The organism is Aequorivita sp. KMM 9714 (assembly GCF_011065475.1).
Lineage (GTDB): Bacteria > Bacteroidota > Bacteroidia > Flavobacteriales > Flavobacteriaceae > Aequorivita > Aequorivita sinensis.
Map to the genome: position 1 here is coordinate 1 of NZ_JAAGRO010000004.1, position 57,671 is coordinate 57,671.

At 32.7% G+C, this 57,671-nt stretch carries 52 protein-coding genes (1 of these 52 running past the window's edge); 33 read left to right on the forward strand and 19 right to left on the reverse strand.

Going from position 1 to position 57,671, the window contains the following annotated elements; all coding sequences use genetic code 11:
• Window positions 1-403 precede the first annotated feature (403 nt).
• Entirely contained in the window at window positions 404-1,105 is a 702-nt protein-coding gene (locus G3A46_RS10265) for a DUF4294 domain-containing protein (protein WP_165149521.1), read from the reverse strand.
• 126 nt (window positions 1,106-1,231) lie between these two features.
• Here G3A46_RS10265 and G3A46_RS10270 point away from each other — a divergent pair, with 126 nt between their 5' ends.
• Complete coding sequence (locus G3A46_RS10270; protein ID WP_165149523.1) at window positions 1,232-2,317, forward strand: M42 family metallopeptidase; 1,086 nt, start codon at window positions 1,232-1,234, stop codon at window positions 2,315-2,317.
• A 109-nt stretch (window positions 2,318-2,426) separates the two neighbouring features.
• Here G3A46_RS10270 and G3A46_RS10275 read toward each other — a convergent pair whose 3' ends face one another.
• Complete coding sequence (locus G3A46_RS10275; RefSeq protein WP_165149525.1) at window positions 2,427-3,800, reverse strand: alanine/glycine:cation symporter family protein; 1,374 nt, start codon at window positions 3,798-3,800, stop codon at window positions 2,427-2,429.
• 78 nt (window positions 3,801-3,878) lie between these two features.
• On the opposite strand from G3A46_RS10275, the gene G3A46_RS10280 reads away from it, so the two are divergent.
• Window positions 3,879-5,210 (forward strand): acyloxyacyl hydrolase, encoded by a 1,332-nt coding sequence (locus G3A46_RS10280; protein WP_165149527.1) that lies wholly within the window; start codon window positions 3,879-3,881, stop codon window positions 5,208-5,210.
• Here G3A46_RS10280 and G3A46_RS10285 read toward each other — a convergent pair.
• Window positions 5,199-6,149, reverse strand: a complete 951-nt coding sequence (locus G3A46_RS10285; protein ID WP_165149529.1) for a phosphoribosylaminoimidazolesuccinocarboxamide synthase — start codon at window positions 6,147-6,149, stop codon at window positions 5,199-5,201. The two genes, G3A46_RS10280 and G3A46_RS10285, sit on opposite strands and share 12 nt — an antisense overlap.
• A gap of 64 nt (window positions 6,150-6,213) precedes the next feature.
• Window positions 6,214-7,167 carry a PhoH family protein gene (locus G3A46_RS10290; RefSeq protein ID WP_139856728.1) on the reverse strand — a complete coding sequence of 318 codons (954 nt, stop codon included), beginning with the start codon at window positions 7,165-7,167 and terminating at the stop codon, window positions 6,214-6,216.
• A 199-nt stretch (window positions 7,168-7,366) separates the two neighbouring features.
• On the opposite strand from G3A46_RS10290, the gene G3A46_RS10295 reads away from it, so the two are divergent.
• From G3A46_RS10295 to G3A46_RS10440, 30 genes are all read left to right on the forward strand, one after another.
• A complete protein-coding gene (locus G3A46_RS10295) occupies window positions 7,367-8,206 on the forward strand; it encodes an SAM-dependent chlorinase/fluorinase (RefSeq protein ID WP_139856729.1) in 840 nt (279 codons plus the stop codon).
• 82 nt (window positions 8,207-8,288) lie between these two features.
• A complete protein-coding gene (locus G3A46_RS10300) occupies window positions 8,289-8,582 on the forward strand; it encodes an antibiotic biosynthesis monooxygenase family protein (protein ID WP_165149530.1) in 294 nt (97 codons plus the stop codon).
• Between the two features lie 42 nt (window positions 8,583-8,624).
• Window positions 8,625-9,332, forward strand: a complete 708-nt coding sequence (gene gldF, locus G3A46_RS10305; RefSeq protein WP_165149532.1) for a gliding motility-associated ABC transporter permease subunit GldF — start codon at window positions 8,625-8,627, stop codon at window positions 9,330-9,332.
• Window positions 9,332-11,023, forward strand: coding sequence for a gliding motility-associated ABC transporter substrate-binding protein GldG (gldG, locus tag G3A46_RS10310; RefSeq protein WP_165149534.1), 1,692 nt, complete (start codon window positions 9,332-9,334; stop codon window positions 11,021-11,023). Before gldF ends, gldG begins: the two co-directional genes overlap by 1 nt.
• A 251-nt stretch (window positions 11,024-11,274) precedes the next feature.
• The gene (dnaN, locus tag G3A46_RS10315; RefSeq protein ID WP_165149536.1) at window positions 11,275-12,393 is read left to right on the forward strand and encodes a DNA polymerase III subunit beta; all 1,119 of its coding nucleotides are present in this window, start codon (window positions 11,275-11,277) and stop codon (window positions 12,391-12,393) included.
• A 229-nt stretch (window positions 12,394-12,622) separates the two neighbouring features.
• Window positions 12,623-14,038: a tRNA uridine-5-carboxymethylaminomethyl(34) synthesis GTPase MnmE gene (gene mnmE / locus G3A46_RS10320; protein WP_165149538.1), complete on the forward strand. Its 1,416-nt coding sequence runs from the start codon at window positions 12,623-12,625 to the stop codon at window positions 14,036-14,038.
• Window positions 14,039-14,246: 208 nt separating this feature from the next.
• Window positions 14,247-14,612 carry a helix-turn-helix domain-containing protein gene (locus G3A46_RS10325; RefSeq protein ID WP_165149539.1) on the forward strand — a complete coding sequence of 122 codons (366 nt, stop codon included), beginning with the start codon at window positions 14,247-14,249 and terminating at the stop codon, window positions 14,610-14,612.
• A gap of 6 nt (window positions 14,613-14,618) precedes the next feature.
• On the forward strand, window positions 14,619-15,713 hold the full coding sequence (locus tag G3A46_RS10330) for a site-specific integrase (protein ID WP_165149541.1): 1,095 nt from the start codon (window positions 14,619-14,621) through the stop codon (window positions 15,711-15,713).
• Entirely contained in the window at window positions 15,713-16,684 is a 972-nt protein-coding gene (locus G3A46_RS10335) for a DUF6617 family protein (RefSeq protein WP_165149543.1), read from the forward strand. The genes G3A46_RS10330 and G3A46_RS10335 overlap by 1 nt, the downstream gene beginning before the upstream one ends.
• Window positions 16,685-16,840: 156 nt before the next feature.
• On the forward strand, window positions 16,841-17,137 hold the full coding sequence (locus G3A46_RS10340) for a helix-turn-helix domain-containing protein (protein ID WP_165149545.1): 297 nt from the start codon (window positions 16,841-16,843) through the stop codon (window positions 17,135-17,137).
• Between the two features lie 2 nt (window positions 17,138-17,139).
• Window positions 17,140-17,436, forward strand: coding sequence for a helix-turn-helix domain-containing protein (locus tag G3A46_RS10345; protein WP_165149547.1), 297 nt, complete (start codon window positions 17,140-17,142; stop codon window positions 17,434-17,436).
• Entirely contained in the window at window positions 17,423-18,334 is a 912-nt protein-coding gene (locus G3A46_RS10350) for a BT4734/BF3469 family protein (protein WP_165149549.1), read from the forward strand. Before G3A46_RS10345 ends, G3A46_RS10350 begins: the two co-directional genes overlap by 14 nt.
• 12 nt (window positions 18,335-18,346) lie before the next feature.
• A complete protein-coding gene (locus G3A46_RS10355) occupies window positions 18,347-20,092 on the forward strand; it encodes a DUF3987 domain-containing protein (RefSeq protein WP_165149551.1) in 1,746 nt (581 codons plus the stop codon).
• A gap of 122 nt (window positions 20,093-20,214) precedes the next feature.
• Window positions 20,215-20,478 carry a helix-turn-helix transcriptional regulator gene (locus G3A46_RS10360; RefSeq protein ID WP_165149553.1) on the forward strand — a complete coding sequence of 88 codons (264 nt, stop codon included), beginning with the start codon at window positions 20,215-20,217 and terminating at the stop codon, window positions 20,476-20,478.
• Between the two features lie 3 nt (window positions 20,479-20,481).
• Window positions 20,482-21,750, forward strand: coding sequence for a type II toxin-antitoxin system HipA family toxin (locus G3A46_RS10365; protein ID WP_165149555.1), 1,269 nt, complete (start codon window positions 20,482-20,484; stop codon window positions 21,748-21,750).
• Window positions 21,751-22,117: 367 nt separating this feature from the next.
• Window positions 22,118-24,229 carry a Piwi domain-containing protein gene (locus G3A46_RS10370; RefSeq protein WP_165149557.1) on the forward strand — a complete coding sequence of 704 codons (2,112 nt, stop codon included), beginning with the start codon at window positions 22,118-22,120 and terminating at the stop codon, window positions 24,227-24,229.
• An 89-nt stretch (window positions 24,230-24,318) separates the two neighbouring features.
• A complete protein-coding gene (locus G3A46_RS10375; protein ID WP_165149559.1) occupies window positions 24,319-24,510 on the forward strand; it encodes a helix-turn-helix transcriptional regulator in 192 nt (63 codons plus the stop codon).
• 26 nt (window positions 24,511-24,536) lie between these two features.
• Window positions 24,537-26,360 carry a site-specific DNA-methyltransferase gene (locus tag G3A46_RS10380; protein WP_165149561.1) on the forward strand — a complete coding sequence of 608 codons (1,824 nt, stop codon included), beginning with the start codon at window positions 24,537-24,539 and terminating at the stop codon, window positions 26,358-26,360.
• Between the two features lie 10 nt (window positions 26,361-26,370).
• On the forward strand, window positions 26,371-28,722 hold the full coding sequence (locus G3A46_RS10385; RefSeq protein ID WP_165149563.1) for a DEAD/DEAH box helicase family protein: 2,352 nt from the start codon (window positions 26,371-26,373) through the stop codon (window positions 28,720-28,722).
• A gap of 15 nt (window positions 28,723-28,737) precedes the next feature.
• On the forward strand, window positions 28,738-28,956 hold the full coding sequence (locus G3A46_RS10390; protein WP_165149565.1) for a DNA modification system-associated small protein: 219 nt from the start codon (window positions 28,738-28,740) through the stop codon (window positions 28,954-28,956).
• Between the two features lie 2 nt (window positions 28,957-28,958).
• A complete protein-coding gene (locus G3A46_RS10395) occupies window positions 28,959-30,959 on the forward strand; it encodes an AAA family ATPase (RefSeq protein WP_165149567.1) in 2,001 nt (666 codons plus the stop codon).
• A gap of 2 nt (window positions 30,960-30,961) precedes the next feature.
• Window positions 30,962-32,548: a DUF87 domain-containing protein gene (locus G3A46_RS10400; RefSeq protein WP_165149569.1), complete on the forward strand. Its 1,587-nt coding sequence runs from the start codon at window positions 30,962-30,964 to the stop codon at window positions 32,546-32,548.
• 37 nt (window positions 32,549-32,585) lie between these two features.
• The gene (locus G3A46_RS10405; RefSeq protein WP_165149570.1) at window positions 32,586-33,461 is read left to right on the forward strand and encodes a serine dehydrogenasease; all 876 of its coding nucleotides are present in this window, start codon (window positions 32,586-32,588) and stop codon (window positions 33,459-33,461) included.
• Complete coding sequence (locus tag G3A46_RS10410) at window positions 33,458-33,661, forward strand: hypothetical protein (RefSeq protein WP_165149571.1); 204 nt, start codon at window positions 33,458-33,460, stop codon at window positions 33,659-33,661. The genes G3A46_RS10405 and G3A46_RS10410 overlap by 4 nt, the downstream gene beginning before the upstream one ends.
• A 671-nt stretch (window positions 33,662-34,332) precedes the next feature.
• A complete protein-coding gene (locus G3A46_RS10415; protein ID WP_165149572.1) occupies window positions 34,333-34,620 on the forward strand; it encodes a helix-turn-helix domain-containing protein in 288 nt (95 codons plus the stop codon).
• Window positions 34,621-34,895: 275 nt separating this feature from the next.
• Entirely contained in the window at window positions 34,896-35,369 is a 474-nt protein-coding gene (locus tag G3A46_RS10420; protein WP_165149573.1) for a hypothetical protein, read from the forward strand.
• Window positions 35,370-35,457: 88 nt separating this feature from the next.
• Complete coding sequence (locus G3A46_RS10425; protein ID WP_165149574.1) at window positions 35,458-36,099, forward strand: DUF6266 family protein; 642 nt, start codon at window positions 35,458-35,460, stop codon at window positions 36,097-36,099.
• A 352-nt stretch (window positions 36,100-36,451) separates the two neighbouring features.
• Window positions 36,452-36,769 carry a GNAT family N-acetyltransferase gene (locus G3A46_RS10430; protein ID WP_165149575.1) on the forward strand — a complete coding sequence of 106 codons (318 nt, stop codon included), beginning with the start codon at window positions 36,452-36,454 and terminating at the stop codon, window positions 36,767-36,769.
• Window positions 36,770-37,047: 278 nt separating this feature from the next.
• Window positions 37,048-37,440: an OsmC family protein gene (locus G3A46_RS10435; protein ID WP_165149576.1), complete on the forward strand. Its 393-nt coding sequence runs from the start codon at window positions 37,048-37,050 to the stop codon at window positions 37,438-37,440.
• Between the two features lie 392 nt (window positions 37,441-37,832).
• A complete protein-coding gene (locus G3A46_RS10440) occupies window positions 37,833-39,050 on the forward strand; it encodes a serine hydrolase (protein WP_165149577.1) in 1,218 nt (405 codons plus the stop codon).
• A gap of 83 nt (window positions 39,051-39,133) precedes the next feature.
• Here the strand turns inward: G3A46_RS10440 and nagB are convergent, their stop codons facing one another.
• The 3 genes from nagB to G3A46_RS10455 form a co-directional block, all read right to left on the reverse strand.
• Entirely contained in the window at window positions 39,134-39,916 is a 783-nt protein-coding gene (gene nagB, locus G3A46_RS10445) for a glucosamine-6-phosphate deaminase (RefSeq protein ID WP_165149578.1), read from the reverse strand.
• Between the two features lie 159 nt (window positions 39,917-40,075).
• On the reverse strand, window positions 40,076-41,284 hold the full coding sequence (locus G3A46_RS10450) for a Xaa-Pro peptidase family protein (RefSeq protein ID WP_165149580.1): 1,209 nt from the start codon (window positions 41,282-41,284) through the stop codon (window positions 40,076-40,078).
• Window positions 41,285-41,735: 451 nt separating this feature from the next.
• A complete protein-coding gene (locus G3A46_RS10455) occupies window positions 41,736-42,233 on the reverse strand; it encodes a DUF4494 domain-containing protein (protein WP_165149582.1) in 498 nt (165 codons plus the stop codon).
• A 766-nt stretch (window positions 42,234-42,999) separates the two neighbouring features.
• On the opposite strand from G3A46_RS10455, the gene G3A46_RS10460 reads away from it, so the two are divergent.
• A complete protein-coding gene (locus G3A46_RS10460; RefSeq protein WP_139856295.1) occupies window positions 43,000-43,428 on the forward strand; it encodes a peptidylprolyl isomerase in 429 nt (142 codons plus the stop codon).
• Between the two features lie 254 nt (window positions 43,429-43,682).
• Here the strand turns inward: G3A46_RS10460 and G3A46_RS10465 are convergent, their stop codons facing one another.
• The 12 genes from G3A46_RS10465 to G3A46_RS10520 all read right to left on the reverse strand — a co-directional run.
• Complete coding sequence (locus G3A46_RS10465) at window positions 43,683-44,711, reverse strand: acyltransferase (protein WP_165149584.1); 1,029 nt, start codon at window positions 44,709-44,711, stop codon at window positions 43,683-43,685.
• A 12-nt stretch (window positions 44,712-44,723) separates the two neighbouring features.
• Window positions 44,724-45,926, reverse strand: coding sequence for a glycosyltransferase (locus G3A46_RS10470; RefSeq protein WP_165149586.1), 1,203 nt, complete (start codon window positions 45,924-45,926; stop codon window positions 44,724-44,726).
• Window positions 45,927-45,928: 2 nt separating this feature from the next.
• Window positions 45,929-46,984, reverse strand: a complete 1,056-nt coding sequence (locus G3A46_RS10475; protein WP_165149588.1) for a polysaccharide pyruvyl transferase family protein — start codon at window positions 46,982-46,984, stop codon at window positions 45,929-45,931.
• Window positions 46,977-47,981, reverse strand: a complete 1,005-nt coding sequence (locus G3A46_RS10480; protein ID WP_165149590.1) for a glycosyltransferase family 2 protein — start codon at window positions 47,979-47,981, stop codon at window positions 46,977-46,979. Before G3A46_RS10480 ends, G3A46_RS10475 begins: the two co-directional genes overlap by 8 nt.
• 23 nt (window positions 47,982-48,004) lie before the next feature.
• Window positions 48,005-49,039 (reverse strand): hypothetical protein, encoded by a 1,035-nt coding sequence (locus G3A46_RS10485; RefSeq protein ID WP_165149592.1) that lies wholly within the window; start codon window positions 49,037-49,039, stop codon window positions 48,005-48,007.
• Window positions 49,040-49,106: 67 nt separating this feature from the next.
• Window positions 49,107-50,603 (reverse strand): oligosaccharide flippase family protein, encoded by a 1,497-nt coding sequence (locus G3A46_RS10490; protein ID WP_165149594.1) that lies wholly within the window; start codon window positions 50,601-50,603, stop codon window positions 49,107-49,109.
• 303 nt (window positions 50,604-50,906) lie between these two features.
• Window positions 50,907-51,719, reverse strand: coding sequence for a LicD family protein (locus G3A46_RS10495; RefSeq protein ID WP_165149596.1), 813 nt, complete (start codon window positions 51,717-51,719; stop codon window positions 50,907-50,909).
• Complete coding sequence (locus G3A46_RS10500; RefSeq protein WP_165149598.1) at window positions 51,716-52,876, reverse strand: CDP-glycerol glycerophosphotransferase family protein; 1,161 nt, start codon at window positions 52,874-52,876, stop codon at window positions 51,716-51,718. Before G3A46_RS10500 ends, G3A46_RS10495 begins: the two co-directional genes overlap by 4 nt.
• Before the next feature lie 112 nt (window positions 52,877-52,988).
• Window positions 52,989-54,350, reverse strand: a complete 1,362-nt coding sequence (tagD, locus tag G3A46_RS14365) for a glycerol-3-phosphate cytidylyltransferase (protein WP_165149600.1) — start codon at window positions 54,348-54,350, stop codon at window positions 52,989-52,991.
• 141 nt (window positions 54,351-54,491) lie between these two features.
• On the reverse strand, window positions 54,492-55,496 hold the full coding sequence (locus G3A46_RS10510) for a glycosyltransferase (RefSeq protein ID WP_165149602.1): 1,005 nt from the start codon (window positions 55,494-55,496) through the stop codon (window positions 54,492-54,494).
• Between the two features lie 146 nt (window positions 55,497-55,642).
• Window positions 55,643-56,722, reverse strand: a complete 1,080-nt coding sequence (locus G3A46_RS10515) for a DegT/DnrJ/EryC1/StrS family aminotransferase (protein ID WP_165149604.1) — start codon at window positions 56,720-56,722, stop codon at window positions 55,643-55,645.
• A 102-nt stretch (window positions 56,723-56,824) separates the two neighbouring features.
• On the reverse strand, window positions 56,825-57,671 hold the final stretch of the coding sequence (locus G3A46_RS10520) for an ABC transporter ATP-binding protein (protein ID WP_206736005.1). The gene runs 950 nt beyond the window's last position; the window shows 847 of its 1,797 coding nt (coding positions 951-1,797); its start codon lies beyond the right edge, outside the window — the gene reads right to left on this strand; it ends in the stop codon at window positions 56,825-56,827.

A 57,671-nucleotide genomic window follows, 5' to 3' on the forward strand; every position in this document is an offset into this window, starting at 1 on the left:
AAACCATTTTTGATACCTGCAACACTTTTGAAAAAGTATTTTTATAAAATTTTAAAGAGCGATTTTTTAACCCTTGAAACAAGCAATTCTGTTTCGTTAAGCGGGTGCAAATATAACCCCGTTTTTTAACCCCACAACATTAATTTAAACTTTTTTTAATGTAAGATTAATAATAATATCTAAGTATTTGAAAAAGCAATACTTAGATTTAAAAATAAATTATCAGTATTTTACCTTGATGTATATTCCAGTTGCTTTGTGATGAAAAACCTACCACCAAGAAATTAATTGCTATTGCTTAAAACAACTATAAGTTATCTCTAAAAGCACATTAACTAGCTTAGAAAAAAGAGCGAATTACAAACTTACTATCATTGTAACTTCTATGCAATAAAAACCTAACTTATTTATTAACAGCACCTTTACTCCAATGCGTGCTTAATTCAGCGAAATCGATTGGGAAAGCTGGCTCCTGTCTTTCTAGGATATACTCTCGGAAAGAGCGCTCTAATATATCTTCAATTAGGTAGTCCTCCTCTACTTCAAATGGGTTGTATTCTTCTTTTAAGGATATTTCAAAAAAACTAGCGGTAGTATTATACCAAAAGGCTCGCCATCCAGTTCGTAATTCTTTTACAAGATCAAAAGCAGTAGTTCCTGTTTGTCTATGGATGAGCTTTACTAGTATTTGCCCCTCTGAATGAGTGAGTTTTTTCAGTCTATCGGAAAACTCTCCTTCTATATATTTTTGAATTCTTTTAGTATATCGTTTCTTGTCTCTATTCTTTTCGATTGTCTTTAACCTTTCTGTCATAGTTGTTAATCGCTCAGCAGCTAGTTTGGCATAAGGGTACACTTTACGTGTTTTTCGTCGTAATATCAAATAACGCCTTCTATCTTCTTTAGAAGTAAATTGCATTTTCTTCAGCAGATACACCTCATCAAGATTAATCATTTCACGCGCAATTGTATCTCCTTCTATGATATAGTACATGACCTGTACGGTATCTTTTTCTTTTTCGAGCTTAAGAGTATCAACTTGGGCAAAAGTAGATGTGAATCCAAAAAGGAATATACATATATATATAGGTATGCTAAACTTCATTCAAATTAGGTATTAATGTAACAAGCTACTATTATCCAAAAACGTTCCAAAATTAAGCAAATTGCATGGTCAAGCTTAATAAGAAATTGCTAATTTTACCGAAGACCTATATATAAGACAAAAACTATGAAGAAATCAATATTGAACGACAATTCATTAAAATTTTTAAAAGAATACTTAAACAATGCCGCACCTACTGGTTACGAATGGGACGGTCAAAAGTTATGGATGAATTATCTAAAACCTTATGTAGATGAGTTTTTTACTGATACCTACGGTACAGCAGTGGCTGTAATCAATCCAAAAGCAAAGTTTAAGGTGGTTATTGAAGGACATGCCGATGAGATTTCTTGGTATGTAAACTTCATTGACGATAACGGGTTACTTTATGTGATTAGAAATGGTGGTAGTGATCACCAAATTGCGCCTTCTAAAATGGTGAATATTCACACTAAAAATGGAATTGTAAAAGGAGTATTTGGTTGGCCTGCTATTCACACGCGAAATAAAAGCAAGGAAGAAGCTCCAAAACCAGATAATATATTCATTGATGTAGGAGCTAAAGACAAAGATGAAGTTGAAAAAATGGGGATTCACGTTGGTTGTGTAATTACCTACCCAGATGAATTTCACATTTTAAATGAAGACAAATTTGTTTGTCGTGCATTAGACAATAGAATGGGTGGTTTTATGATTGCCGAAGTTGCAAGATTAATACACGAAAACAAAAAAGAATTGCCATTCGGACTTTATATTACAAACTCTGTACAAGAAGAAATAGGTTTACGCGGGGCACAAATGATTGCTGAACGCATTAAACCAAATGTTGCGATTGTTACAGACGTTACTCACGACACCACTACTCCAATGATTGACAAAAAGAAACAAGGTTTTGCCGAAATTGGATCTGGTCCTGTTATCGCTTATGCTCCAGCAGTTCAGCAAAAACTACGTGACTTAATTGTTGAAACAGCAGAGGAAAACAAAATTCCATTCCAACGAGCTGCACTTTCTAGAGCAACAGGAACTGACACTGATGCTTTTGCTTACAGTAACGAAGGAGTAGCAAGTGCATTAATTTCTCTTCCGCTTCGATATATGCATACCACTGTGGAAATGGTTCATAGAGATGATGTAGACAATGTAATTAAGCTTATTTACGAATCACTTTTAAAAATTAAAGACGGAGAAACGTTTAGCTATTTTGACTAGTTAATTACATCCTCTTATTTTCCAACAAGAAGTTTATTTGTTGATACATAAAAAAACGACCTTCAATAACTATAACTATTGAAGGTCGTTTTATTCGTTTTAATTAGTTTTAAGCATCTTTCAATTTCGAAAAGTAAATTTTAGCCTGCTTTATTACTTTAGGAGCTAGTATAATAGTAGCCGTCATTGTAGGGATTGCCATAAGTGCAAAAAAAGTATCGATTAAATTAATCATCATACTTAAAGAAGTCGTTGCCCCTAATAGAATACTGATTATATAGAAATAGTTGTAAATCCCTTTGTTTTTAGCGCCGAATATAAAACTCATACACTTGCTTCCATAGTATGAGTATGAAAACAAAGAAGAGATACTGAACACTGCAATACATGCTAAGAGTGCGTATTTACCAACGTAAGGAATACTTTCTCCAAAAGCGGAAGCTGTCAAACTTACTCCATTAGCATCGCTACTCTGCCACACTCCGGTTACTAAAATTGCTAATGCAGTTAACGTACAAATTACTAAAGTGTCTATTGCTGGGCCAAGCATAGCTACTAACCCCTCACGAATAGGCTCATTTGTTTTAGCTGCTCCGTGAGCCATCGGAGCCGTACCAATACCAGCTTCATTTGAAAATGCACCACGACGAATTCCTAACAGAATTATTCCACCTACTAAACCACCTAAAAATGTATCGCCCTTATAGAAATTTGCGGAAAAAGCATCAGTAAAAATCAGACTTAAATATTTTGGAACTACATCAATATGAACTCCTAATATTATCAGCACTAATATAAAGTAAAGCAAAACCATAGCAGGGACCATTTTTGAAGCAGTTTTGCTAATGCGTGAAAGTCCGCCTAGAATTACCACGGCTGTTATCGCAGCCAACACTAAACCTATAAGTAAATCGGTTTTAAAACCACTATAAAGGCCGGCTGGCTTTAATAGGATATCGTTTATAGCTTGTGTTAGTTGGTTTACATTAAAAACTGGTAATGCCCCAACTAATCCCGCTACACTAAATAACATTGCCATTGGCATCCATTTTTTTCCTAATCCTTCGATTATAAAATACATTGGGCCACCTTGAACCTTTCCTTCTGAATCTTTTCCGCGGTAGAGAATTGCTAATGTTGCTGTGAAAAATTTAGTCGACATCCCGATTACCGCACTTACCCACATCCAAAATACAGCTCCAGGTCCACCTATTGCAATTGCAACTGCAACACCTGCAATATTCCCCATTCCTACTGTTGAAGATAAAGCCGTCATTAAAGCTTGGAAATGTGTGATTTCTCCCTCGTCATTTTCATCATCATATTTTCCACGAAGCACTGAAATTGCGTGGCCTAAGTAACGAAATGGTAAAAATCGAATTCGAATTAAAAGACATAATCCACCTCCGATTAAAATGACTAAAAGTGGTAAATCCCAGGCTACAGAAGCCATGTCAGCAATAAAACTATCTAACTTTTCCAAATTGTATAATTATAATTTCAGCTAATTTATGATTAATATTTTTATAATTAATTCGGAAATTGTTACTTGCAATTGCAAATGAGCAGACAACTAACCATTTTATTGCTAATAATATCTTCTTTAAGCTTTGCGCAAACTAAAGGTGATTGGAAAAAAAATGCGTTCATATTTACTCCTGAAATACTTTTAGGAAAAACAATGGAAGCATACGATGGCTTTCCTGAAATAAATCTTCAGAAGCAACTTATTTTAAGTTTTGGTCGAGATCACGGTAACAATCCACAGCAATGGGCACAAAGATTAAAAGGACCAAAAACTGGGTTGTCGGTAGGTATTACCGACTTTGGAAATGTTGACAGCTTAGGGATAGCCATCATTAGCATGCCTTTTATTGAGTTTAATGCTTTTGGAAGTAATCGTTTTAAGGTTTTAACTGGATTAGGAGTTTCTTACTTCACTGAAAAATTTAATGAAGTTACTAGTCCTAATAATCGTGCGGTAAGTACAAATGTTACGTGGGCGTTTCGACTCTTTCTAAATTATCATTTTCTTTCTACCAAAAAAGTAGATTGGCGCGCAGGATTAGGATATTCACATCACTCCAATGGGCATACTCGATTGATGAATAACGGATTTAATTCATTCTTATTAAGTCTTTCTGCAGACATTAAAAACCCATTAAATAAATCGGAAGAAGATAAGGTTGAAGATATTCCTGAGTTTAAAAATTCGGTTTATGATTACATTTCTATACGAAGTGGAATTGGTCAGAACGTTTTTGCCTTAGCCTTTAACGACAAAAAAAATGTTTACACCATAGCAGGAGAATATGGAAAAATATATAATAATACATTTAAGGTGGGAATTGGATTTTACTATCGTTTTTACCAACATTATTACGACTATATAAAAGGAGAAGAATCCTTAGTTGAACCAGGAAGAGAATTTGATTACTTTAGAAGTAACCCTGTGTATTACGCCAGTAATTTCGGAGTAGTATTACATGGTGAAGTATTATTAAATCATTTTGGAATCGATTTACAGCTGGGTTACAATCTTCACAAACCAGCATATAAAGCCGAATGGCGGATTAATGAAGGCTGGGATAAAACCCCTCGTGAAATACCTAAATCATGGGTTTTGGGTGAGCTAAACAGTAAATTCAAGAAAAAATACCGCGTTTCTTCTAGATTGGGATTAAAATATTATTTTTTAGGAATGGAAAAATCTCCAAAGAATAACTTCTTTATTGGCGCACACCTCAACTCAAATCTTGGACAAGCCGATTTTACCGAAATGAGCTTAGGTTATATTCACAGGTTTAACTCACCAACTACTTCCAAAAAAAAAGCAACCATAAAGAATGGTTGCTTTCGAAACATTTATAATAGTTTTGATTTATTTCTTTAAATAATCCAATACATTTTTCTCAATACGTTCTTGGATGTTCGACACATCTGCTTTTACAAACTTTTCACCAGTAATATTTTCGTAAAGCTCAATATATCTTTCAGAAACAGACTCGATATACTCATCACTCATTTCAGGTAGTTTTTGACCTTCGAGTCCTTGAAATCCATTCTGAATTAGCCATTGACGCACAAATTCTTTTGAAAGTTGTTTTTGTGGCTCTTCATTTTTTTGTCGTTCTTCATACCCTTCAGCATAAAAATAACGAGAAGAATCTGGAGTATGGATTTCGTCTATCAAAACAATTTTTCCATCTTTAGTTTTTCCGAATTCATATTTAGTATCTACTAATATCAATCCTCTTTTAGCTGCAATTTCGCTACCACGTTTAAAAAGTTTACGCGTATAATCTTCTAATTGGATGTAATCTTCTTCTGAAACAATTCCTTTTTTGATGATATCTTCTCTTGAAATATCTTCATCGTGATCTCCCATTTCAGCTTTAGTAGCAGGAGTAATTATAGGTTCTGGAAACTTATCGTTTTCCTTCATCCCTTCAGGCATCTCAACTCCGCAAAGTAATCTTTTTCCTGCTTTATACTCGCGAGCAGCGTGGCCACTCATATATCCTCTAATAACCATTTCAACCTTAAAAGGTTCGCAAGCTTCCCCAATAGCAACATTAGGATCTGGAGTTGCTATTAACCAATTAGGAACAAGGTCTTCAGTATCGCGCATCATTTTGGTAGCTATCTGATTTAAAATTTGACCTTTATAAGGAATTCCTTTTGGCATAACCACATCAAAAGCACTAAGTCTGTCTGTTGCGACCATTAATAATAAGTTGTTCTCTAAAGTATAAACCTCTCGTACTTTTCCGTGGTAAACACTTTTCTGATTTGGAAAATTGAAGTTTGTTGAAGTTATTGTATTACTCATTGTTAGTAAGGATTCGGGATTTGTTATTTCGTTAATTCGAGAGTTAATTTGTTTGTTTTCTATATTAATCTACGTTTTCAATTTTTTTGTACGCAGCAATTACTTCTTTTACTAGACGGTGTCTAATCACATCTTTATCATCCAAATAGATCATTCCAACGCCTTCAACATCTTTCAATACAAGTAATGCCTCTTTTAAACCAGAAGTTATACGTCGTGGAAGGTCAATTTGCCCTGGGTCGCCAGTAATCATAAACTTGGCATTTTTACCCATACGCGTTAAAAACATTTTCATTTGGGCATGTGTAGAGTTTTGTGCTTCATCGAGAATTACAAAAGCATTGTCTAAAGTTCTACCACGCATAAAGGCCAATGGTGCTATTTGTATAATTCCGTTTTCAATATGTGCAGTAAGCTTTTCCATAGGAATCATATCGCGAAGAGCATCGTATAACGGTTGCATATACGGGTCTAACTTTTCTTTTAAGTCACCTGGTAAAAAACCAAGGTTCTCCCCTGCTTCAACGGCTGGTCTTGTTAAGATAATGCGCTTTACTTCTTTCTCCTTAAGAGCTTTTACAGCTAGTGCCACACCTGTATAGGTTTTCCCCGTTCCTGCAGGACCAACAGCAAAAACCATATCGTTTTTACTCATTAAAGAAACCAATTTGCGTTGATTTGCAGTTTGAGCTTTAATAGGTTTTCCATTAACACCGTGAACAATAGTGCCTCCACTACCCTGGGGTGCTTCATATTCTTCTTTATTCTTACTTAAAAGAACACGTTCAATAACATTTTCGTCAATTTTGTTATACTTGACGTATTGTTCTAATAGCATTGCTATGCGGCGATCAAACTCTTCGAGCACCTCTTCATCACCGTAAGCTTTTATCTTATTGCCACGTGCTACAATTTTAAGTTTTGGAAAGTATTTTTTTAATAGACCAATATTAACATCTTCCTGGCCGAAGAAATCCTTTGGGCTAATTTCTGTAAGTTCTATAATGAGTTCGTTCAAAAGGCATTTTTTTTAGTCGTTAGATTTATTAAGTTAGAAGTTATTATATTTTACATCAAACTGTAATAAATCATTAAAATTAAGGCCATTAAAATTGTTATGGCGCAATATATTTTTATTAATCAAAAATAGTTTTGGTACTAACAAAAGTAACTTATTTTTGTGGTTATTCTTTTAAGAAAATATCAACAATTCATTTATGGCTATAATTACACTAACAACAGACTTTGGACAGAAGGATCACTTTGTTGGTGCGGTAAAGGGAGCTATTTTTTCAGAAATTGAAAATGTAAATATTGTTGATATCTCCCATTACATTTCACCGTTCCACTTACACGAAGCTGCTTACATCATTAAAAACGCTTACAAAAGCTTCCCAAAAGGGAGTATTCACGTTATTGGTGTTGATTCAGAATTAAATCCTGAAAATAAACATATAGCAGTTTATTTGGATGGGCATTATTTTATTTGTGCAGACAATGGCATTATATCGATGCTAACATCGGAAGTGCGACCAGAAAAAATTGTTGAAATAAACATACACGATAGATTTACTAGTAATTTTCCTGTTTTAGATGTTTTCGTAAAAGTTGCTGGACATATTGCTCGTGGTGGAACTCTAGAAGTAATTGGCAAACCTATTTCTGAAACTAAAGAGTTAACAGGCATTCGCCCTGTTACAAGCAACCAAAGCAGTCAGATAATTGGAAATGTAATTTATATCGACAATTATGGCAATGTAATTACGAATATAGACAGAAAGCTTTTTGAGGAAGTAGGAAAAGGAAGAGATTTCATAATCCAAGCCCGTACAGTAAAGTTCGATAAAATTCATAGAAATTATAGCGATGCTATAAATTTTGATGCACCTCCTGAAAAACGAGAAGAAGATGGAAAAAGAATAGCTCTTTGGAATTCATCTAACTGTTTGGAGTTGGCAATTTATAAGAGTAATCTAACAACAGTTGGCGGTGCTTCAAGTTTATTCGGACTTGATTTTAGAGATACAATTACAGTGATTTTCACGCCAAAACTATGATGTTATAAAATAGTATAGTGATTACTATATAAATATTAAAATTGCTTTTGAGCCTAGTCTGCTCATACTATAATTAAAGAATATGTTTACAAGAATCGTAAAATTAGAGTTAGAAAAAGAAAACGTAGCCCCATTCCTTGCAAATTTTGAAGATGTAAAGGAAAAAATCAGGAATTTTCCTGGATGTACTTTTCTAGAACTTTACAACGATAAGAACGATGAAACAATCTTTTTTACTTACAGCCGTTGGAAAGATGAATCAGATTTAGAAAACTACCGTAAAAGTGAACTTTTTAAAGGGGTTTGGAGTGTAACCAAACCTATGTTTAGAAAACGAGCTGAAGCTTGGAGTGTAGATACTGTTGTAAGTTTGTAGTTTGAAAAATTAAAAACCTTGGCGAGAATTCGTCTTTAGATAATGATACCAATCATAAAACGCGAAATAAATTCATTCTTTTCTAGTACCATCGGGTATTTGGTGATTGCCATTTTCTTGGTGATTAACGGCTTGTTTTTATGGGTTTTTAGTGGAAATTTTAATATTCCAGATTCAGGCTTTGCCGATCTTTCTCCGTTTTTCGAGCTTGCACCTTGGGTGTTACTTTTCTTAATTCCCGCAGTGTGTATGCGTGCTTTTAGCGATGAAATGAAAATGGGGACACTCGAACTTTTACTTACCAAACCAATTTCACTTTTACAAATAGTTTTAGGGAAGTATTTTGGAGCTGTTATACTTATTTTTATCGCGCTTATACCAACAATCTTATACGTATTGGCAATTTCCGAACTGGGGAATCCTCCTGGAAATTGGGATGTGGGTAGCACCCTTGGGTCTTATCTTGGACTTTTATTTTTAGTGTTTGCTTATACTGCTATAGGTGTATTTTCATCAACTCTTTCACAAAATCAAATTGTAGCTTTTATAATTGCTGTTTTTTTATGTTTCACACTTTATTATGGGTTTGAAGGTTTCTCTACCACAACTTTTAATATTTCTCAATTAGGAATGAAAGCACATTTTGACAGCGTAGCACGAGGCGTATTAGACACACGAGATTTAATATATTTCTTGAGTGTTACAGTGTTTTTTATTGCTTTAACAGTTTTAAAATTGAAGAAACAATAATGAAGACATCTACAAAAAATACTATCGTTTCCCTAGCGCTTTTAATTGCAGGAGTTGTACTTGTAAATATTCTAGGAGGTTATGTTTACAAACGTTTTGACCTTACTCAAGACAAGCGTTTTACTTTAGCTGAAGAAACTAAAGAAATCATCGACCAAGTAGAATCACCATTAATAATCGATGTTTTTCTAAAAGGAAATTTTCCTCCAGAATTTAGACGTTTACAGTTAGAAACCGAACAACTTTTAGACGAATTTAAAGCCTATAATCCCAATATTAAGTTTGAATTTGTAAACCCAAATGAAGAAGGAAATGAAGAGTTTCAACTTCAATTTGAAAAGTTTGGTTTAACGGCTGCTCAAGTTTCGGTAACAGAAAGCGGGAAACAAAGTACAGAACTTGTTTATCCGTGGGCATTAGCGCATCACAACGGGAAATCGGTTAAAATTGGTTTGTTAAAAAATCAACTAGGAGCTACTTCCGAAGAAAGAGTAAATAGTTCCCTACAAAACCTTCAGTATGCTTTTGTAGATGGCTTTAAAAAGTTAGCTCAAGATAAGTCTAAAAAAGTAGCCGTACTTAAGGGTAACGGACAATATGACGACCGCTACATTGCAGATTTCTTTTCAACTTTAAGAGATTATTACTTTATAGCTCCTTTCACATTAGATTCTGTTGCTACCAATCCGGAGAAGACTTTAAAAGCATTAAATAACTTCGATTTGGTTATTTCAGCACAACCTACAGAGCCATTTACCGATGCTGAAAAATACATTTTGGACCAATACACAATGAATGGCGGGAAGTCTATTTGGTTAATGGATGCCACTCAAATGCACAGAGATACGGTTTCGGGAAATAACTTCGCTTTTGGAAGGGATTTAAACCTAAACGATTTCTTTTTTAGTTACGGAATTCGTGTAAATCCAAACCTTGTAAAAGATGTTTATTCGGCTCCTATTGTTTTGGCTAGTGGTGAAGAACGCGAATCGCAATTCAACAGATATCCTTGGTTTTTTAGTCCGTTGACAAGCAGTGCAAACAATCATCCTATTGTAACCAATATTGAAGCTGTAAAATTTGATTTTGCGAGTGCTATAGACACGCTTCCAAACTCAATTAAAAAAACCGTTTTACTTTCTACTTCACCTATATCAAAAACTGTAGGACTCCCCTTCCCTATTGATTTTGACGTTGAAATACCTAAGAACCTACAAATAATTAATGAGGGACCAAATATGCAAGAATACAATGGCGGAGAAATTCCTTTGGCTGTCTTGTTGGAAGGCAATTTCAATTCGGTATATAAAAACCGAGTGAAGCCAATAAAACTTTCCGGCATTAAAAATATTGACGACGGCAAGCCTTCAAAAATGGTGGTAATTAGCGATGGTGACATCATTAAAAACCAAATGCAAGGCAATCGCCCTTTGGAATTAGGCTTTGATAAAATGACGAGTTCTTTCTACGGAAATAAAGAATTTTTGCTGAATACCGTCAATTACCTTCTAGACGACAACGGACTTATAAACATTCGAACAAGGCAAATTGCGGTTCCTTTTCTAGACCCTCAAAAAGTTAGTGAACAGCGTGGGAAGTGGCAAACCCTTAACTTATTGTTACCGTTGGCCTTACTCGCTCTTTTTGGAATTGCATTCCACTACTTCCGCAAACGTCATTACACTCGCTAAATGTTGATAAGTTTGTTTTAACAAACACTTCAATTGAAATATATTTGTGGTTCGACAGGCTCAGCAACCTTAATTGTTTTGGAATAAAAAAATTTAAGAGATTTAAGTCGAGCTCTGTAGAAATGCTCTTTAACTAGAATGAATAGGTTGTAACAATAATGAGCTTTACTAGCTCAACACCCCTTCATTTTTGTTGTTTGTTATTTTACTGAAGAGTATTATTAAAAATTATTTCATAAAAAACACATATAATGAAATTCATCGTATCGAGTTCGTATTTATTAAAACAACTGCAAGTTTTAGGCGGAATTATCAATAGCAACAACACTTTGCCTATTTTAGATAATTTCCTTTTCGATCTAGACAACAAGAGCCTTACCGTTTCTGCTTCAGATTTAGAAACTACAGTATCTTCAAAACTAGAAGTTGAAAGCACAGAAAAAGGAATGGTTTGTATTCCTGCAAGACTGTTATTAGATACTTTAAAAACATTTCCAGAGCAGCCGTTAACGTTTACTGTTGAAGACAACAACACTATCGAAATCAGCTCAAATCACGGTAAATACGCTGTGGCTTACGTAAGTGGTGAGGAATTTCCAAATGCAGTAGAGTTAAAAGATCCTTCATCTACAGTAGTACAAGGAGATGTATTAGCTACTGCAATTAGCAAAACGATTTTTGCTTCAGGAAATGATGATCTTCGTCCAGTAATGAGTGGTGTTTTCTTTCAGTTTTCAACAGAGAATTTAGTTTTTGTAGCAACAGATGCTCACAAACTAGTAAAATACACTCGCGACGATTTAAGCGCTTCGCAAACTGCCGAGTTCATTATGCCTAAGAAACCTCTAAACCTTCTTAAAAGCATACTTGCAGGTAGTGAGGAAGATGTTATTATTGAATACAACGAAAGCAACGCTAAGTTTATATTCGAAAACATCGAAATGGTATGCCGTTTAATCGACGGTAAATATCCAAATTACGAAGCGGTAATTCCAAAAGAGAATCCAAACAAACTGGTAATTGATAGAAATCAATTTCTGAATTCAGTTCGAAGAGTTTCTATTTTCTCAAGTAAAACAACCCACCAGATTCGTTTAAAAATTGCAGGTGCAGAGTTGAATATTTCAGCTGAAGATATCGATTACAGCAATAAAGCAGAAGAGCGCTTAACTTGTGATTACCAAGGAGACGATATGCAAATTGGGTTTAACAGCCGTTTCTTAACAGAAATGCTAAACAACCTAACTAGCGACGAAGTTTCTTTGGCAATGAGCCTTCCTAACCGCGCAGGAATTCTTACTCCTGTTGATGGATTGGACGAAGGTGAAACAGTTACTATGCTTGTAATGCCGGTTATGTTGAATAACTAGAGGCTAGAGGCTAGAGGCTAGAGGCTAGAGGCTAGAGGCTAGAGGCTAGAGGCTAGAGGCTAGAGTAAAATTAAAAAATGTCTACCGGTTTGGTGGGCATTTTTTGTTTATTTACTTTCTTACTATCATTTAATAAGCATACGGAAAATTGAATTCGGATAAAATATAAGCTTAATTCAACACCACTTAGGGTTGAAGTTTTATCAAACTATATCTTACCTTTGCCTCAATGACACACACAGATACTATTGTTGCTATGGCAACTCCTGCAGGTGCGGGAGCAATTGCTGTTTTAAGGCTTTCAGGACCTGAGGCTATTACTATAGCTTCTTCTATTTTTACTTCAGTTTCGGGTAAGTCCCTAGCAGAACAGAAAACGCATACTGTACACTTAGGGCATATTAAGGATGGAGAAAAAATTATAGACGAAGTTCTAGTTTCCATTTTCAAAAATCCAAATAGTTATACAGGAGAAGATGTAATTGAAATTTCTTGTCACGGTAGTAATTACATCCAACAGGAAATTATTCAACTATGTCTTCGTAAAGGATGCCGAATGGCTCAGGCTGGTGAGTTTACCTTAAGAGCATTTCTCCACGGAAAAATGGATTTAAGTCAAGCCGAAGCCGTTGCCGATCTTATTGCGAGTGATAGTGCTGCTAGTCATCAACTAGCAATACAGCAAATGCGTGGCGGTTTCTCTTCTGAAATTAAACGACTTCGAGAAGAGCTTCTAAATTTTGCGTCGTTGATTGAATTAGAATTAGATTTTGCTGAAGAAGATGTAGAGTTTGCAAATCGTGAAGACTTCCAAAAGCTAATTTCTAAAATTACTCAAGTTCTTAAACGACTTATAGATTCGTTTGCCACAGGAAATGTACTTAAAAATGGTATTCCTGTTGCGATTGTTGGGGAGCCTAATGTTGGGAAATCAACTTTATTGAATGCATTACTCAACGAAGAAAGAGCCATCGTTAGCGACATTGCAGGTACCACTCGTGATACTATAGAAGATGAAATTGTAATTGGAGGTATAGGTTTCCGATTTATTGATACTGCAGGAATACGTGAAACTACTGATACAATTGAAGGGTTAGGAATTCAAAAAACCTTTCAGAAAATTGAACAAGCCCAGGTAGTTATCTATTTATTCGATTCGGAAAAGTTTAATTCTGAGGTTTCGGGACAAGAATCAAAATTCAAAGTTGAAATAGAAACCATTAAAAACAAATACCCACAGAAAAACTTAATAATTGTAGCCAATAAAGTCGATAAACTTTCTGAAGAGGAAAGACAAAAACTAAAAGTTACACTGAGCGAAATTGACAACTCTTCCGCTTTATTGCTTTCAGCAAAATCAAATCTTGGGGTTGAAGAACTTCAAAACAAACTATTAGATTTTGTAAACACTGGCGCCCTACGCAACAATGAAACGATTGTTACAAACAGCCGTCATTACGATTCGATGCTAAAAGCTTTAGAGGAAATAATTAAAGTACAACAAGGTATCGACAATAACCTGAGTGGAGATTTATTAGCTATTGATATACGTCAGGCCTTGTATTACTTTGGTGAGATTACCGGAGAAATTTCCAACGACGAGCTACTAGGTAATATTTTTGCTAATTTTTGCATCGGGAAATAAACATCCTTCACTTCTTTCTTTGTTGCTTGTTATTCAAGGGTTTATATGTTCTTTCTTATTGGATATTTGCCTTTTATGTTCTAAATTTGTTGCTCATCTGTTGCCCAATATGTGATTTTGTTGCCCAAAATCCGTTGGCAATAAGATGGGCGAAATGATGCACCATATTGCCCCATGTTGCACCATGACGCTACATAAAGCACCATTTATGAGCAGTAATTTATATATTCCTAAAACTTGTAAGCATTGCGGTAATGCTTTTGTAGCACGAACCACAGTAACAAAGTACTGTGGAGATACTTGTGCTAAAAAGGCATACAAAGCACGTAAGCGTAACCAAAAAATACAAGCCACGCTTACCCAGGACATGAAAAAACAACATGAAGTTGTTTCTAATCCTGATCTTAATGCTGTACACAACAAAGACTTTTTAAGTGTTACGGAAGCTTCTCAATTGATTGGTGTTAGTAGATGGACCATTCAAAGAATGATTAAACAAGGGCGATTAAAAGCGGTGCCCTTTGGTAGAAAACGAATTCTTGCAAGATGGCAAATAGAGAACCTTTTTAATTAGCACATAATGAAAGTAACATTAAGGCAACGCAAAAAGAATAATAAAATAAGTCTTTACTTAGATTACTATCACAAAGGAAATCGTAAGACCGAATATTTACGTCTGTACCTAACGCCAAATCCAAAAACAAAAACAGAAAGAGAGGCAAACAAGAAAACAAAACAACTAGCGGAAGCAATATGTGCTCAAAGACAGCTAGAAATGCAGACCGGTATTTATGGATTTCAAGATTTAGAAAAGTTAAAAGGCAATTTCATTTCCTATGTATCAGCTTTAGCAGAAAAGAAAAATACAAGTTCAGGTAATTATGGGAGTTGGAATAGTATGCTCAAACATTTAAAAATCTTCTCTCCAGCCGATACAAGTTTTAATGATGTAGATAGAGTGTTTGTTCAAAATTTTAAAAATTATTTAGATACAAAAGCTACATCCAGAGCAGGAAAGAAACTATCACAAAACACGAAATACTCATATTATGGAAAGTTTAATGCAGCATTAAAACAAGCTGTTGCTGATGGTATTTTAAAAGAAAATCCAGCTAAAGGAATTGATGGATTCAAGCAAGGCGAACCTCAACGAGAGTTTCTAACACTAGATGAGCTACAACAAGCGGTAAATACAGATTGTGAACTACCAGTTTTAAAAACGGCATTTATTCTATCAGCCCTAACTGGATTACGTTGGTCAGATATAGAAAAACTGACTTGGTCAGAAATTCAACACTCTAAAGAAATGGGATATTATATCCGATTCAGACAGAAGAAAACCAAAGGAGTTGAAACCCTACCAATATCAGATCAAGCCAGAGAGTTATTAGGAGAAAAAGGGGAGCCTAAAGAAAAAGTATTTAAAGGCTTAAATTATAGTGCTTGGTCTAACTTGAAATTACAACAATGGATGTTAAGGGCAGGTATCCAAAAAGAAATCACCTTCCATTGTGCGCGTCATACGTATGCAACATTACAATTAACTTTAGGAACAGATATTTATACAGTATCAAAACTATTAGGGCATAAAGAGCTTAGAACCACACAAATTTATGCCAAAGTAATTGATGATAAAAAGAGAGAAGCAGCTAACAAGATTAAGATTGATTTATAATGGCTAAGGACTTATTTACAGATATATTATTCGTTGATAAGGTTACGGATGATACTAGAACCGACAATCAATTTAAAGAGCTTATAAAAGGCCTTAAAAAAGAATATCCCATTACCACTCCTAAATATGAGGTAGAATTCAAAAAAGCATATTCTTCTAAACGTAAATACTATTTCAAACGCATAGAAAACGATTATATCATAAAATTTAATGACTTAATAAATGAGCTTGGAACCAACTCAACACCCTTACATTTATCTTTCCTATACGATAAAGTATATAACCGAATCACAAATTACTTAACGCAGATTAGCAATTACATTTCTGAAAATAATATTGATGAAAATTTATATTTAAAACCAACAAATACCGACCAATCAGACGAAGCCTATATCATTTCATTTTTAAAGGCTAATGCAATAATGTTGTTTCTGGAGCTTCAAGAGCGATTTTCATCATTAAGTGATGCAGATGTCTACACAATAGAAGAAATACATGAAGTGTTTTTTAATGAAGCACCACCTAAAAAGAAAATTCTAATCCCTTATAGCGGTGAAAAGTTAGAAACCAACAAAAGAGTTTCTAAACACGTATTCACGAATAAGAACCACTTTGGGTTCAAAAGTAGAAACACTGATGCTTTGTTAGAGGTGTTAAAAACACTTCAATTTACAATTGATTTATTACAAAACAACACTTCAATTGAAGATTTACATAAACTTTTTACAACGGATGATTTTACAAAATTAGATACAAAAATTTATCTTCAATGTGAAACAACACAATTTAGTTATGTATTAGATGTGCTCAAACCATACTTCAGTAACCTAAAAAAATCTGTTATTGAACAGTCTGGTAAATTTATCACCAAAACAGGTACGCCTTTAAAGGCTAATAATCTGTATAAAAATAAGGTTCATAATCCTAAAGAAAAGGAAGTAATAGATAGAATCATCCAACAACTGCAATAAAAAACAGTAAGATTAGTAAGAAATCTTACTGTTGTCTTACCCTCATTTTACACTCTTACTAAAATTAGATAGCCAATTTTCAACCTTTGTATTGTCCTTGATAACCAAGGATGACATTAGGCCTGATGTCCTCATTTATTCAAATAACAATAAAAGATGGACATTACAATCATCGAAAAATTAGAACGCATCGAAAAGTTGTTACAAGAACAACAAACGTTGCAAAAGCAAGTACTCAATTTCAATGAAACTTGCAGGTATTTAGAGCTATCACAATCGCACTTGTACAAATTAACAAGTACGTCTGCCATTCCTCACTATAAACCGAATGGTAAAAAAATCTATTTCCATCGTCAGGAGCTAGATCAGTGGTTATTACGTAACCGTATGGATTCCCAGTTCGAAATCGAACAACAAGCAGCGAATTATATAATTCAAAAAGGAAGGATATAGTTATGACGGAGATAATCGATTTACTCTTGGCACTCTCACAAGAGATTAAGGATATAAGAGCGCGCATTGAATTATTAAAGGAAATGAGAGCAGACCGCCTAAAATTCACCTGGGTAGACAATCAAGAAGTATTGCAAATGCTTCACATTAGTCAAAGAACCTTACAAACGCTTCGCTCTAACGGAACCCTACCGTACAGTAGAATCAAAGGTAAATTCTACTACAAAATAACGGATATAGAGGACTTGTTACAAAGCAATTACTATAACCCAAACTTCAAATGCGATGGAAATAAGTAGACAAAACATCTTAGATAAAACGCATTATGGGTTAAATATTTACGCTTATGTATTGCGGCAGTATTATTCTAATTCTTCGGTCCTTTCCTTAAAAGGAAGGGACTGCGGAATTACCCGCAACCCATTTAATGGAGGGAAGCAAACGCTACAAATTAATATAGTAGATAATCTTGCTAGGCATTATGATACCGAGTTAGCCGATTTTAAAGGAGATGTATTCGATTTTGCATCCTATCACTTTAAGATAATAGAAGAACAAGACCTGTTGCAGAAAATCAATGAGCTAATGCACTTAAACTTGGAAGTTAAACAAGATAATGATCTAGCATGGTTAGAAGAACCAGATGATACTTGGTATGCTTACTGTAGTTTTTTCAAAGCACCAATTAGAAATGTGTTTCCTTCTGAAAAAGTAAGATTACATCATGTATTTGAACGAATTACAAGCGATAAATACAAAAGTATTACCGAAACATTTAGAGCCATTAAAGACCCAAAAGAAGCACGAAAATTTAAAGCAAATCAATTTGATTATGTGACATTTTCAGGAGTGTTTTCTAAACGGAATGATGAAAGCTTAACAGAGCATTCTTCATTACTCACTATCGATTTCGACCATCTAGATAATCTAGAAACTCTAAAAGAGCAATTGTTACAAGATGAGTATTTCGAAACAGAATTATTGTTTACATCACCTTCAGGACAAGGACTAAAATGGATAATTCGAATCGATATTTCCGAAGTATCGCACAGCGAATATTTTAAGGCTGTAGCTAATTACATTAAAGAAAAATATAACATAGAGGTAGACCAATCAGGAAAAGACGTGTCTAGAGCATGTTTTCTATCCTACGATCCTTTGGCATACCTACATAAAAGACATCGTAAGATTATTTAAAAGTATAAAGACATGAGAAAACACTTTAATCCTAAAGATTGGATGCAGGTTCCAGAGCCAAAACAAACACCAAAGCAGCCAATCCAAAGCAACCCAGTAACGGTTGTTGCAAACGATATAGAAGCATATATCAGTCAACTAGAACAAGCTGGTATAGATATTACAGACACCTATGGGAAATGGCGGGATATAGGTTTTGCTATTTCTGAAGAGTATGGTGAAGCTGGACGCGAATATTACCATAGAATAAGCCGCAACTATGCGAATTACGACCATAAAGAATGTGAAGAACAGTATAGTAAATGCTTACAAGCCAAAGGGCACGGAATTACAATTGCAACCTTGTACCACTATTTACATCAAGCAGGAATAAAACCACATCGCGAAAAAAGAATTCGTGTTGAGGTAGAACAGCAAGAGGATATAAAACAACCTTTGCCAACAATACCAGACCAGGTGTACAATAGTGTACCAGAATTTCTACAAGAAATAGTAGAGCCTGCAAGTAGCAATGAGGAAAGAGATATTTTACTTCTTGGAGCTTTAACAGCATTTAGTGCTTGTTTTCCAAAACTATTTGGAGTGTACGACCAAAGAAAAGTATTCAGCAACTTATACCTATTTGTTACAGCACCAGCTTCAGCAGGAAAAGGAAGACTAAATCAAATTAAAAATTTAGTAAATCCTGTGCACCAACAACAACGGGAACAAGCTAAAACCCTAAAGCAACAACATCAAGTAGAAATGGCAGCTTATAATTTGAATAAGGGCAAAAGCGAAACCTTAGAAAAACCAGGTAAACCGCCAGAAAGAATGTTGTTCATTCCTGCCAATAATAGCGTTACAGGTGTATATCAATTAATATCAGATAATGAAGGTAGAGGATTAATTTTTGAAACGGAAGGAGATACATTAGCACAAGCATTTAAAAGTGATTACGGAAACTATTCCGATGGATTTCGTAAAGCCTTTCATCATGAAACCATTAGCTATTACCGTAGGACAGATAGGGAATATGTAGATATCGAAAGACCCTGTTTATCCACTGTCTTATCCGGTACACCTAAACAAATTCAAGCATTGGTGCCAAGTGCAGAAAATGGTTTATTCAGTAGGTTTATGTTTTATTATATGAATATCAAACCAACATGGAAAAACGTATTCCTTACCAGTACCACCAAAGGCTTAGATGAATATTATGATCAATTAGGTAAAGAGTTTTTCGAACTATATAAAACACTGAAAAATAATCCACCAATAGAAGTGAGCTTAACAGAAGAACAACAACAAAAGTTCAATGAGTTTTTTGAAAAGCTACAAACCAAATATCTCAATGTACAACCAGATGAATATATCGCAACAGTAAGACGATTGGGATTAATAGCATTTAGAATCATGATGCTGTTTTCAGTATTTCGAATTATGGAAGATGGCGATGTAAATCAAATCAGGCAATGTGAGGATGTAGATTTCAATAACACATTACAAATCATAAGTGTTCTGGTAAAGCACAGTAGTAAAGTGTTTAACGACTTACCAATCGAGCAACAAGATGTAAAACGTGTAAATCGAAAAGAACGGTTTTTAGATGCGCTGCCTTATCAATTTACAAGGCAGGACTATTTAAATATAGCCGACAAATACAAAATACCACACAAAACAGCTGAAGGTTATATAACAAAATTTGTAGCATCAGGATTAATACATAGAGAAGCACATAATAACTACACAAATCCTGCAAAGTCTAAAAAAGTATAGCCTATACCAAATTATAACCTTTAGAAATACATCCAAAAATGTAGATAGCTTGTTTGATGATGTTTATTATAATACACATCTCGGTAATTTTTACTATATTTGTGTATTATAATAAACAAATTATGATTAATGCAGTAACCATTAAAGACGTAAAACTAAAGCTTGCTGAGCTGTGTAAGCAAAAAAGGCAAAGCTACGAAATGACCCAAGAAGACCTGTCGGAAGCTTTAGGTATTTCAAGATATACAATTCAGAAATTCGAAAACGGCAAAAATGCAACCTTAGATACCGTTCTTAAAATAGCAAATCATTTCCACCTGCTTGAAAAATTGCACCAGGCACTTACAGACCTAGAAGAATCTAATGACATAAATTCGTTATACTAAATTATGGCAAAAAATAATATTATAGACGTACTAATGTTTGGAATGGAATTAGGAAAGTTGGGATATGATTTAGACAAAAAAGCTGCTTATTTTCAATATAACCCAGAGTTTTTAGATGCTAATAAGTACACAAATATATTTCCGTACATATTTAAACGCATAAAACCAGTCCAAGTTTTTAAGCAATTTCATAGTGAAACTTTTAAAGGTTTGCCGCCAATGATTGCAGATTCCCTTCCAGATCTATTCGGAAACATCATTTTTAAAGAATGGTTCGACGCACAAAATAAATCATTTAAAAAAATAACACCCTTAGAACAGTTAACCTATGTGTCTAATCGTGGTATGGGAGCATTAGAATATAAACCATCAAAGGAAATCCCTAAATCTACAACCATTAATATAGAAGAAATGGTGGAGGTCCTTAAAAAGGTGTTAGACCTTAAAAAAGAAACATCAGAAAAAGAATTTTCAGATTTAGCATTACTCAATATCTTTAAAATTGGTACATCGGCTGGAGGAGCAAGACCCAAAATATTAATTTCTCAACATAAAGAAACCGGATCAATAATACCAGGCGATATAGAATATGCAAACAACTATAACCACTATTTGGTAAAACTATATATCGAAGAACAAGAAAACAATTATAATAAAGAAAAAATCGAATATATATACGCAAAGCTCGCTTTAGATGCTGGAATAAAAATGATGCCTTCAAAGCTCATTGAAAACAAACATTTTGCAACCCTGAGATACGACAGACAAAATGGTGAAAAACAACATGTCTTAACTGCATCAGGACTAACAGGTTGGGATTTTAAAAAAACAGATAATTCCACCTACGAAAACCTATTCAAACTAGCATTAGACCTCAGAGTACCTTACAAAGATATACAAGAACTCTTTAGACGTATGATTTTTAATGTCGTATTTGCTAACATAGATGACCACCTCAAAAACCACAGCTTCATGTATAACAAAGAAGAGGACAATTGGAGTTTAGCGCCAGCATATGACATCACATATCCATTAAACATAAACCTTAACTTTACCAATACAGCCAGAGCTCTAGCCATCAATAATAAAAGAAACAATATTAACCTAGAAGATGTCCTAACCATTGCAGAAACATACGCAATTAAAAACCCAAAAGGAATTATTAAAGAAATACAAGGCATCATACCTAAATGGAAAGAATACGCTACCCAATATGATACTCCAATAAGAGTCATCGAAGCTATTCAAAAAGACTTCACAATACTTCTCTAAAACATAGAAAAGGCACACTAAGGATTTAAAGGATTTTGAGGATATAAGGATTTGCCCGCCTATAATATATCCTCAAATCCTTAACTTCCTCATTTCCTGTTAAGCATGATAATAACTTGTTAATATCTTTTATTTAATTCTTCCTTTCCTTTGCTTAAATTAGATATTGATTTTCAGATCAATACAGCCTAAAGAAAACATTAGGCAAAACCCATAAGAGTTACGCACCCAGATGCAAGAGGCATGTAGAACCTCGGCATCGCAATCAGAAATAGCAGAAACGCTATACAATAATAGCGTGCTATTGTCATATGCAATAAACGCTTAAAAAGGAAAAACAAGATGTAGAAACAAAGATGTATTAAAAATGAAAAACATGAACCAGGAACTTTACTTTAATATTCTAACCTTCGATATACCAAACGAGCCAATAACATTTCATTTCAGTATAGAAAAAATAGGCAACGCACAGAAACTCTATAAAAACAAATTCCCATCTAATATCGAAGAGATATTCCCTGGTATTTACGAACAGAACCCCGATTTCATATACACATCTTTTAACTTCGAAAAAGAAGGCTATACACCATTAACACTCAATCTAAATGAGCAGCCTATCGAATTGCTGAAGCATTATTATAATTGGAGAATTAAAAAGTACTTCAAAAGCAAAAACAAAGTAGTGAAGCCTAATTTTGTTAATGACAATCAAGTATGGATAAAAGACACAACTTATAAAAACGAAACCTTTGCCAAATACGATAAGTACACCCTAAAACTTCAATTTAAGGAAGTCAGTGATTTTGGGGAATTAATAATAGCTTACGATGGAGTATCTAAAATTATTAAAACACCAATTTCAGAATTAGTAAAAGGAGATGTTTCTACCAGTTTACTAACAGGCGTCATATATAACCGTAATTATTTCAAATACCAGAGACTGCCTGAAAACATAACCGACTTTTCAGAAGTCTATGCAGTATATAACAACGCCCTAAGAGCTGCTTTAGGTTACGAAAGAGATAAAAAAGACAGAGGAAATAAATACATACAATACAAAGCTAAAATTGGTGACTTTATTAAGAAGCATATAGTAAAAGACGATTTTAAAGAAATAGTTTCAATAAACTGTAAATACTACTTACCTGTAGAGAAAAAACGAATTGGCGAAGTAGCAGAAGAGTGTAATGAATTGGTATTTAATAACGGTCTAATAGGGAAAAAACCAAAGTACGATTTCAAACAGCTAAAACCATTTAAACCCTGTACGCAAATACATAAAAACATCCACTTATTTTTTATAGTACATAAAAATCATATTAATGAAGCTAAAGATTTGCAAAGCTATCTGCAAAACGGGTTAAAATGGTATAAAGGCCTACAAGAATACGCAGGAGTATTATATCATGTAGAAAAAGGATTTAGTATAGTGTTCGACGATTTAGATAACCCATTACCGCAAATAACAAACGGAATTAAAAATCTAAAAATGAAGCCAGACGTAACCTATGTAGCTATCTATCTAAGTCCATTTTCAAAGTACGAACAAGACCTAACTAAAAAGAAAGTCTATTACAAGGTAAAGGAACAACTATTACTAAGGCATATAGTATCACAAGTAATAGATGTAAATAAGTTCCAAATAAAGAACAACGAGTACAAGGCAAATCCTACCAAGAGTAATGGGTACCTCTTCGACTTAACAAACATTTCATTGGCAATACTAGCGAAATTAGAAGGCATACCATGGCAGTTAAATAGAACCCCAAAAAAAGAACTAATCATTGGAGTAGGGGCATTTAAAAATGTCGAAGAAGATATAAGATATGTAGCCAGTGCGTTTAGCTTTCAAAGTAATGGCAAGTTCAATGAATTTCAATATTTCAGTAAATCAGACACTAAAAAATTAGCAGGAGCCATTAGCGATGCCATATGGCAATACGTTACTTTAGAACAAAATCCAGACAAAGTAGTTATTCACTTTTATAAGGAAATGAGTAACGAAGAAATAGATCCAGTCTTAGAGATGATGAACACCCTTAACTTAAACTGTCCTTTATACATCGTAAATATCAATAAAACCAGATCAGAAGATATTATAGCCTTTGATAATAATTGGCATGGTAACCTAATGCCTAAAAGTGGAGTGTATATCAATATAAGTAAGTCCGAACATAAATACCTATTGTTTAATAATTCAAGATATGATGATAGTAAAGCATACCCATCAGCAGAAGGTTTTCCATTTCCTGTAAAACTTCGAATTACAAGCCCAACACCAGAAGCATTAAACGACAGTAAAACAATTAAAAAATTAATAGAGCAAGTATACGAATTCAGCAGACTATATTGGAAATCACTACGCCAACAAAACGTACCAATAACTATCAAATACCCCGAAATGGTTGCCGAAATAGCACCTCGCTTCGACAGTAAAGTGATTCCAAATTTCGGGCAAGAAACTTTATGGTTTTTATAGAATTTATACTTTAATGTAAAAATATAACGAATTTCGTTATATAAATATTAAGTAAATAGTATATATTTAATGTTTCAATTTTCTCCCTCATGAACCGTATCAAAGAAGTTTTAGAAGAAAAAGGCATTAAGCAAGTCTGGTTAGCAGAAAAGCTTGGTAAAAGTTTTAATACTGTCAATGGCTACGTACAAAACAGAAGCCAACCCAGTTTAGAAGTGCTGTATCAAATAGCAGAAATATTAAATGTAGATCCAAAAGTATTGTTAGATACTAAAAAATAAAACGTTTAAAAAGCAACAGAATACGTATGAACAAAAAAGACATACTAAATAAAATAAAATCATTAGATGGCCTTTCACAAGAGGAACGTGCCTATTTGGTAAACTTAGTAAACACCAAAAAGAAATACGGTCTCGTATGGGAAGACAAGCCAGAAGATGTTGAAGAGCAGTTACGTACTAAATTACCTGTATTGCAAGAGGTGAAAGAACGAGCAATTATTAATGATACCGATGGGGAAAATCATCCAAACCATATCCTCATCGAAGGCGACAATTTACATGCGCTAACCGCACTTACTTTTACACACGAAAATAAAATTGACCTGATTTATATAGATCCGCCTTATAATACAGGGAATAAAGATTTTATTTATAACGACCGATATGTAGATAAAGAAGATGCTTTCAGGCATAGTACTTGGTTGTCATTTATGGAGAAAAGATTGTTGATTGCAAAGAAATTACTTTCGGAAAACGGAGTTATCTTTATTTCTATTGATGATTATAGCCATGCTCAATTAAAGTTACTATGTGATGAGATTTTTGAAAACAGTAGCAATCCTGATAACTGGAATAATTTAAGTACATTAATTTGGAACAAACAGCATTCTCAGCAACAAGGAGTTTTTAAAAGATATCATGAATATATTTTAGTTTATGCTAAAAACAAGAATAAAGTTAAAAATATTAAAGGTGCTTCAGGCATTATTGAAGCAGGTGCTTTAAAGAAGATTTCTGTGAAAAATCCAGCCTCAGAATTTACTTTTCCCAAAGGTGTTAGGTTTGAAGCTAAAGAAGGTACTGAAATAGAGGGGACCTATGGAGGGTCAGAAAAATTAACGATTACTTCTGGGAAATTAATATGTAAAAATGGCTGTACTGCGGAAGAAGTAACTATTTCTGCAGGGTGGACACAGAAAAATCAAATGAAGTCCTGGTTTTCGGGAAATGATACAGTAGATACAAAAGGGCAGAAAGTGTTGGAGTTTTATTTTACATCTACCGGCAAAGTAAAGTGTCGTAAAGAAAGAGGTTCAATTACACCACCAAGTATATTACCTGAATACGGTATGGTAAGTGAACAGACTGCAAAGTTGAATGCCATATTTGGGAAAACAGAAGTTTTCACGAATCCAAAACCTGTTGAAATGATAAAAGATTTTTGTAGTTGGTTTGCAGGAGAAGACTCGATAGTACTTGATTTTTTTGCAGGTTCAGGTACCACTTTACACTCTGTTATTGAACTTAACGCATCTGATAACAAAAATAGACACTGTATTCTAGTTACTAATAACGAAAATAATATTGCGGAAGAAGTTACATATGAGCGTAACAAACGTATTATACAAGGTTATACCAATACTAAGGGTGAAAATATTAAAGGCCTAATTAACAACAACCTCCGCTATTACCAAACCTCTTTTGTTGATGGAGAACCTTCTTTAAATAATAAAAGGCAATTAACAAAATTAGCTACTGAACTACTATGTATAAAAGAAGGTTGTTATAATGAAGTACAACATGAGCTAAATATTACTCCACAACAAGCACAGATATTTACTAATGGCAAGGGTAAGTACTTGGTTACTATATATCATTCTAGACATCAATTAGAGATTCAAGAACAGCTAGTTATATGGTTAGACAATTTGAAAGACACTACAGAAAAAGTGCGTTTATATGCATTTAGCCCAGAAAAAGAAGTGTTAGCTGAAGAGTTTTATGAGGTAGAGGATAAAGTTGAGGTTGTACCATTACCAGAAGCTATTTATAATGCTTATTTAGCAACTATAAAGACACTAAAACTAGATAAAAAGCAATTTGACAATAAAAGAACGGCTGAGGCATAATATAATAAAGATGTATATATTAAGAGATTTTCAAGAAACAGCAGTGAAAAGTTTGTTAGAGCATACTTATACTGCACTACAACAGCCTACAAAGCAAACCCCAATATTGTTAGAATCTCCTACAGGTTCTGGTAAAACGGTAATGATGGCTTCTTATTTGGAGCGTTTAACCGAGGAACTTAGAGTAAAGCCTGGTTTTAACAATGACGTTGCTTTTATATGGTTGGCTCCTAACACACTACATATCCAGAGTTATCACGCACTTCAAAGTTTATACGAAGATACTAAAAAGCTAAATTGTATTGATTTAGATAGTTTAGGCACGAACCCAACGTTAGACCCTAATGATTTATTATTTCTTAATTGGAGTAGTGTTCACTCTGCAAAAAATATTTGGCGCAAGGATAATGAATCTAACACCAATCTCGAAACTTTAATAGAGAATACTCAAGCAAATGATACAACTATTATTTTAGTTATAGACGAAGCACACCTAAGTGCATTTGGTGGTAAACAAGCCATAGCGGTGCGTAATTTAATAGAGGCAGATGTCGAAATTTTGGTTACAGCAACTGCTCATAATATCCAAAGACCTCAGTTGTCTGTTTTTGTTCCAAGACATAAAGTGGTGGAACAAGAGCTTATTAAGAAAGGGATTCGGTTAAATATAGATTTAGATCCAGAAGAACAAAATGGTGAAAATGTGCATATGCACTTATTAAGAAAGGCTTTCCAGAAAAAGGAAGAGTTAAAAGCCTTATATAATAAGGAATTAGGTGAAAACTGTGTAAATCCATTGTTGCTTATACAACTGCCATCAGATAATGTTTCGCTTAGCTCAGAGGATAAATCCATAAGGGATACCTTAGTAGGGCTTTTAAATGTTGAGTATAATGTTTCTACTCAGAATGGCAGATTGGCTATATGGTTGTCAGGCGAAAAGGATAAAGATAATATTGAAGATATTAATGGTTTTCAAGATGTGCTGATTTTTAAACAAGCCGTAGCGCAAGGTTGGGATTGTCCTAGAGCAGCTGTGTTAGTAAGTTACAGAACTGTAAACAGTCCTTCTTTTGGTATTCAAACAGTTGGGAGGATATTGAGAATGCCACATCGTAGACATTATGAATTAGATGACCTTAATTACGGTTATGTTTTTACAAATATTGAATCAACTAAAATAAATTTCGAGCCTTCAGATGTTGATTTCATTAACTTTCAACTAGCAAAGCGTCAAAATGATAGAGGTTGGGTTTTTAACAATATAAACTCTGCCCAAATAATTAATGATCGTGCAGCTAAAGGTGTATTGACATCTACTTTCCAAACACATTTTTTTGGTGTAATGGAGCATCGTTACGGCTTAACAATGCTACCGGATGTTGATTTATTCACTCCTGAAGAGGGTGAGAAAATTAAAAAAGTGAAAGAAGCGAACCTTTTGGCTATGAAGCAAAACGGTTGGGAGTTTGAAGTAGACCATCATCAAATTCCAATTCCTGTAAACGTAGAAGCCGACCCTTATATTGTAAATAGTATTGTGTTAAATGCGAATCAAACTAAACAGTTTGCTATAACCATGAATCAATTCAATATTATGTTCGAACATTTTTGTTATGATAACATAACACGTTTAAATCGTTCTAAAAGTTGGAAAAAATTAAGGGATGTATTATTATTTTTTGCTGAGTACTATTTGGGGATTTTTGAGCATGATGCCAAAAAAATATACTTATTTCCTCAAAACAGGAGAATATTAGAAGAGTTAATTGTTACAGCCCTAGAGAAATTTGAGCAATGGCAGAAAGCGAAAGGAAATGAAAATCGAAGAGTAGAATATAGTTCTTGGCAAGTGCCAGAATACCGTTATTACAGCGAAAATTTTAACAAGGAACATATAGAAAGTCATGCAATGGTGCCTTTTTATGAATACACAAATGTGTCTAGTCCAGAAAAAAGATTCAAAGAGTTTTTAGAAAGTAATAGTGATCATATTGAGTGGTGGTATAAGAATGGGGATTCAGGTAAAGAACATTTTGCAGTACCATATGTGAAGCAAGCAGACGAAAAACTCGAAAGACATAGTTTGTTTTACGTAGACTTTGTAATAAAATTTAAGTCGGGTAAAATAGGACTGTTTGATACCAAAACAAAACGTTCAGATTTAGATGCACCTAAAAAGCACAATGCACTTTTAGATTATATGGATGAGGTTAATTCTACTAATGAGGAAGAGCTTTTGATAGGAGGAGTCTTAATTGAGGACTCTAATGGTTCTAATCATTGGAGATATTGCATAAACAGAATTGAGGATACTAATGATTTAACAGGCTGGGAGTTTTTGAAACCTGAAACCTGCTAATACAAAATAAAGAATATGAGTAACAAAGGACTAGATTCATTATTTATACATTATGGTATTCGTAAAGATGATATGGCTACCATAGAGCAAATTTGCGAAAAACACGAGATTGATCCAGATTGGCTTAAAGAATATCTGCTTAAATCTTATCACGAAAAGAAAATTAAAAACGAAGACTTAGACGAAAAGGCATTAAAAAAGATGATGGAAAAAGCCCTTCAAAAAATTAAATAACAATGCTAATAAAAAGGATCAGAGCTAAAAATTTTAAGACCTATCTAGAACTAGACTTAAACTTAGAAACAGACCCAGATAAGCCTATTGTTTTAATAGGTGGTGCTAATGGTGGTGGAAAAACTACTTTTTTTGATGCAATTTACGGTGCTCTATATGGTTTGTCTATTAATAGCGAAAAGGATTTTATCGAGCTATTAAACGCCGGTGCATTAGGTAAAATGGAAGAGAAAATAGAATTAGAATTATTTTTCTCAGGAAGGGTGCTTAATCAAGAGCAAGCCTATGTACTCACGCGTACCTATATGCTTAATACAGCTAAAATGCCTGTAGAAAGTGTAAAGTTAAATATGAATGGTTCTATTTTTCAATACGGTACGGCAACCCCTGCTGCACAACGCGCAGAGCAAGAAGCTCAGGTTAATAAAATAATTAAAGGTAATCTTCCTGAAGAACTTAGTCGTTACTTTTTATTTGATGCTATGGAAGCTGGTAATCTTTTAAAAGAAGATAGGCTAAATAGTGTAATTCGTGAAAATATCGAGAATGTAATGGGGTTTAACCGTTACCTTACTCTAGCCAAAGCAGCAGAAGGCTTATCTGAAGATTATACCGCTCAAATGCTTGATTTGGAAAATGAAAAAAAGGAGTATTTAGAATTAGTAAATCTAAAACGTAAAGAAGAAACAACCTTACAAGAGTTAAAAGAAGAACATAAAGAAACCTTAGATTTTTCAGTATCCAACAAAGAGTTGTATGATAAATTAAAAGAGGGTATGAATGTGGAATCTACCCTCAATAATAAGGTAATTCAATTAGAGGAAGAATTAAACAACCTCGACAAAGAAGAAAAGCAATACAAAGCAGACGTAAATGAGTTCATTAAGAATTTTGAAATGCATATAAGCTTGCCTAAACTAGCTGAAACATTGAAAAATGACATTGCTTTGGTGTTAAATGAAAGAGAAAGCTCCAATACAGATGCACTATCACATCTTAATAAAGAAGCGGTAGAAAATGTATTAGCAAAGGCGGTTAACGTATTATCTAAAAAAGGACATGACTTTTCTAATATTTCCATTAGTCAGTTAGCAGAGAAAGTTTTAAAAGATTTAGACGACAATGCGCAAGATTTAGAATATGATTACTTTAAAAGTTCTGAAATTGAAGCCTTAAAAAAGCTAGCCAACGGTAATTACCAAAATCCATACGGTTCTATTATGCATCGTAAACAGACCTTGGATAAGGAAATTGCAAATGCGCATAAAATAAAAAAGCAAATTGAAGATTTAAAGGCTCAAATCACAGGGAAAGATTACTCTTTAATTAAAGCCTACGAAGAGAATGAGGCAGCAATTAAGAATTTAAAAAACCAAATTGAAGAAAAGCTTAAAGACATAAAAAAAATCACAAAGAGACTTCAACAATTTGATATACCAACTACAGAGGAACCAGACCCTAAATTTGAAACACTAAAAAAATTACAACCTTTATTTGATGAGATAGCAAACACATTGCTTAAAAACAAAAAGGATAAGATTGAAGATAAGATGAAAAGAGATTTAAACGTGAATCTTGCAGCTTATCAAGATGTTATAGATAGGGTAGAATTATCTGAAGACTTAAAAGATTTAAATTTTAGTATTTATCACAAAGCAGGAAACGAAATCTATTTAAGCCAATTAAATACCGCATCAACACAAGTAGTTGTGCAAGTACTCCTTAAAGCCCTACACGAGTTTGGCGATTATGACCCACCAGTTATGATTGATACTGTTATGGGAGTTTTAGATGAAACTAGTAGAAGCACCTTACTAGAAAATTATTTCCCGGAATTATCACATCAAACAATCTTATTAAGCTCAGATAGTGAAGTGCGTCCAATTTCAGATTATCAAAAAATTGAACCATTTATTTCTAAGTCTTATACACTATTAAGAGATAAAGAAGCCCAAAAAACAGATGTTGTTGAAGGTTATTTTGGTAACACCATAAATAATTAAATATGGAAGAAGTAGCATTACATAACATTAGACAAAGTGAAGGTTTAATAGATAGCTTATTACCTTTAAAGCATAAAATTGAACAGAAACTAAACTTGTTAGAATATCGAAAGGATACTAAACACATAAGTTTAAATAACAACTTGTTACAGCGTTTAGCTTTGGCAGCTGGTCTCAGTCAAAATCACAAAAGATCCTGGTCAGATATTGAATCCCTTTCAATGGATAGTTTAAGAATTCATGAAACCACGTTCACCAAATTTAATTTACAGTTAATGTGGTCGAGTTTAATTAAATACCGCTATAACCACATAGAAATTGATTGGTCTGTAGCAGCAAACCGTAGTAGAATAATTAATTATGAAATGCTACAAGGTTTAAAGTATTTGATGGAAGATGATAATTTAGAGAACTGGTTAAATATAACTGCAAAATCAGGGAATGCAACATTTGGTGCTATTCCATTTTTAGACCTAAATATAGGAATGTATGAAGGTGATATTAATGCTACTCTAAATTTAAACGGAAGGCAGATCCCAAATACACAAATTTTAATTGCAGGTTCCACAGGCTCAGGTAAATCCAATTTATTAGCAGTTTTAATGCGTGAAATGCGCTCTCTAACTGTAGAAACAGCATATCCTGTCAACTTCTTATTTTTTGATTATAAAGGCGAATTTTCTGATCCAGCAAACCGCTCTTGGTTTAATCATTTTGAAATTAGTGACGATGCAATACTAGACCCAATAAGAGAACCATTGCCTTTCTCACCCTTTAAAAATTTTGAAGGTAAAACCCAAAATGAAATCAATTTATATGCCACTGAATTAGCAAATGCTATTTGTGCAATTGACAATGCTAGAATGAGTGCTAATATGAGTAATAGATTAGCCGAGGCTGTAATTGCAGGATATAAGAAAACAAAAAATAAACCACTTTCTTTTCAAATTATTTTAGATGAGTATAATAATCTTCAGAATGAAAAGGACAGAACTAAGGATGATAGTATAAAGTCTGTTTTAAAGCAACTAATACGAAATAATTTATTTTCTAATGAAGATAACATAGACCTTATCAATAGTAGTTTTATTGTAAAAATGGATGGATATCCTAAAGATGGTCCTTTAGCTAAGGCAATTGTCTATTTTATTATATCTAAATTAAATACCATTTACGAAAAATTACCAAAACAAGAAGTTTCAGAAGAGTGTGTTCAAATTCGTCATTTCACAATTATTGATGAAGCACATTATATGCTAGATTTTGATAATAAACCTTTAAGAGATTTAATAGCTGTTGGCCGTAATAAGGGATTAAGCATTATACTAGCAACGCAAAACATGGATAGTTATAAGTCTAAGTATTTTGACTTCTATGCTAATGCACAATATCCTTTAATCATGAAGCAGCAATCCATAACAGATGGAGTAATAAAAGACCTTTTTGGTGTTTCAGGTAATGATTTTCAGGAAATTAAAGAAGCCATTTCTGGATTAGCTCTTGGGGAATTAATAATCAAAGATGCAACTGCTATTGCTCTTGGAATGGGGAAGAAATTCAAAAAAATTAAGGTAAATAGGTTTATGTAAACCTGTTATAATTTTATAATAAAAACCATATTAAAATATGAAACCACCTGTTGATGACTCAATAAAAAAAATATTGGGAGACAAATTAGAAGATTTATCAAATTTATTAGACGCAGATATATTTACCTATTACGGTCAAATTGTTGACGGTAACGAAAGTATAATTTTGAAAATTATAGAGTCTTTAGCTAATTCTCCTGATAAAAAAGAAAAATTATTTGTTGTGTTAACCACAGGAGGAGGTAGTGCAATTGCGGTTGAGAGGTATGTTAACATTATCAGGCACCACTATAAAGAAGTTAATTTTATTATTCCAGATTATGCATTTAGTGCGGGTACTATTTTTTGTATGAGTGGTGATAATATTTATATGGATTACTTTTCCGTATTGGGGCCTATCGATCCTCAGGTTCAAAACAAGGAAGGTAATTGGGTTGCTGCATTAGGTTATTTAGATAAAGTGAATGAATTAATAGAAAAAGCCCAAAATGAAAACCTTACACAAGCTGAATTTATTATACTAAAAGATTTTGACTTAGCAGAACTAAAAGGGTATGAGCAAGCTAAAGAATTAACTATCTCATTGTTGAAAAAATGGCTAGTAAAATATAAATTTAAAAATTGGGCTACACACCAAACTAACCCTGTCTTACTTGGGGCCCCTGTAACTACTGAGCAAAAAGAAGCAAGAGCAGAAGAAATTGCCGATATATTAAGCAATAATAATGAGTGGAAATCTCACGGTAGACCTATAAATATTGAAACATTAGAAGATAAATTGCGTTTAAAAATTGAAGATTATAGTGATAATGAACCTTTACGTATTTTAATTCGTCAATACTATGATTTACTTTCTGATTATGTGAAATCGAATAAAATGTCTATTTTTGTTCAAACAAAATTATTTATATGAGTACCTTAATTTCTGACAAATTAGATAAGGTTCTTAAAGAAAACAAAGTGACTTCTTCTGAAATATCTAATGTCAAAAAATACATAGAAGCTTTAAGAATATATGATTCTTTGATAAATTCTGGTGTGGCTAAACCAAGAGGTAATAACTTACTTTCAAGGGATAAAGTATTTAGTTCTAAAATCAATTTTAACAGATAATCCCCACAACACAAAACCCAGAATTTTGCGAAAAAGCAAAACCCCTCTGTCTTTTGTGTTGTTCCGCACCCCACCACATAGTTGTTTTTATGTCACAATAGTTGTACCCACCGCTATAATAGCACATGGCTTGTTTTATCTAAACAATCTATTTTAGGAAATTGGTACAATAAAAAAGCCAAGAGCTATTGCCAACGCTCAAACAACTATGCCGCCATAAAAACAACCCCAAGCTATGTTTACATAATGCGTAGTTATAGCAACTAGAAGCGCTATAACTGTCATTATGTAAAATATCCCCTCAGCCCACGCGCACATCCGAACACCCAACAAACAACCGAATAACCTCAAACTGTAGTACTACCAATCCCTTACGATTATAATTTCCACTTTTCCCCAACCACCCTTTTCAAAGGATATAAAAAAATAGGTTTAGAAACTTTAGTACTACGCCATAGCACATTCCTTTTTCTCGTGCCTCAAAAAAGAAAAGAGCTATCGGCTAAATGCCCAGTATGAGTAGCTTGTTTAAAAGCAGCTTTACCAAGCAACAATTTAAAACGCTACCCATACAACCGCTTCATCCACCCCTCAATGTAGAAATACAACCTATTTTTTTAAGTGTTAATACCCCAAAAGTGTTATAGTATATTTGAAATAAAAATAAAATCATGATTACAAAAACAATTCAAATCCAGGAAGTAACAATTGACGAATTAGCAGATAAAGTAGCTGATAAATTATTGGATAAAATACAAGGTTATTTAGATGATTTAAACACTAAAGAAAACAACGTTTATTTAACAAGGCAAGAAGCTGCAGATTATTTTAAGGTTGATCTATCAACTATTTGGAATTGGACAAATAAAGGTAAACTGATAAGCTATAGTATAGGTAATAGACGTTACTACAATAAGCAAGAAATTATCGATATTTTAAAAAAGAATCAATCGAAATAAAATAAAAAAAGGTAGCAAATATATGTGGCTACCACTTCCAGCCGCACAAGTCTATCAAGGTCAAGCCCTATGGGTTTTGAAAAAAATCTCCACCTTCCAGGTAGTATTTTTTCCAAAAACCTTGACAGCTTTACCCACGCCACAACAACTATAGCTATCTTTTTTTCTTTTCAAAAAAAATAATATGCGAAGCGTAGCGAAGCAAATGAGGAACGAATTCATCAAGACCTAAATATCAAATAGAAACATAGTTGATAATTTTAAATTGGATAGCTATGTCATCTTTTGAACTAAAAACACACCAAGTCGGAAGAACCTACTCAAACCCTCATTTTTTCATCTTAAACAAAGGTCTAAATAGTGGAAAACCACTACCAGATCCTTGTCCTAACTGTTTTGTAGTAATCACAAAGACTGAAATAGATAGAAATAATCTTTTTCACCTGTCGTTGATGTTGCAAATAGGTGGATTCTACGCTTACTATTTAAAAGGAAGTGTTATTCCGTTCATATCAATAGATGATTGTAGAAACACCTTAAAAAACAGCTACAATTCATTGTTTAATGATGAAATGCAGCTGCAAAAGCATATTAATATAGTGTCAGCAATTTGTAAAAAAGAAGCTGAACTTAAAAAAATCATTTCCAAAATAGCAGATTTAAAGGTGACATATATTCAAAACCTATTTTCTAAAAAGCAAAATCACGTAATAGGAAGCAACAAAAACGAAATCAATCCATTAGCATAGTATTTGCCATATATTAATTGTGTTGGTTCAGGTCTATACCAAGTCCGTACCAACTTCGAATAGTTTGTAATTTTAAATATTTATTATAATGGGAGTAATTTCAAAAGGAATCCTGGGCGGTGTATCAGGAAAAGTAGGAAACGTAGTTGGTGCCTCATGGAAAGGAATCGACTATTTAAGAATTAAGCCTTCTCATGTGGCAAACCCACGAACAGAAGGGCAGGTGAACCAAAGAAACAAGTTTACAGTAACATTGGAGTATTTACAGCCGAATTTAGGATTTATTAAAAAAGGATATAAATCTTATGCAGTAAAGAAAACGGAATTTAACGCAGCGATGTCATATGTATTGAATAACGCAATTACAGGAACCGCTCCAAACTTTACTGTAGACTATTCATTAGCTTTATTAAGTAGAGGAACTTTGTCAGGAGTACTAAACCCAGTATTCGATTTAGCAACACCCGGACAAGTAGAGTTTACTTGGGATGATAATTCAGCTGAAGGTAATGCAAATGTAACCGATAAGGCCATGATTTTAGTTTACAATCCAAGTAAAAAGGAATCAATTTATAACCTAGAAGGAGCTGATAGAACTGTAGGATCTCAAATCATTACAATTCCAAATACATATGCAGGTGATACTGTTGAACTTTTTATGGCATTTATTTCTGCTGATGGTAGTGTTGTATCGAATAGCGTTTATTTAGGCTCTGGAACAGCTAATTAAATGTTGGTGCTTTTCTCTGAAAACCGCTCATATTGAGCGGTTTTTTTATGTTTTTTCATTAAATTTGTCCCATTCTTGTTTACCTTGTGACTATTCTTTTGCTTGCTGATTTGTATCCTATTTGTTGCCCAAACTCACAGACCTCAATACCTACGCGGATAGTTACTTATTGTATCGGGAAATAACCATACTTTTACTACAGAGAGATTAAATTGATAAATCACTAATCGTAAGATTAGTTTTCCTAATTTTATAGAAATTAAAAAGAGTTTTAAAGTTTTTAATGTGAAAGTTCAGGTATTATGAACCTTCTATATTAAGTGATTAATCAAATTTTATAAAATTTAAATCTATGAAAACAGAATATATCGATATCCCATTAGTAAAAAACGAAGAAAAAAAACGCTTCGAAATAGAAATAGACAACCATTTTGCTTTTATTAATTATGGTGAATTTGGAAATCAAATTGCATTAGTTCACACCGAAACAGATCCTGAATTGGCAGGGAAAGGAGCAGCCAGCGCAGTAGTAGAAAAAACACTACAATACCTTGATGAAAATGATATTTTACTACTTCCTTTTTGTCCTTATGTATTCGCATACATAAAGAAACATCCAGAATGGAAACGTATCGTAAGCCCTAAGTTTAACGGATATGACAAGCTTTAAATAAGCTTAATCGACTTGAAGAAAACTCTATTTGAGGTGTTAATTGGAAAGCTAACATCATTTTTAGCTTTCTTAACTCACCTTCTACCCTAAAGAGTTCGTTTATAAAATCTGTTGTAATTATTTAAAGAGAAAAAAACAGCAACTAAAACAATACTTTCAATTAAAATGAAACTGCCATTTTTTATTTTTGCTGAACATTTCTTTTTCATAAAACTCATATGAATAGAGTTTTTAGTTTTACAGGATTTTAAACAGTATTAAAAACAAACGTGCATATGAAAAATGTAAAAGCAATTATAAGAGAGCAGAAATATAAGACTGAAGTTCAAGCAAAAAACCATATGCTTATTGCAGATGAACCCGTAGAATTAGGCGGGGAAAACTTAGGCTTTACTCCTTCTGAACTACTAGAATCTTCATTAGCTACATGTACAGCAATGACTATCCGAATGTTTGCAGATAAGAAAGGTTGGGATTTAAAGGAAGCCAAAGTAAGCGTAAGTTTAAGGCGAAACCTTAATACTCAAGCAATCACATTCAGAAAGGAAATTGAACTAGTTGGAGATTTGGATGCGGAACAACGCACTCAATTACACGATATTGGCACAAAATGCCCTATCGAAAAAATAATTAAAGGAGAAGTTCTTGTTAAATCGAAGTTAGTGTAAGAACTAAAAATCAAAAAGAAGTATTTTAATAACGGCTTATCATTGAAGTTTCAATAACCAAAAAAATCAAGAGACACCTTTCTAAGCTCGATTTTCGAAGTTAAAACTGAACTTTTATCTGTAAAAACCACTCTTAAGGAGCGGTTTTTTTTATGGTATATTTGCAGCTAATTTCTGAGCTTAATCAGCAAATTTATTTAGCTATAAATATGTTCTGAAAGTGTGTATGTTTCTATATTTCAATTTTAATCTAGACCTACTGAAACGCACTTAAAATGACATTTTAAGTTAATAAGTTAGGTTGGTAAGGATTATGCTACTTACAACAACAATTACGCTTTTTATATTTTTCCACTAACATGGATTTTTACAAAACTAAACATCACTATAAAATGATCAATTGCAAACACTTCCTATTTTCTATGTTGTTAACGTTGGTAACGTTAGCTACAACTGCCCAAAATTGTGAAACACTAGAATCAATAGACCGCAGTGACGAAATAGCAAATATTTCAGGTTCAACTATGGGGCAAAAACTTGAGAGTTTGCTCTTTTGGTCGCAAGAAGAAAAAGAAAGACGTTTTCCTATTATGCAGGAACTTTTTCCAAGCATACTTGTTCCAGCAGCTACTCATACTTCTGCATTAGAAAAAACCGAAAACCTTAAGCCGAAGTGGGATGATAAAACAACTTTAACTTCATATATGAGCGACAATCACGTTCAGGGAGTAATTGTAATTCAAAACAATAAAATTAAACTCGAAGAGTATTCAAACGGAATTGATAAAGAAACCTTATGGACCTCGTTTTCTGTTGCAAAATCTGTGTCTTCTATGTTAGTTGGAATTGCATTAAAAGAAGGTGATATTGAAAGTTTAGACGATCCTTTAAAAAAATATATCACTGAGCTTGAAGGATACGATTATGGAGAAGTAAGTGTACGTCAATTACTAACAATGACTTCAGGTATTGCTTGGAACGAAGACTATGAAAATCATAATTCAGATGTGGCTCAAATGTACTTACAACCTTGTGAAGGTAACGAGTCGCATATATTAACTTATATGAAGCAATTAAAATTTTCAAATAAGCCTGGCACTACTTGGAATTACAGTACTGGTGAAACCGATTTAGTTGGGATACTGGTTCAAAAAGCTACCGGAAAGAGTTTGGCTGAATACCTTTCTGAAAAAATCTGGAAGCCTTGGGGAATGGAGAATTGTGCGTACTGGCTTGCTGACGAATGCAGCAATGAAAACATTGGCGGAAGCGGTCTTTCTGCTAGCCTTAGAGATTTTGCACGCATAGGAACACTTATGCTGAGTGAAAGCAAATTAAACGACAATAATATTTTAGCTGAAGAGTGGGTAAAAGACGCTACTTCTGTTTTATATAAAACAAACGAGCAAGGCGACGGATACGGATATTTGTGGTGGCGTTCAAATAGCGGAAGCTATGCTGCTGTAGGCATATTTGGACAGATGATTTATATCGACCCTAGTAAAGACCTCGTAATCGCACAAATTGCAGCTTGGCCTAGAGCTAGCTCGAAAGAACTAACTAAAGGACGTAAAGAATTTGTAAATGCGGTTATTAAAGCTTTGGAATAATTCTTTTAATAAAGAATTAGGCTTACGGCTTTTCATTTATGGAAAATTAAAAGTCGTAAGCCTTAAATCGTTAATAAAGCAAACTATTTCTGTATCAATGCTGCTGCTTCTCGGTCGAGTATGTATTCCACTTGTGGTAGCGATTGAAGTATAGATGACGGAACATCAGTAGCGATAGTACCGTTAAGTGCTTTCTTAATAATTTCAGATTTTCTTTCCCCTAAGGCTAATAATAATATTTTTTTTGCTTGAACAATGGTATTGATGCCCATAGTAATAGCCTGATGAGGAACATTATCTAAATCTCCAAAATTCTCGATGGCATCTTCCCTTGTTAGCGGATGTAAATCAATTAACCTCGTAATAGAATCAAACTTAGAACCTGGCTCATTAAAACCAATGTGTCCATTTCTGCCAATACCCAATAATTGTAAATCTAAGCCACCAAAACTCTTGATTTTATTTTCGTAATCTAAGCAGTATTGACTTATCTGGTTTGAAGAGCAGTCTGTGTGTGGAATATGAATATTTTCTTTTTTAATGTCAACATGATTAAACAAGTTGTTATTCATAAAATACGTATAGCTCTGCTCGTCATCTACACTTATTGGATAGTATTCATCTAGGTTAAAACTTACAACATTGCTAAAACTCAAACCTTCATACTTATGTAAACGAATCAATTCCTCATAAACCATTTTAGGCGTATTACCCGTAGCAAGGCCTAAAATTGCACGTTTACCTTCCTTTTGTTTTTGAAGAATAAGTTCTGCTATTTTCTTTGCAGTGTATTTAGAAGCAAGCACAGCATTATCACAGAGTGTCAACTTATCAAAATCAGGTTGTTTATTAGGGCTATTAGTCATCACAATTCAATCAGATTTAACTGATTATATTTATTCAAGTTCAATTTAAAAAAGTGTGCAAAAATAACAATTTTAAAGGATAAGCCCTTAATCTAATACTTAAAAGAATGCTAAACTAAAAATTTGAAACCAACTATTTAAAAGTTCTTTGCTAATTCGCTAAACTCCAAACGGATTATCAATACTATGTGCCGGCTCTGTAAACCATTTTGGTCCTTCATTGGTTATGTAAATATGATCTTCTAGACGGACACCAAATTCGTTGGGTACAACAATCATAGGTTCTATACTAAAGGTCATTCCCGCTTGTAATTCAATGTCGTTTCCTCTAAGAATAAACGGATGTTCGTGAATATCTAGTCCGATTCCGTGTCCTGTTCTATGTGGCAGACCGGGAAGATCGTAATCTGGGCCTAAACCATCTTTTACAAGCTGTACGCGTACTTGATCATCAATATATCCACAAGGCTTCCCTAGTTGAGCAGCGTTAAAGGCAGCTAGTTGCGCGTCTTTTTCATTTGTCCAGATTTCTTTCTGTTTTGCAGTTGCTTCCCCGAAAATATAAGTTCTAGTAATATCGGAAAGATATCCATTGAATTGCGCTCCAGTATCTACTAACACTATATCATTTTCTTCTAGTGGCTTTGGCAATTTCACCCCGTGAGGAAAACTAGAATCCTTTCCAAATAGAACAATACAAAAGTACGATCCACTTGCAATTCCAAGTATTTTATGTGCTTTATTAATGAAGTCTTCCACTTCAGCAGTTGTAATCCCTGGTCTTAATATTTTGGCTGTTGCCTTATGCACTTGCATTGTCAAGTCCATTGCATATTGAAGTTGTGCAATTTCCGCATCACTCTTAAGCATTCTAATATCTCGAATCAGGGTTTCGGCGCTGCTTATTTGAAACACCTCGTTATTTTGAAAACGAGAAACTAAGGTAAATGGAGTAACATCGTCTAAAGCAAGGCTTAGCCCCTGTTCAACATTATCAGCAATTTTTTGTATAGGACACTCGTGTTCAGCCCAAGCAATTATTTCGCCATCGATTCCTTTGTAATCGTTAAAGGTGCCTATTTCAAACTCAGGAACCACATATTTTAAACTCCCATCAGCAAAAAGAACTGCCCCTACTAAGCGTTCGGAAGGATTCCATTTGGTATTTGTAAAGTAATATAAGTTAGTACCCGTATTGATGTATAATGCGTCTAATCCGTTATTTTTTAAAGCTGCACAAGCTTTATCAATTCTATTTTGATACTCCTCTTTACTAATTGGAGACGGTTTTACTGTAGGTTCGGTTAATTTCGATAATTCTACTTCAGCAGTACTCCCACCAATCCCGTATTTTCTATTACTATTCATAATTCATTTAGTTTTAAATAAAGACGACAACTCCTTTTTTTAATATGCTACCATTACAGCTAAGACCTCTTGACTCTATATGCTAGATGCTAGATGCTAGACGCTAGACTCCTATTTCAGATACTTGTTAGACAAAGGCTCTCCTGTTTCTCTTTTCTCTTTTCTCTGTTCTCTGTTCTCTGTTCTCAACCTCAATCTCTTGATTCTTGGCTCTTGTCTCTGGATGCTAGACGCTAGGCTCATATTTCAATTTATCGTTATCCAAGTCTCTCTTTTTCTGTTCTGTTCTCTTTTCTTTTTTCTCTGCTCTCTACTCTCAACCTCCTGATTCTTGGCTCTTGGCTCTTATCTCTAGATTCTAGACTTCTATTACAGCTTCTTGTTAGACCAAAGACTCTCTTTTCTCTGTTCTCTGTTCTCTGTTCTCTTTTCTTTCTTCTAACCTCCAACCCTAGTCTTCTTGTTCAACCAATTCTGGAGAATCGAGTACTTTAAACTTTTCTAACTGTTCTTCTTCTCCTGTAAAATACGGAAAAACATCTACAATTGGAGACTCTGTGATAGAAGGAATGTTATAATCTCCCATGGTTTGCTCCATAGCTTTTGTAGTGTTATCAAAAGCTTCCTTTACATCGTTTGCCTGAACTAGCAAGTAGATATTTGTCTTTTTCTCTTTCCCACTTTCTTCATCAAGTGCTACTAAAGAAACCTTAGACTTAAACCAGCGGTCTGAATTTTCAAAAGGATGAACTTCTGAGAAATTGGCTACTTTAATATTCATAATCCTAAAATCTTCCTCAGTAAACGTTTTCATCTCTTCGGTAATTCTAGCTTCTGCTTCCGTATAAGAAACTGCATCAAGCAGATATGTATCAGTTGTTACTTTTTGCTCTCCTGTTTCGTGTGTTTTTTTGTATTTCACCTTACATTCATACCAAGTTACGCTCATAATATTTTTTTTAAAACCCCAAAAATATCATTTATAACTCCACCGACTTAAAAAAAATAGAATAGATATTCACAATTGTCATTTCGGAATTCAGAATTATGAATTAGGAATTAACAACATCAAAAATTATAGGAAAAAGAACTATAAAGTTATGGTGTAAAGTTAAGAGTTTTGAGTTCAGAGTTCAGAGTGCAGAGTGCAGAATTGCGGGTTGCTAGGTGAAAGGTGATAAATGTAGGAAACTATTGACAATTATGAATTTTTAATAAATTGTAACAATTTCTTAAAGAAAAAGTTCTGTGACATGTTTCCTGCTTCTTGATTCTTTTTCCTAAAACAATTACAAACTACTCTCTACAAACTATCCTTCCTAAAGTCTCTACTCTCTGTTCTATACTCTTAATCGTTTTGTCTTGCGTCTTGGCTCTTGACTCTTGGCTCCTAGATATTTGCTCTCCTTTCTCTTTTCTCTTTTTTCTTTTCTCTGTTCTCTTTTCTCTGTTCTATACTCTCTGTTCTATACTCTTGCTCATTATGTCTTGCCTCTTGGTTCTTGGTTCTAGCTTCTTGATTCTAGACTCTTGGCTCTCTTGTCTTTTGTCTCTGTTCTCTTGTCTCTGTTCTGTTCTTTTCTCTCTTCTCTCTGTTCTTTATTTTTTTTCCTAAAATTTACCTAAAACTTTGAATTATAAGCTATTTTCTGTGGAATTGGCATTTCAAACCTATAGTTTTGTTCACTTATTGAAATAATTGTAAAAACAAATTTATGAGTCAAGTACAAGGAAATGAAACCGTAAAACTTCATTACACAGGAAAATTAAACAACGGACAAGTGTTTGATAGTTCGCTACAGCGTGAGCCTTTAGAGGTTAAGCTTGGGGAAGGCCGTTTAATCCCTGGTTTTGAAAAGGGGTTGGTGGATATGAAAGTGAATGAGAAGAAAACCATCACCATCCCAAAAGAGGAAGCTTACGGGGATGTTCAAAAAGAGCTTTTCCAAAAAATACCTAATGAAAATCTACCGCAAGAAATAAAGCCAGAAGTTGGTATGGGGTTAGTATCTAAAAACCCTGATGGATCTGAGCGTCAACTTCGCGTTGCCGATGTAAAAGACGATTTTATTATCGTTGATGCCAACCATCCACTTGCAGGACAAGATTTAACTTTCGAACTAGAATTACTTGAGATTAAGTAATCATTTAGATATTTATAGTTTAAAAAAGACTGCCATTATGGTGGTCTTTTTTTTGGTGTAAACGGAACCACTACTAAGGGGAATCACAGTCAAGAGTCAAGATTAAAGGGAAACAGGAATCTAGAAACAAGATTCTAGAGACTAGAGAGTAGAGAGTAGAAGTTAGACTGAAGGAAATAAAAAATAGATGCGGTGTTGTAAATTAAAACAATGTTACTGAATTATAACTTTTACTGGCTATTTAAAAAAGCGATTTATTTTATTAGTGAATAAGTTCTATTGTAAATAAAATTAACAACAACCGAAGCTACTAAACACCATAAAACCAACCATGTGAAAATTATTAGAGGATATTGTGGTGCGTAAATTATATCTTTAAAATATGTTATATAAAAGAACATATGTATCAACCACAAATTAGTAGCGTGTGGAGTAAAGAAATCCAGACTTTTATCTACAGACTTTCCAAACTTGATTTGTAGAAACAGAAAAATAAATCCCAAAGCTGTAAAGGGTGCTACTATAAAATTTGGAATCAACCCGTGAAATACTATCAAAACAATTATCCCTAAAATAGCAACTAAGGTAGGCCATTTAAATTTATTGAAAACTTCTAAAACTTTCTTATGCCATTGATATTTCAGGGCAAAACTCCCTAACATAAATTGGAAAAGCGTACAAAAGTATAAGGCTGATTGAGTATGCGCCCAGTGAAGTATAGGATTTTGGAAAATATTACTATTATATATTCTAAAATAAAATGCGACGATGTATATAATAAGTAGTAAGCCCAAATAAAAATAAGGATTTACTTTATCCAACAATTTAAACCAAAACTTTGAAGTAAAGACAAATAATATATAAATGGTAAAAAACCACCAAGCCCCATTATAACTACCTTTTAACCCTGTAAAGTTTAAGGCGAATTTTTGCAAACTCCCTGGATAGCCATCTGTACCCATAATCCACCCCAATAAAACCGCAAATAGCAAAAGTATTATCCAATACCTAAAATAAAGCTTTTTTGTCCTTTCTATATTTTTTTCAAAATATAGGTTCTTATTATTTAAATAACTATAATACAGTCCATAACCAGATACAAAGGCGAATATAGGCACACAAGCATCGGAGAATAAAGAAATGTAATAACTTAAAGGTTGACTGCCTATAAAAATTAGGGGGTGAAACAGTCCTTTGTAATCAGTATTAAATAAATGCAAAAACAGCATCATCAATATTGCAATGGATTTTAGCTGATTGGATTTTTGGATGCTAATTTGCATTAAAGAAACGTATTAATTATTTGAAATCAAGTTATTAATCATTGCATCGAAACGCTTAATTGTTTCTGTATTTTCCTTAGGTTCTTTTTTCAGATTATCCTGAATGGTATTATATAATTTTTTGTCATTCATTATGTCAATAATACCATCCGCCACGGATTCTGGATTCATTGCTGTTATAATACCATTTTTTTTATGCTTTATTTGTAAGCCTACAGTGTCAAAATTGGTAGTTACTATGGGAAGGTTTAACATCCTAGCTTCTGCTATTGTACGCCCATACCCTTCGTGACGGGAAGTTTGAACATATAAATCTGCTACTTTAAAAAAAGGATAAGGGTTATCGGTAGAGCCTAATAATGAAACATCATTTTGAAGTTCATTGTTCTTTATAAATGATTCCATTTCACTTTTAAAAGCTCCTTCGCCAATGATATACCAATGAAAATTAACACCATGTTCTTTTAAAACTTTGCATGTTTCAATAGTGATATCCATTCCTTTCATTCCCTCATCTAAACGACCAACGGTTAAAATATTAAATTTGTTATGATAAAATTCCGGCTTATATAAACGCGCCATTTGAAAAATAGATTTACTATCAATAATATTAGAAATAACAATAAAGTTTGATTTTAAATCTGGAAAATAATTGATCATATGATCTTTAGTACCTTCAGATATTGCAACAATGTAGTCGTATTTAGAATAATATAATCTTTGAAACTCAATATTATTTTTAGTGAATTGCATATTTGCATTTACCCATGTTACTTTCTTTGTTGCTTTAACTTTATCCATGACATAGAAGGTAGGAACACCTTGCGCGAAAGCTATAGCGACATCATACTTTTTGCTTTGAATACTAAACGTATTTTGAACTGACTCCCAATAGAGTTTTGCTATTTCAGAGTGATTTCGTGTTCTCTTTCGTAAACCTAATGAGTACGTGAGTTTCGCTTTTATAAACTTGAAATTTAAGGACTTGAAATTTTGAATAAAAGGCCTGCTTACAAAATCATTATAAGGTAAAACGGGTAAAACATTCACATAATTAGGTAAAAAGCCCTCTAACTCCCCCCCGTAACGAAATAACTGCAAATCAATTTCATATAATTCAGAGTCTAAATTAGTTAGTAAAGCAATTAAGCTTTTTTCACTTCCGGCCAAAGTTAATGACTCTATAACGAATAGGAGTTTTATCTTTTGTCCCATAACTATAAATTCAGATCGAAATGTTTTTTACTTTCCTCTTGTAAAATCATAATTTGTTTCTCACTCAGTTCGAGGAAATTTACATCTCTCCAACTCGCAATTGTGTCTAGAAATAAGAATGGTGCTTTAAACTGTAAATCTCTTAATAAATTTTCTGTTTTATCCCCATAAATGACAGGAATAACCGGAATTTGGAACTTAAAGGCCAAGATAACCGCATGAAAACGAGCCGCCACAAAAGCACTACATTCTCCTATGTTTCTTATATAAGATGATATGTCAGATGTATAGTTATAAATTTCAATTTGAGGAGCCACTTCTGCAATTTGTTCCGCCACTTTTAAATCACCTTCAGGTTTACAAAAGCTAAACAATCTCACCTTATAACCTTCTTCAATATACTTCATACACATTTTTTTATGCTCACTTATGTAATTATGATAAGTGTTTTTATACTGTTCCTTATGTCTAGGGTCTATAACGGAAATCCCAATAATCTTTTTATTCTTAGAGACTTCGGGCAAGTCATACGACCAAAGCAAATCAGGTGCATAATATATCCTATCTAATTGAGAGAATAATTTATATGATTTTAGATCTCTAAAAACAATCTTATCAATTTTTTGAAAAAGACTCTTATGCGCATCAATAAATTCCGAACTCTTATAAGGACCAAAATTACATCCACTAAAAAACACTTTTTTATTTTGAGATTTAAAAGCTTTTGTTATTTGATAACGATACTCATACACTTCTTTCCAGTAAGGTTCTTCTCTAAAGATACCGCCACCCAAAAACAACAAGCCGTCGTACTTTTTGCTTAAGTGATGGTAATCTATCAACTTATTTTTACCCAAGCGCGCAGCAATTTTATCTATAATCGTATAAGGAAATTGTTTAATATTTTTATAATTTTCGAAAAATAAAGTATAGTTTTTTCCTGGGTGGAAAGGCACAAAATCCAGATCAGGAAAAGAATGCGATAAATGGTCTAAAAAAAGATCATCCCCTAAGTTATGTGCTAAATATATATCTACTAAAATTGTTTTTTTAGCCATTTTTAATCCGATTTAAAAATTTATAAACGTTTACTATTGTAAAAGAGATAAGATAATTACCATTAAAAATATTCTTCAGAATTAGGTTATTGACCTTATTTTGCTGTAAAAATTTTGGATCAAAAGAAGAATTTTTTTCTACTAAAAATTCTGCAATTTTATAAAATTCTTTTTTTGAATAGGAGTTATCTTTTAAAAGTTGAACCATAAAAGAATACTTCCTTTTACTTTTAATAGCTTCCAAATCCAAAAAATTTAGATCTTCACTATACTTATCTATTTCTTGAAATAAAGTTTCAAGATTAGCGTATTTTTCAATATTCAACTTTCCACTTAGTCCGCCATCATCTAAACGATTGTAATAATAAATAGAGTCAGGAATAATAAAAACTTTATCGATAAAGCGAGAATATTCTAAAACAGCTAGCAAATCTTCTGAGAGCCTTAATTTAGGATGGAGTTCGATGTTATTGTTTTGAAAAATACTCTTTTTAAATAGTTTTCCCCAGAGTACCCCACTTACTCCGGTGAATAGATTTGATTGATAAGTTTTTCTATCAATATTTTGATTGAACTGGTCTTCACTAAAATCATGTAATTTTAAACCTTGTGGAAATTTTGAATTAACTTCGTAATAACCTGCACAAACTAAATCAGTGTCATAGGTTAGCATTGGTTGAACTAATTTATCAAGATAATCAGGGCTAACCCAATCATCCGAATCTATAAATGTGAGGTATGAGCCATTAGCTTCTGTAATACCCTTATTCCTAGCTATAGAGGGCCCAGAATTAATTTGATTAAAACAACGAATCCGGTTATCCTTTTGTCGATAATTATTGATAATTGAGTCTGATGCATCCTTAGAGCCATCATTTATTAAAATCAACTCCCAATTAGTATAAGATTGCATAAGCACTGACTCAATCATGGTAGATAAATACTTTTCAGCATTATAAACTGGAGCTATTATAGAAATTGATGTATTACTCACCATTTAAATGAAACAGTATTTAAATTTTATATTTTTTTATTATTAATCTGTTCAAGCACTTTATCAACCATCCAAGCTGAGTAATTCCCAATTTCACCATCGATCCAATTTAAATTCTCATCCCAATAACCAGGACATTTTTCATAAGCACTTGTAGAATAAGCATAACTAATCTCAATAATAACAGGATTGTTATTCCCATCAAAAACAATATCATAAGCCACACTATTCATTTTCAATTTTTTTGCGACCTCTAATGCAAGTTTTAAAATAGATTTATCAACATCATTGTTTAAAAAATCCATATTGCCACTTCCAGAGGCTCTAAAATCATCCTTTCTATTGTAACGCTTTAATCCGAATATCCTTTCTTGATTGACTACGACTAACCGTAAATCATAATCATTGTTAGGCATAAATTCTTGAAAATACACATAATCCTTTTCAATATGATCAACAAGACTTTTATTTATTGGCTTCAAAAGATGATAAAAACTTTTTATCAACTTCCAAATTGATTTATGCTGTCGATAACTAGAAATTCTTTCTTCAAATAGATATTTTCTCTGATTAAATAATACATGTCCTTTCCCAAAAGATTTACGTATTATTTTTTCTGCTTCTGTCTTTGAGTATATCAATTTCACATTACTAGAACCTGCTCCTCCAGTAAGCTTGAACACTTTTGGCCACGTTGTATTTGAAGCCCAATTCATTGCATCTTCTTGATCATAGAAAACATATGAAGATATTAAAGGAGCACCTACGGCTTCTAATAAATATTTTTGGCCTATTTTATCGTCGTAATGCCAATTTTCAAATACTGACGGAAAACAAACCTTTCCTGAATGTTCTACAGCTGTTAATAATCTTTTAGCAAGTTGATAATCTTTTTTGCTTAAATGATCATAGTGCCACATAAATGCATCACAATCCCTAAGTTGATCTATGACATCATTTTGATATACATCAATAAGTTTATATACAATATTGCTCCTTTCACAATATTTAATCCACCTTGTTGCAAATCCTTTTGGAATACTTTGTATACCGATTTTCATTGTCCCTATTTAATAACTTTATAATAATTAAAACTTTTTTCTGTAAATTATATATTACTAATTAATATTATCTTTTTATTCGATTTAATATTTCTTTCTCTTCCACATTCATAACAACGAAATAATTGACAACCAAATAGACCACAGTGAATAATGTAACCTGCCAACTTAAATCAATCCAAGAACTTATTTTCCAATAATTTTTTACAAATAAAAAAATTATGGTAACTGGCAGGGCTCCAAATATCAATGGTTGTAAAATTGTCTTTTTAATAAAATTGATAAAATTAAAACCAAATATTTTATTATAATACCAAGTCATTATCGCACTATTTAATAACATTGCTATAAATAGTGGGTATATCACACCTTGAAAATGATATTCCGGAACTAAATATATACCCATAAATACAGCAAAAGTCACGGTTATAATACTTATTATAGATTTAAATCTATTCTTTTTTTTTGCTTCTAAGATAGAGTTTCCAAAACTCTGCATTAATGGTAATGTCATCGCGATCATAATAAGAAAAGCAATTTCATATGCTGATAAATAACTCTCCCCTACCCACAATATTATAAATTCTCTGCCATAAACATAAAAGCCTGTAAGTACTAAGAATAAAATAAACCCATTAAGCCTACCGATTTTTTGCATGGCAAAATTATAGGATTTTTCATCGTTTTCATTTACACTCATCCGAGTTGCTTTTGGTAATAGTAATGTATTTATTGCACCTGCAAAAGCACCGTAATATCCACCTAACATAATCCCGACACCAAAAATTGCTACAGATATAGTATCAGAAGATATTCCCAAAATTACTTGTCCTGCATTCCATTGTAAGCGTAAAATTAAAGCTAGTATAAATACCCAAATTGAATAGGAAAAGATATCCTTAATCAGTTTGGTACGCCAGGCATGCATTTTAAAACGCACCTTTAACACTTTAATTACATAATAAATACTTATCCCAATTATAACAACATTTAAAATAGTATCTATCCAAACTAAGGTCAAGGCATAAGGAAAATAAAGTAACAAAGTGAAAATTAAAGCCCCTCTACTAATATATTTTAATATTAATAATAGCCTAGGAAACACGAAGTGCTCATAAGCGTTACAAATAGCAGTAAAAGCCCCTCCCGGAAGTGTTATAGCTAAATTGAAAATTAAAATTAAGAACATTTTTCTAGCTTTTACTATTTCATCTGCTTTTAATGAGTCTTTAAAAATGAAATCTATATTAAAATATATCACTAAACCTATAGCAATAATAACCATAGATATACCTGCATAAATTAACATGGTTGTTGCTAAAAAATTTTCTTCCCCTTCTATGTCTTTTTCAGCTTGATATTTTGATACGTAACGGACTATAGCATTATTCAATCCTAAATCTAGGATACTGATATATCCAATTATAGAACCTATTAATAGATACAATCCATATTCTGAATTCCCTAAAGAACGAATAATAAAAGGTGTTAACATTAAACCTATAACATTCGTTAATCCAATATTTACATATGATAAAATAGCACCTTTTTTCAATTGGCTCATTAAGATTATGAATTAAAAGTTTAATAAAAAAAAATCTAAATTTAAAAACCCGTATTTTATTACTAAGGCCAGATAATTTGTGAACAGTAAGTTAGAAATAAATTTAATTATATAGAATAGCCTCTGAATGATGATTTTTAATTTGCAAATATATGTAAGTAGTTTTCCGTTTATGAATATTTAATAAGAAAACATAGCTGTTTAACATTCAACAATTGAAACTTTAAATTTAATACTATAAAATATAAGTAAATACTTATAATATTTAGTTCCACTACACTTTTTAAGGACTTAAGCTATGTATTAAGAGAAAGTTTTTATTTTATTAAAATTAGACTTAAAAACACAGTAATAATCTTTTATTTTTTGTTCTTGTTTAGGGGGTAACTGCATATAATCCCCGTAAAAATGCTCAAGATATTCTTTATAGTTTTCGGGAACTCTTATGCTAATACCTTCAAACTCTACAATTACACCTTTGCCATAAACTTTTTTAGAAACAAATTCTTTCTCTCCATAACCGCCAGAAATATTAACTGTTGTTTCTGAGGTGTCAAAAGGATATAAAGCACATAAATTTTCAATTTTCCTTAACAAACTTTTCTTTGAAACAAATAGCATAAAAAATGCCCGTAAATAAACTACTAGCTTTTCTTTTAAACTGATTTCTTTAAACGAAAAATATCCTTCTTTTAAGTTTTTATAGCGCAATATATAAGACAAATAATTTGCTTTCTTTTTAAATTCCTGTTGTTCTTTTTTATCCTGAGGAGCACCTACAATACGATAAACATCGACATGTAAGAGTTTAGTAGAATATCCCCTCAACCCTATTCGAGGATAAATATTTACATAGCTCTTGTTTACGTCATAAAAATTTAAATAGAATTTATCTGATAACTCTGCTCTTACAACCTTTATGAAGTTTGGAAGCTGACTTTCGGGTACTGCAATATCAACGTCAGTATCCCAAGGGATAGGACCTTTGTGTCGCACAGCTCCTAAGAGACTTCCATAGGCCAAGTAATAATTAATATTATGGCGCTCACAAATTTCAGAAACTTCCCTTAACATTTCAGTTTCCAATGCTTGAAGTTCTTTTATGCTTAACTTCATTTTTTACTTAATTTTAAAACTTCATTCATTACTCTTTGGCTTGAATTTCCGTCATTATACTTATGAAAGATCCTTTTGAATTTTTTATAACTTTCAATGTAAATTGAATTTGTTGTCCATGTTTCATTTTTGATTTTTTCAAGTAAATCATCTTCATCAAAGATAAACGGTTGCGGTAAAACCTCCTCTAAATTATAATAAATTGAACGACAGTTATTTTTATAATTCTCTAAATCAAAAGCATATATAAGTATCGGTTTTCCTGTTAATGTAAAATCGGTAGTGATACTACTGTAATCTGAGATTAATAAATCTGTAATTAACAACAACTCTTGTGGATCTGCAATAATTTTTGAAAGATCTTTAATATTTGCAAGGTTCTTTGGAACATCTAGATATTTATCCCAAGGATGTTTTTTAACGATAAAAATTTCATTATTCTTTTCTAAATGTTTTTGAAGTAAATACCAAAATTCTTCAGAAAATGGACTTGTTGTTTTGAAATCTCTAAATGTTGGTGCATAACTTATAATTTTAGAATATTTCTTTAAATTATATTTTAATTTAATTTCTTCAAAATAAGAGGAGGATGAGAAAAATACATCGTTTCTAGGCGACCCCGTAATTACAATATTTGGGGATTTAAAAGACTCTTGTTTTTTCTTAAAATCATTTTCCGAGGATGTAATCAACAATACATACTTTTTATAAAACTTCGATAATATTCTTTTTGCATTTTGATTAACATTATCATTGAGTAGCGCTATATTTTTAAAACCAACCCCATGCCATAATTGAATAACATAAACTTTAGCGTCTCTTAAAATAGTAGTTCTCGAGGCATCTATAAAAATAAACTCTGATCGCAATAAACTCCAGGAAAAAGCGGAAAACAAAGCACTTGACTTTACCCCAATTTCTTTAAGTTCTTTTCGAACGTTTTTATTATTACTAATTACAACAATATCAATATCTTTATGGTTTTCAATTAAATAAAAAATCATAGCTCTTAGATTTCCAGAAAACTTTGTAGTGTCATGTAATGGGTAAAAGGCGTAATAATTCTTTCTTTTTGGGATTATATATGATAAAATATTGAAAAACCACAGTGACACATTATAAAATGCTTCTGATAATAAAATCTTAACTTGATACATTTAAATAATTTCTCTATTAATAAAGTTCAAAATGCAAATTCAATACTTTCCGTTCGCATTAAATAAAACATTTAACCAAAATAATCGATTAGATAAGTAATCATTTTGCTTTTTACTCATTTAATAAACTTTTGAGTTTTGTTGTAGATATCCCTTCAGTTCTTGGCAGGTATAGCACCTCACAATGTTCTTTTAAAAAATCAAATTTCCCCTTCCAATCATCTCCCATTACAAATAAATCTACATCATAATTTTTTATGTCATCAATTTTTTGATCCCAACTTTCTTCTGGGATTACTAAATCTACATAGCGCAAAACTTCCAACAAATGCTTTCGTTTCTCGTAAGACATTACACATTCTTTTTCCTTTATTATATTAAAATCATCAGTTGACAAGCCTACAATGATTTTATCTCCTAAATTTCTGACACGTCTTAATAGTTCCAAATGACCAAAATGTAACAAGTCAAAAGTGCCGTAGGTTATTACTGTCTTATAATTCCGTTTAAAAACCTTTTGAAAATCAAGTTTATTGCTGTCCCTACTTGGCTCTACTAAAAGCGTCTGTACATAATTGAAAAGTGGCAACTTACTTTTAATATCAGCGGAAAGGAATTTGTCTACTATGTTTAGTGTATTTATACCTTCCAACACAACGGAATTATAGGAAAGTGATTGGTTGTAAAACCCCTTACCTATTAATAAGCCAAGCGTTCGGTTTCGGCTTAAATCACTCAACCCAGTAAGGGCTATATCCCCTATTCCACAACTTAAAAATATTGTCTCATCTAAACCACCCATGGAGCGCATTATGGTTTTTATTTCTTCAATTACTTTTGTTAAAATTAAAAACCTAGTATTAAGCGAATTAAATTGAGCATCCATATTACCTAATGCAATTGCATAAATATTCTTTAACGCACTTAATAATTCGACTCCACGAATATCATTGGTATAGTCTAAAAAAATATTTGTCCCTTCAAGAACTTTAAGCATAACATCTAACTGTTTTCTTCGTTCAAAACCAAGGGTAAATAGCGTAGGCATACTATTCATCATTTCAGTACTAAATGATGCACCTTTCATAGTAATAACATTAGCATACTCTAAATAACTTTTAATAATTTCAACTATAGTATTCCCATTAGGTAATAAACCTTTCGACATATTCACTATTAGGCAATTTTCAGATAAATGACTCTTTAAGTTTTGTAATACATTAGGAATCTCTTTTGTAGGAATTGCGATAAACAATACATCTGTGTCATTCAACACATTAAAACTTGTAGTGGCTTTTATATTTGTAGATAAAACACGTTTATAAAAATAAAGGGAATTAATATTTTGGGAATTAATTTCATCTCTAGTTTTCTCATTCCTAAGTAAAAGCACAATCTCGCTTTTGGAATTTTGTGCTAATTGATTAGCCAAAGCTGTTCCAAAAGCCCCCCCACCTATAATTGTAACTTTCATAATGATTTTATTAAAAATTAGCTTAATTTTTATTCAAAAATATACTTTTCTTATTTTAATTGTATTTTATAGTCTCTAGAATCAACAACTTAAATTTTTTGAATATTAATAAATTGTGAATTTTATTTGATATGTTTAAACCTAAAATGGTTTAGGATATTTATTAATTAATTTCTTATAGAGTACTTCACCTAAAATATATCTAAGCCAAAATAATTTAGCATAGTAATCTAATTTAAGCGGTAGTTCTTTCCTAAAATTAAAGAAAGTTTTCAATACTGTTTGTCTATTATTATTATCAAGGAAATAAAAAAGAAATCTATAAAGCCATCTTCGTTTTCTAGTTTGAATAATACTATTATACTTTAAATTAGTATATTCATTAAACAAATCAAAGCATCTAAAGTGATCATTTAACCTCTTTAAATTTAACTTTAAAACTTCATTTTCATTCCCAAAAGCTTTTTCATTATACGAGCCTTTATTACCTCTTTGATATACTGCCATAGGAGGGCCCGCTAAGTAACCAATACTACCTTTGTCTGCGCAGGTAAGCAACAATGGATAATCACCATATGGAGCCTTGTAAATCCATTCTGGAGCCGGGTCGAGAACAGAGATCCGAAATAATATCGTTACTGTTCGAGCATAAACACTCTCTATTGCTTTTTTTCCAGAAATTATTTTATTGGTTGTTACTTCAGCACCAATTTTTGGGCCAATCGAAATTGAACTATCAGGCTTTACTTTCATAGTCTGATATGCGTGGTAACACAATGTACATTCTGGGTTAAAATTCATAAAGTCAACTTGCTTCTGTAACTTTAAAGCATCTGTCCAATAATCATCACCTTCACATAATGCAATATACTTTCCACTTGCCCCTTGTACCGTTCTGATGTAATTTTTCGTCATTCCTAAATTTTTATCAGAACTTAATATTTTAATAATTCCAGGAAATTTTTTAGCATAATTTTCAACTATTTCTCTTGTACCATCTGTACTGGCGTCTTCCCCAATAATAAGCTCAAATGGAAAATTTGTCTTTTGCATTAGTACACCTTCTATTGCTTTATGAATATTGTCTTTATGATTATAAGTAATCATAACCACACTAACCAGTGCTTTTGTTGGCAAGTCTTTCATTTATTTCTGTTTGTGATTATTACAAATGTATTATTTGTTTATACATACTTATTATTTTAAAGGTGACACTCTTTTAAGTGTTTAATAAATATAGGTTTTCTCTATTATATATTTAAATTGAATATTGATATTTATATATATTAACATCAAATTTCAGATAAAATTAAATTACATATATTCTCTACATCTTCTAAATTTAGATCGAAATAAATAGGAAGGCATAAACACCTTTTAGAAATATCTTCAGTAATTGGTAAAATAACTGGATCTAAATATGGTAGTGAAGATGATAATGATGGATAAAAATAACGCCTGGTATATATATTGTTTTGCTCTAGGCGCTCTTTTACATGAAGCAATTGTTTCTCTGAACTGAAAACGACTGGAAAATAACAGTTATTTTTTGAAGCGCTATTGTTCCAAACCTGAAATTCTAATTTATTCTTGAGCTTTCGTTCATATATCTTGGCTATTTCTCTTCTTTTCTTTAAAATGTCATCGACATACTTCAGATTTACTAATCCTAACGCAGCGTGAAATTCTGAATTTTTAGCATTCGTACCTATTGAAGCAAATCCCTGATCCTCCTGAAGTCCGTGATTCCTGATATAGCCAAGTGCTTTTAAAATTTCAGCATCATTCGCTATTATCAGACCACCTTCCCCTGTGTGATAAAACTTTGTTGCATGCAAGCTACAGGTCGAAATATCTCCATATTTAAATATAGAATTATTTTTAAATTTCACCCCAAATGAATGTGCAGCATCATAAATAATCTTTAGTTTATGCTTAACTGCAATCTCCTGAATAGCCTCCACATCGCAGGGATTACCAAATATATGAGTTGCCAGAATAGCTGTAGTTTTTTCAGTAATTGCAGCTTCAATTAAACTAGGGTCAATGTTTAAACTACCTTTTTCTATATCGACAAAAACTGGAGTACACCCTTCCCACATAATACTATTAGACGTAGCCACAAATGAAAACGGAGTAGTTATAATTTCACCCTTTAATCCCAAGACCTTAATTGCCATATGTAATGCAATAGTACCGTTTGAGACAAACATTAAGTTTTCAACATCTAAATGAGTTTGAAGTTTTTGTTCCAATTCCACAGCAAATGGCCCCATATTTGTCAACCATTGATTATCCCATATTTTTTTAATATAAACCTCGTACTCCTTCCGTGGAGCCATAAATGGTTTGGTAACTAATATCTTTTTCATTCTTATAAATTATTTCACCTTAATAGTTTAATAACACAACTCTAACTGAAACGGTGATAATCAAATATTGTATTAAATAAAAACTATTGTATCGATAAGTTCTTATAACTCTTGTAATTCTACCATTTTTCGAAACCTAACTTGTTTCTGTATTAAATTATCAAAAGAATCAATATCAATAATTTGGCCTTTATCCATAAACACTATTCTATCAGTATTCTTTATCGTTGAAAGACGGTGGGCAACAATTAATAAAGTATATTTCCCATGTAAGGCTTCAATACTAGTTTGAATAGCCTTTTCAGTTTCAGAATCTAATGCAGAAGTTGCTTCGTCTAAAATCAATAAATCAATGTCTTTGTAAAGCTCTCTAGCAATAGAAACCCTTTGTCGCTGTCCGCCACTTAAATTGATTCCGTTATTACCTAAGATAGTATTCTCCCTTTCATCCAATTCTATCATAAAATCATTTAAAGATGCCTTTCGAACACTGTCATTAAATCTAAGAATATTTTCAGGTGTTTTTGGTGCCCAAAATGTTATATTGTTATAAAGGCTGTCATCAAAAATTACTGGATCTTGACTTACATAACCAATACGTTTTTGGTAGGATTTAGAATCGAATTCCGTTAAGGAAAAACCTTCTATTTTTATACTACCTCTGTCTGGGTGTAGAAGCCCTGTTATTAAACTTATAAGCGTAGTTTTACCACTACCGCTTTCTCCGACAAAAGCAATGCTTTCATTTCTTGAAATTTGAAGATTTATATTTTTTAATATTAGTTTTGAACCATATGAAAAATTTAGATTCTCAATAGAAATTCCACTTTCAAAAGAGTTAAAAGGAATTTCACCGTCTTCGAATTGATGCTGCTTAAGAGATTCGGAAAATGAATCTATATTTTCTAAGGAACCTGAAACTTTGAGAAATGTATTCCACTGCGCTTGT

What these genes read in the sequence shown, in the direction of transcription:
- G3A46_RS10265 (WP_165149521.1), bottom strand. Translation starts at nt 1,105, where the DNA reads ATGAAGTTTAGCATACCTATATATATATGTATATTCCTTTTTGGATTC.
- G3A46_RS10270 (WP_165149523.1), top strand. Translation starts at nt 1,232, where the DNA reads ATGAAGAAATCAATATTGAACGACAATTCATTAAAATTTTTAAAAGAA.
- G3A46_RS10280 (WP_165149527.1), top strand. Translation starts at nt 3,879, where the DNA reads ATGAGCAGACAACTAACCATTTTATTGCTAATAATATCTTCTTTAAGC.
- G3A46_RS10285 (WP_165149529.1), bottom strand. Translation starts at nt 6,149, where the DNA reads ATGAGTAATACAATAACTTCAACAAACTTCAATTTTCCAAATCAGAAA.
- G3A46_RS10295 (WP_139856729.1), top strand. Translation starts at nt 7,367, where the DNA reads ATGGCTATAATTACACTAACAACAGACTTTGGACAGAAGGATCACTTT.
- G3A46_RS10300 (WP_165149530.1), top strand. Translation starts at nt 8,289, where the DNA reads ATGTTTACAAGAATCGTAAAATTAGAGTTAGAAAAAGAAAACGTAGCC.
- gldF (WP_165149532.1), top strand. Translation starts at nt 8,625, where the DNA reads ATGATACCAATCATAAAACGCGAAATAAATTCATTCTTTTCTAGTACC.
- gldG (WP_165149534.1), top strand. Translation starts at nt 9,332, where the DNA reads ATGAAGACATCTACAAAAAATACTATCGTTTCCCTAGCGCTTTTAATT.
- dnaN (WP_165149536.1), top strand. Translation starts at nt 11,275, where the DNA reads ATGAAATTCATCGTATCGAGTTCGTATTTATTAAAACAACTGCAAGTT.
- mnmE (WP_165149538.1), top strand. Translation starts at nt 12,623, where the DNA reads ATGACACACACAGATACTATTGTTGCTATGGCAACTCCTGCAGGTGCG.
- G3A46_RS10325 (WP_165149539.1), top strand. Translation starts at nt 14,247, where the DNA reads ATGAGCAGTAATTTATATATTCCTAAAACTTGTAAGCATTGCGGTAAT.
- G3A46_RS10330 (WP_165149541.1), top strand. Translation starts at nt 14,619, where the DNA reads ATGAAAGTAACATTAAGGCAACGCAAAAAGAATAATAAAATAAGTCTT.
- G3A46_RS10335 (WP_165149543.1), top strand. Translation starts at nt 15,713, where the DNA reads ATGGCTAAGGACTTATTTACAGATATATTATTCGTTGATAAGGTTACG.
- G3A46_RS10340 (WP_165149545.1), top strand. Translation starts at nt 16,841, where the DNA reads ATGGACATTACAATCATCGAAAAATTAGAACGCATCGAAAAGTTGTTA.
- G3A46_RS10345 (WP_165149547.1), top strand. Translation starts at nt 17,140, where the DNA reads ATGACGGAGATAATCGATTTACTCTTGGCACTCTCACAAGAGATTAAG.
- G3A46_RS10350 (WP_165149549.1), top strand. Translation starts at nt 17,423, where the DNA reads ATGGAAATAAGTAGACAAAACATCTTAGATAAAACGCATTATGGGTTA.
- G3A46_RS10355 (WP_165149551.1), top strand. Translation starts at nt 18,347, where the DNA reads ATGAGAAAACACTTTAATCCTAAAGATTGGATGCAGGTTCCAGAGCCA.
- G3A46_RS10360 (WP_165149553.1), top strand. Translation starts at nt 20,215, where the DNA reads ATGATTAATGCAGTAACCATTAAAGACGTAAAACTAAAGCTTGCTGAG.
- G3A46_RS10365 (WP_165149555.1), top strand. Translation starts at nt 20,482, where the DNA reads ATGGCAAAAAATAATATTATAGACGTACTAATGTTTGGAATGGAATTA.
- G3A46_RS10370 (WP_165149557.1), top strand. Translation starts at nt 22,118, where the DNA reads ATGAAAAACATGAACCAGGAACTTTACTTTAATATTCTAACCTTCGAT.
- G3A46_RS10375 (WP_165149559.1), top strand. Translation starts at nt 24,319, where the DNA reads ATGAACCGTATCAAAGAAGTTTTAGAAGAAAAAGGCATTAAGCAAGTC.
- G3A46_RS10380 (WP_165149561.1), top strand. Translation starts at nt 24,537, where the DNA reads ATGAACAAAAAAGACATACTAAATAAAATAAAATCATTAGATGGCCTT.
- G3A46_RS10385 (WP_165149563.1), top strand. Translation starts at nt 26,371, where the DNA reads ATGTATATATTAAGAGATTTTCAAGAAACAGCAGTGAAAAGTTTGTTA.
- G3A46_RS10390 (WP_165149565.1), top strand. Translation starts at nt 28,738, where the DNA reads ATGAGTAACAAAGGACTAGATTCATTATTTATACATTATGGTATTCGT.
- G3A46_RS10395 (WP_165149567.1), top strand. Translation starts at nt 28,959, where the DNA reads ATGCTAATAAAAAGGATCAGAGCTAAAAATTTTAAGACCTATCTAGAA.
- G3A46_RS10400 (WP_165149569.1), top strand. Translation starts at nt 30,962, where the DNA reads ATGGAAGAAGTAGCATTACATAACATTAGACAAAGTGAAGGTTTAATA.
- G3A46_RS10405 (WP_165149570.1), top strand. Translation starts at nt 32,586, where the DNA reads ATGAAACCACCTGTTGATGACTCAATAAAAAAAATATTGGGAGACAAA.
- G3A46_RS10410 (WP_165149571.1), top strand. Translation starts at nt 33,458, where the DNA reads ATGAGTACCTTAATTTCTGACAAATTAGATAAGGTTCTTAAAGAAAAC.
- G3A46_RS10415 (WP_165149572.1), top strand. Translation starts at nt 34,333, where the DNA reads ATGATTACAAAAACAATTCAAATCCAGGAAGTAACAATTGACGAATTA.
- G3A46_RS10420 (WP_165149573.1), top strand. Translation starts at nt 34,896, where the DNA reads ATGTCATCTTTTGAACTAAAAACACACCAAGTCGGAAGAACCTACTCA.
- G3A46_RS10425 (WP_165149574.1), top strand. Translation starts at nt 35,458, where the DNA reads ATGGGAGTAATTTCAAAAGGAATCCTGGGCGGTGTATCAGGAAAAGTA.
- G3A46_RS10430 (WP_165149575.1), top strand. Translation starts at nt 36,452, where the DNA reads ATGAAAACAGAATATATCGATATCCCATTAGTAAAAAACGAAGAAAAA.
- G3A46_RS10435 (WP_165149576.1), top strand. Translation starts at nt 37,048, where the DNA reads ATGAAAAATGTAAAAGCAATTATAAGAGAGCAGAAATATAAGACTGAA.
- G3A46_RS10440 (WP_165149577.1), top strand. Translation starts at nt 37,833, where the DNA reads ATGATCAATTGCAAACACTTCCTATTTTCTATGTTGTTAACGTTGGTA.
- nagB (WP_165149578.1), bottom strand. Translation starts at nt 39,916, where the DNA reads ATGACTAATAGCCCTAATAAACAACCTGATTTTGATAAGTTGACACTC.
- G3A46_RS10450 (WP_165149580.1), bottom strand. Translation starts at nt 41,284, where the DNA reads ATGAATAGTAATAGAAAATACGGGATTGGTGGGAGTACTGCTGAAGTA.
- G3A46_RS10455 (WP_165149582.1), bottom strand. Translation starts at nt 42,233, where the DNA reads ATGAGCGTAACTTGGTATGAATGTAAGGTGAAATACAAAAAAACACAC.
- G3A46_RS10460 (WP_139856295.1), top strand. Translation starts at nt 43,000, where the DNA reads ATGAGTCAAGTACAAGGAAATGAAACCGTAAAACTTCATTACACAGGA.
- G3A46_RS10465 (WP_165149584.1), bottom strand. Translation starts at nt 44,711, where the DNA reads ATGCAAATTAGCATCCAAAAATCCAATCAGCTAAAATCCATTGCAATA.
- G3A46_RS10470 (WP_165149586.1), bottom strand. Translation starts at nt 45,926, where the DNA reads ATGGGACAAAAGATAAAACTCCTATTCGTTATAGAGTCATTAACTTTG.
- G3A46_RS10475 (WP_165149588.1), bottom strand. Translation starts at nt 46,984, where the DNA reads ATGGCTAAAAAAACAATTTTAGTAGATATATATTTAGCACATAACTTA.
- G3A46_RS10480 (WP_165149590.1), bottom strand. Translation starts at nt 47,981, where the DNA reads ATGGTGAGTAATACATCAATTTCTATAATAGCTCCAGTTTATAATGCT.
- G3A46_RS10485 (WP_165149592.1), bottom strand. Translation starts at nt 49,039, where the DNA reads ATGAAAATCGGTATACAAAGTATTCCAAAAGGATTTGCAACAAGGTGG.
- G3A46_RS10490 (WP_165149594.1), bottom strand. Translation starts at nt 50,603, where the DNA reads ATGAGCCAATTGAAAAAAGGTGCTATTTTATCATATGTAAATATTGGA.
- G3A46_RS10495 (WP_165149596.1), bottom strand. Translation starts at nt 51,719, where the DNA reads ATGAAGTTAAGCATAAAAGAACTTCAAGCATTGGAAACTGAAATGTTA.
- G3A46_RS10500 (WP_165149598.1), bottom strand. Translation starts at nt 52,876, where the DNA reads ATGTATCAAGTTAAGATTTTATTATCAGAAGCATTTTATAATGTGTCA.
- tagD (WP_165149600.1), bottom strand. Translation starts at nt 54,350, where the DNA reads ATGAAAGTTACAATTATAGGTGGGGGGGCTTTTGGAACAGCTTTGGCT.
- G3A46_RS10510 (WP_165149602.1), bottom strand. Translation starts at nt 55,496, where the DNA reads ATGAAAGACTTGCCAACAAAAGCACTGGTTAGTGTGGTTATGATTACT.
- G3A46_RS10515 (WP_165149604.1), bottom strand. Translation starts at nt 56,722, where the DNA reads ATGAAAAAGATATTAGTTACCAAACCATTTATGGCTCCACGGAAGGAG.